The sequence below is a fragment of the Azohydromonas caseinilytica genome (genome assembly GCF_012927045.1).
Classification (GTDB): Bacteria; Pseudomonadota; Gammaproteobacteria; order Burkholderiales; family Burkholderiaceae_C; genus Azohydromonas; species Azohydromonas caseinilytica.
This window is the reverse complement of sequence record NZ_JABBFW010000006.1, coordinates 1-57,671: the sequence shown is the minus strand read 5'-3', so window position 1 is coordinate 57,671 and position 57,671 is coordinate 1. Positions and strand designations below refer to the sequence as shown.

Sequence of the window (57,671 nt, the reverse complement as noted above, 5' to 3'; positions counted from 1 at the left end):
GTGCTGACGCTGCTCATCGGCATCATCGTCTCGCTGCTCATCGGCGCCCGCCCGGCCATCGAGGCCTATGGACTGGGCTTCCTGTGGAACAGCGAGTGGGACCCGGTACAGGAGCGCTTCGGCGGCCTGGTGATGATCTGGGGGACGCTGGCGAGCTCGCTCATCGCGCTGCTCATCGCCGTGCCCGTGAGCTTCGGCATCGCGGTGTTCCTCACCGAGCTGGCGCCCGGCTGGCTCAAGCGCCCGCTGGGCATCGCCGTGGAACTGCTCGCCGCGGTGCCCTCCATCGTCTACGGCATGTGGGGCCTGCTGGTGTTCGGCCCGCTGCTGGCCACCTACGTGCAGCAGCCGCTGCAATCAGTCTTCGGCGAGGTGCCGGGGCTGGGGCAGCTCTTCGAGGGCCCGCCCGTGGGCCTGGGGCTGCTGTCGGCCGGGATCATCCTGGCCATCATGATCATTCCCTTCATCGCCTCGGTGATGCGGGACGTGTTCGAAGTGACGCCGCCGCTGCTCAAGGAGTCCGCCTACGGGCTGGGCGCCACGACCTGGGAGGTGGTGTCCAAGGTGGTGCTGCCCTACACCAAGACCGGCGTGGTGGGCGGGATCATGCTGGGGCTGGGCCGCGCCATCGGCGAGACCATGGCCGTGACCTTCGTGATCGGCAACATGAACCAGCTCGGCTCGCTGTCGCTGTTCGAGCCGGCCAACAGCATCACCAGCGCGCTGGCCAACGAGTTCGCCGAGGCCGGCGAGGGCCTGCACCAGGCCTCGCTGATCTACCTGGGGCTGGTGCTGTTCTTCATCACCTTCGTGGTGCTGGTGCTGTCGCGGCTGCTGTTGACGCGGCTGAAGAAGAGCGAAGGAGCGCGCGCATGAACACCCTGACGAGCCCTGCGGACAAGGCTCTGGACGACAGGCGCCTGGCGCGCCACCGCGCCCGCAAGCGCACCAATGCCATCGCGCTGGCGCTGGCGCTGGCCGCCATGGCCTTTGGCGTGTTCTGGCTGATCTGGATTCTCTGGGAGACGCTGCGCCTGGGGCTGCCGGCGCTGTCCCTGGACGTGTTCACGCGGATGACGCCCGCGCCGCAGTCCGAGGGCGGGGGCCTGGCCAATGCCATCTTCGGCTCCTTCTTGATGGTGGGCCTGGCCACGCTCATCGGCACGCCCATCGGCGTGATGGCCGGTGTCTACCTCGCCGAGTACGGCCGCAAGGGCTGGCTGGGCGCGTGCACGCGCTTCATCAACGACATCCTGCTGTCCGCCCCCTCCATCGTCATCGGCCTGTTCATCTACTCGGTGGTCGTGACGCAGATGCGGGGCTTCTCCGGCTGGGCCGGCGTGCTGGCGCTCACGCTCATCGTCATCCCCATCGTCGTGCGCACCACCGAGAACATGCTCTCGCTGGTGCCCAATGCGCTGCGCGAGGCGGCCTACGCGCTGGGCACGCCCAAGTGGAAGGTCATCGGCGCCGTCACGCTCAAGGCCGCGCGCTCGGGCGTGGCCACCGGCGTGCTGCTGGCGCTGGCGCGCGTCTCGGGCGAGACCGCGCCGCTGCTGTTCACGGCGCTGTCCAACCAGTTCTGGAACGCCGACCTCGGCCAGCCGCTGGCGAGCCTGCCGGTGACGATCTTCAAGTTCGCCATGAGCCCCTACGAGAACTGGCAGCAGCTGGCCTGGGCGGGCGTGTTCCTCATCACGCTGGGCGTGCTCGCGCTCAACATCGCCGCGCGCGTGCTGCTGCGGCAAAAGCATTGACAAAAGCCATCGACATGAACGCCGTCGCCGAGAAAACCGTGCTCGACTTCGAGCTCCCCGCCCACGAGAAGGCCAAGCTCTCCGTGCGCGACCTGCGCTTCTATTACGGCAAGTTCCTCGCGCTCAAGCACATCAACCTCGACATCCCGGAAAACAAGGTCACGGCCTTCATTGGCCCCTCGGGCTGCGGCAAGAGCACGCTGCTGCGCACCTTCAACCGCATGTTCGAGCTCTATCCCGAGCAGCGCGCCGAAGGGCAGATCCTGCTCGACGGCCAGGACATCCTCAAGTCCGGCCTGGACGTGAGCCTCATCCGCGCCAAGGTCGGCATGGTGTTCCAAAAGCCCACGCCGTTCCCGATGTCGATCTACGACAACATCGCCTTCGGCGTGCGCCTGTTTGAGACGCTGCCGCGCGTGGAGATGGACGAGCGCGTGGAGTGGGCGCTGCGCAAGGCCGCGCTGTGGAACGAGGTCAAGGACAAGCTGAGCCAGAGCGGCGCGGGCCTCTCCGGCGGCCAGCAGCAGCGCCTGTGCATCGCCCGCGGCATCGCCATCCGCCCCGAGGTGCTGCTGCTCGACGAGCCCTGCTCGGCGCTGGACCCGATCTCCACGGGCAAGATCGAGGAGCTCATCCACGAGCTCAAGAGCGACTACACGGTGGTCATCGTCACGCACAACATGCAGCAGGCCGCGCGCTGCTCGGACTACACCGCCTACATGTACCTGGGCGACCTGGTGGAGTTCGGCCCCACGGCGGAGCTGTTCATGAAGCCGCGCAAGAAGGACACCGAGGACTACATCACCGGACGCTTCGGCTGACGCGTTGCGCGCCAGCTCATACCGACCGACCTGCAAGGACACACTGCCATGGCCGACAAGCACCTCTCCACCCAGTTCGACGCCGAGCTCAGCGGCATTTCCAATCGCGTGCTGGAGATGGGCGGGCTGGTCGAATCGCAGCTCGCGCAGGCCATGGCGGCGCTGTCCAACTTCAGCTCCGAGACGGCGGCGCAAGTGATCGCCCGCGAGGAGCTGGTCAACCGCATGGAGCTGGAGATCGACCGCGACCTCTCCGGCGTCATCGCCCGGCGCCAGCCCACGGCGCGCGACCTGCGCCTGCTCATCGCCGTGAGCAAGACCATCGCCAACCTGGAGCGCGTGGGCGATGAAGCCGCGCGCATCGCCCGCACCGTGGACAAGCTGATCAACGCCGGCGTGTCCACGCGCCTGCGCCAGCCGGTGGCGGACCTGGCCTACGAGGCGGAGCTGGCCACGGCCAGCCTGCGCAAGTCGCTGGACGCCTTCGCGCGGCTGGACACGGCGCGCGCGCTGGAAGTGCTCAAGCAGGACGACCAGATCGACCAGGAGTTCGACGGCCTGCTGCGCAAGCTCATCACCTACATGATGGAAGACCCGCGCACCATCTCCGCCAGCATCGACCTGGTGTTCGTGGCCAAGGCCATCGAGCGCGTGGGCGACCATGCCAAGAACCTAGCCGAGGTCATCATCTACGTCGTCAAGGGCACCGACGTGCGTCATGCCTCGATGGAGGCGGTCGAGAATGCAGTGCGCTGAGCCCCAATCCAGGACCGCCGTGCGATTCAGGAGCCGGCCGTGAGTGAGGTGCTGGTGGTGGAGGACGAGCCGGCCATCGCCGAGCTCATCGCGATGAACCTGCGCCATGCCGGCCATGCCGTGACAGTGGTGGGCGACGCCGAAAGCGCCGTCGCGGCGGTGGACCGCGTGCTGCCGGACTTGGTGCTGCTGGACTGGATGCTGCCCGGGCGCTCCGGCGTGGCGCTGGCGCGCCAGTGGCGCAGCCAGCCACGCACGCGCGAGCTGCCCATCATCATGCTCACCGCCCGCTCCGAAGAGGCCGACCGTGTCGGCGGCCTGGACGCCGGGGCGGACGACTACCTGGTCAAGCCTTTCTCGATGCAGGAACTGCAGGCCCGCATGCGTGCCGTGCTGCGCCGCCGTGCGCCCGAGGCGCTGGAGGCGCCGCTGGAAGCAGCGGGGCTGCGCCTGGACCCGGCTTCACGCCGCGTCACGCGCGAGATCGACGGCACGGCGCGTGAAGTCAAGCTGGGCCCCACGGAGTTCAAGCTGTTGCACTTCCTGATGGCGCATCCCCAGCGCGTGCACTCGCGCGCGCAACTGCTCGACCGCGTCTGGGGCGACCATGTCTTCATCGAGGAACGCACGGTGGACGTGCACGTGAAGCGGCTGCGCGAGGCGCTGGGCACGGTGGACTGCGCGGCGCTGATCGAAACCGTGCGCGGCGCCGGCTACCGGCTGGCGCAATGGTCCGAGACCGGCAAGGCGAGCTGAGCCCGTGCGCTACCTGTTCGGGCGCCCGCTGGGCGCAGTGTCAGCCTGGGCGCTGGGCTCGGGCGCCGGTGCGCTGATCGGTGCAACCCTGGGTGAAACCCTGCCCGGGCTCGTCGCCGGCGGCGGTGCGGGTGTGCTGCTGCAGGCGTCGCTCGATGCGTTGCGCGGGCAGCGGCTGATGCGCTGGATACGAGGCGCTCAGGACAGCACCGCGCCCCGCGATACAGGTTTCTGGGGAGAACTGGCCTACCGCATCGAGCGGGCGCTGCGCCAGCGCGAGCGACAGCTGGCGCAGGAGCGGGCTCAGCATGCCCAGTTCCTCAATGCCATCGACGCCTCGCCCAACGGCGTGTTGCTGCTGGACGGGAACGACGCCATCGTCTGGTGCAATCCGGCAGCCGCCGACCATTTCAGCGTGGACCCTGAGCGGGACCACCTTCAGCGCATCACCAACCTCGTGCGCGCGCCGGGCTTCGTGGCGCTGCTGCAGGCTGAGGAGGCGTCGGCGCAGCCGCTGCTGCTGTCCGATCTGCGCCGGCCGGGGACGCTGGCGGTGCTGCTGCGTCGCTATGGCCCGGGGCTCAAGCTGGTGCTGTCGCAGGACGTCACCGAGCGTGAACGCCATGAAGCCATGCGCCGGGATTTCGTGGCCAACGTCTCCCACGAGATCCGCACGCCGCTGACGGCCTTGTCGGGCTTCGTGGAGACGATGCAGAGCCTGCCGCTTTCCGAGCCGGACCGGGCCCGGGTCCTGGCCATGATGGCGCAGCAGACTTCGCGCATGCGCACCCTGGTGGACGATCTGTTGACGCTGGCCCGCCTGGAGGGCAGCCCACGTCCTGCGCCCGATCACTGGTTTGCGCTCGACCCGCTGCTGGAGCAGGTGCAGGTGCGCACGCAGTCCTTGTCCGGCGCACGGCATGCGTTGCGCTTCCCCGAGGTGTCAGGCATCGAGCTCGCAGGCAGCGAGGGCGAGATCGACAGTGCCCTGACCAATTTGTTGAGCAACGCGGTGCGCTACACGCCCGAAGGCGGACAGATCAGCGTCACGCTGCGGCGGTTGGACGACGGCCGGCTGGAAGTGGCCGTGCGCGACAGCGGTATCGGCATCGCCCGCGAGCATCTGCCGCGGCTGGCCGAGCGCTTCTACCGCGTGGACGGCAGCCGCTCGCGCGACACCGGCGGCACCGGCCTTGGACTGTCCATCGTCAAGCACGTGGCGCAACGCCACGGTGGCGAGCTCGGCATCGACAGCGCGCCGGGAAAGGGCTCGACGTTCAGGCTGCTGCTGCCGCCGGCCCGGGTACGGCAGGCGCAGGGTGCGCTGGATCAGCGTGCAGAAGTGGCGCGGCGGTAGATCAGCACACTTTCGTCCCGGTCGGTGGGTCGGCGCTCGCGCGCCACGAAGCGCCAGCCGGGCAAGGTCGGCACTGCGCGCGTCGTACCGGGGTCGGGCTGCAGCAGCACCGGGCAGGTTGCCGGCCGCGGACGGGCATCGACGTGCCAGCCGCCGAAATATTCCAGGCCGGCCACCGCGGCGCGCGGCATCCCCGGCGCAGCGATGCAGGCTGGGTCGTGGCCCACGTGGCGCGCGATGCGCTGTACCCACGGCCGGTAGCTGCGCGCGTAGTCCAGTGCGGGCAACCACAGCGTCATCACCAGCAGCCAGGCCAGGGCCACGCCACCGGCCGGCAGCACCAGGCTCTTCCACAGTGCTTGCGGATGGCGCGCCGTGCGCCAGCGCACCAGGGCCAGCCAGGCCAGCGTGCCCGCGGCCGCCGCCAGCAGCCGTACCAAAGAGAATTCAGCGGTGAAGCCAGGTGCCAAGCGGGCGATGTTGGCGGCTGTGCGCTCCGGCACACCGGTCTGCATGGCGACGTACACCACCCAGATCACCAACGCACCGGCGGTGAAGAAAAACACCGAAAACCAGTCGATGGCCGCACTGGCGCTGCGCCGCAGTGTCGGTAGCGCAAAGGCGGCGAGCACTGCCAGGGCCGGCAAGGTCAGCAGCAGGGCGCGGTCCGAACCGCCCAGAGCAATGCTGGCGGCCAAGCCCACCAGCGCCAGCCCCAGAGGCAGCGCGATGTGTCGCTTGAGCAGATGACGGCGCCAGCGCCACAGGGTCAACGGCACGAGCAGCCACACCGGCCACAGGAACCACGACAGCAACCGTCCCAACTGCAGCAGTTGTGCCGCGTTCGGCGTGAAGTGCCAGCGCCAGCGGACGTGCTGCAGTGCCAGCGTCAGTGCCAGGGCGGCCAGCGTTCCGATACCGGTCCAGATCGCGAAACGCCGCATGGGTGCGTCGGCCGAGCGCAGGCATACCACCGTGCCGACGAGGCCAGCGGCCAGTGCCACGTTGGGGGCGTCGCAGGCCGCCAGCAACGGCAAAGCCGCCAGTACCGCGGCGCGTGCCATTACGCCCCGGTAGGTCGCGGCGGCCAGTCCCCACAGCAGCAAGGCCATGGCAAAGAGCTGCGCCAACTCGGGCGTGGTTTCGTGGCCCAGTTGCAGCAGGCCCAGCGTCGCCATCAGCGCCAGCAAGGCACCGTCGGCCACGGCACGCGCGTAGTCCACGGTGTCGGCTTCGCCGCCGAAGGCCAATGCCACGGGCTGCGCGGCCTCGGTGCGCGCCAAGTGAAAGGCGCTGTACCAGGTGAGTGCCAGCGTCAGTGCGAGCAGTAGCGCAAACGGCAGACGCGCTGCCAAGGCGGGCTCCAGCAAAGGGGACAGCAGCGCGATGAAAGCTGCGCCAAGCCAGTGGGGCAACAGAGGGCCTTCAGGCGGCAGCTGGCCCACCAGCGGCGCCAGCCAGGGGCTGCGGCCTTCTCCGATGGCGGCCATGTAACCGAAGGCGGTGATATCGGCACTTTTCCAGGGATCGCGTCCGAAAAGGCCGGGCAGCAGATAGGCAGCGCACAGCAGCAGCAGCGGCAGCCGCGGCAGCCGCTGCACCGCGCGCTGCGTCACCAGGGCAGGAGAGGGGATATTCACGCCGGAATCATGCCGTCAAAGCAATACAGGGCCGCCCGGCGCAAGCCGCGCTCCGTGCCGCGATGCGCGGCTTGCAGGCGGCGCAGGCAGAAAAAAAGGCAGCCGAGGCTGCCTTGGGTGTCGCCGTGGCGCGACCTCACTTCTTGAGGCCGACGCGCGCGAACTTGTTGCGGAACTTCTCGACCCGGCCGCCGAGGCTGTCCACGCTCTTTTGCGTGCCGGTGTAGAAGGGGTGCGTCTCGCTGGTGGTTTCCAGCTTCACCAGCGGCAGCTCGCGACCGTCGTCGAGCTTGATGGTTTCCTTGCTCTGCACGCAAGAGCGCGTGACGAACTTGAAACCGTTGGACAGGTCCACGAAGCAGACTTCGCGGTAGTTCGGGTGGATGCCTTCTTTCATCGGAAACCTCGCTGCGTTGCCGCCAGCCACGCCACCCCATGCGGCGCACTTGGCGAAAGCGGAAAACCCGCGATTGTAGCCCAAGCCAGGGGATTGACCCGGGATTTGGCGCCAGCGCAGTGGCGCCCATGATGCGTTGCTGCCCAGGGCAGCAGGCCGTGCGCGGACACGGCCACCGCGAGCAGCAAGACTCAGCCGCCGCGGCGCATCATGTCGAAGAAGTCCAGGTTGTTCTTGGTGGACTTCATCTTGTCGAGGATGAACTCCATCGCCTCGATTTCGTCCATCGGGTAGAGCAGCTTCCGCAGAATCCAGCTCTTTTGCAGGATCTCGGGCTTGAGCAGCAACTCTTCGCGCCGCGTGCCGCTCTTGTTGAGCAGGATCGAGGGGTAGACGCGCTTCTCGGCCATGCGGCGGTCCAGATGGATCTCGCAGTTGCCCGTGCCCTTGAACTCCTCGTAGATCACCTCGTCCATGCGGCTGCCGGTGTCGATGAGCGCGGTGCCGATGATGGTGAGCGAGCCGCCTTCCTCGACATTGCGTGCCGCGCCGAAGAAGCGCTTGGGCCGCTGCAGCGCGTTGGCGTCCACGCCGCCGGTGAGCACCTTGCCGGAAGAGGGCAGCACGTTGTTGTAGGCGCGGGCCAGACGGGTGATGGAATCCAGCAGGATCACCACGTCCTTCTTGAGCTCCACCAGACGCTTGGCGCGCTCGATCACCATTTCGGCCACCTGCACATGGCGCGCTGCAGGCTCATCGAAGGTGGAGCTGATGACCTCGCCGCGCACCGTGCGCTGCATTTCGGTCACTTCTTCAGGACGCTCGTCCACCAGCAGCACGATGAGGTGCACGTCGGGATGGTTCGCGACGATGGCGTGCGCCAAGTGCTGCATCATGACCGTCTTGCCGCTCTTGGGCGGCGCCACCAGCAGCGCCCGCTGGCCTTTGCCGATGGGAGCGATGAGGTCAATGATGCGGCTGGTGATGTTTTCTTCGTTGTTCTTGATATCGCGTTCGAGCCTGAACTGTTCCTTGGGGAACAGCGGCGTCAGGTTCTCAAACATGATCTTGTGCTTGTTCTCCTCCGGCGTCAGGCCGTTGACACGGTCTACCTTCACCAGCGCGAAGTAGCGCTCGCCATCCTTGGGCACGCGCACCTCGCCTTCGATCATGTCGCCGGTATGGAGATTGAAGCGGCGGATCTGGCTCGGGCTGAGGTAGATGTCGTCGGTCGACGCCATGTAGCTGGTGTCGATCGAGCGCAGAAAGCCGAAGCCATCAGGCAGCACCTCCAGCACACCGTCGCCGAAGACCTGCTCACCAGCCTTGGCGCGCTTTTTCATGATTGCGAACATCAGCTCCTGCTTGCGCATGCGAGCGACGTTGTCAATCTCCAGTGCCTCGCCCATCTTGATGAGCTCGGACACGTGCAGCGCTTTCAGTTCGGACAGATGCATGGAAGGCAAACCCTGGGAGGGGAGGGGCACGCTTCCTTGCCATGGGAGCATGCCGGGTCACTACGGCTCTAAAGGCCCTTGTCGGGCGGCACCAACCCGCGAGACGCGGCAAAGACAGGACATGCGCGGGGGGTTGGGAGCCGAATTCACGCGCCACAAGCCGCCGAAGCGGCTGAGGGCGTGATGGCAATTTGGGCGCTGCGGAGGCCGCCTGTGGCCAGTTTTAACAGTTGCTGTGCTGGCAGCTTCAGGCAAGCTTGGTTCGCAACAATTTTGAAATTATAGATTAGCGTCCAAGAACGCCGTCAACTGGGCTTTGGAAAGCGCGCCGACTTTGGTGGCCGCAACTTGACCATGCTTGAACAGCATCAACGTCGGAATGCCGCGGATGCCGTACTTGGCCGGCACATCGCGGTTTTCGTCCACGTTGAGCTTGGCGACCTGCAACTTTTCGCCGTAAGTCTGGGCCACCTCATCCAGGATAGGGGCAATCATCTTGCAGGGTCCGCACCACTCGGCCCAGTAATCGACGAGCACGGGCTTGTCGGCGTTCAGTACGTCACCTGCAAAGGAGGCGTCGGAAATGTGTTTGATCAGTTCGCTGCTCATGATGGGTTCGCATGCGCCCACCGGAACAGCCAGCGGCGCGGTGCGTGATAGCGGTGGGCTGTCGATTCTGACACAAAGCCCCAGGCAGGCCAGGCCATCGGCGTACTCCAGAACGCCTCATGTCCGCGGCCTGCAGTTGAAATCTGGCTTGAAATGCGGAGCAATCTGTAATCTGTCCGAGCCACAACACGAAAAACTGCAGCGCGAAGCTATAACAGTTTGATGCTTAGGAAGATCGAGGCAAAGTCGAAGGCGCGGTGAGCACTGCCCTCTGCAGTGGCAGGCATGCCCTACCGCTGACTGACTGCCGTTTACACCCGTTGTTGCCGAGACAATTGAATGCAAACGGCCAGAGGTTTGCAAACAAAGAGGGGGTTGACGAGCCTTACCCCCGGCACTGGTCACAACGGTTGGGGCTGCTTCGTTCCCGACCTGACCCGGTTCGCCGCGCTTCCATGCGAGGAGGCCCGTCAGCGTGCATTGTAGCCTACCCAGCCGCCCCGCCCTGACGCGGGGTACAGCAGTCGCGCCGCCGGCTGCGCGGCGCGTTGCTGGAGCAGTGCTCAGCGCAGCTGCAGATCGTCGTCACCAAAGCGAATGCCCAGCGGCTCGATCAGCAGCTGCTTGTCGCCTTCTTCGACACGGCCGGCCACCAGTGCCGGGATACCCTGGCTTTGGGCGATTTCCGCCGTGCGTTGCGCATCCTCGGCGCGCACGAACAGGGCAAAGCCGGCGCCCATGTTGAGCGTGCTGTAGGCCTCGCGATCGTCGTGACCCGCATGTTGCGCAATGAACTTGAGCACCTCCGGCACCTCGGGCACGGCATCGATGCGGTAGGTGAAGCGCGCGGGGTGGCGCAGCAGCTTGCGCCAGCCGTGGCCGGTGATGTTGGCGCAGTAGTGCGGCGTGATGCCGGCCTTGTAGAGCGCTTCGGTCACTGGCGAGTACAGCGTGGTGGGCGCCAGCAGCGCTTCGCCATAGGTCTGACCGCTGGTCAGCGGCGTGAGGTAACCCTGCGGCAGCCGTTCGGTGAGCTTGCGCGCCAGGCTCAGGCCATTGGCGTGGATGCCGCTGGAGGCGAGCAGCACGATGGCGTCACCGGCGGCGAGCTTGTCGCCCACCGACAGCCGCTCCTTGGGATTGATCAGGCCGGTGCAGGACGCGGCCAGGTCGATGCGGCCAGCCTCGACGATGCCCGCCAGCGCCGGCGTCTCGCCGCCGCCCCAGGCCACGCCGCAGGTGTCGCAGGCCGCCTTCCAGCCGGCCACGAGCGCCTGCGCGCGCTGCGCGTCGCCGAACCAGTCGCTGCCGCCGGCGGCCCAGTAGGCCTGCACCACCAGCGGCGTGGCGCCGACCGTGATGAGGTCGTTCACCGCCATGGCGATGGTGTCCTGGGCGATGCCCTCGTAGAAGCTGCGGCCGGTGAGCTGGGCCATCTCGTCGGCCACCAGCGCCTTGGAGCCCAGGCACTCGACGATGCTGGCGATGTAGAAGGGGCCGACATCGACCACGTAGGCCGATTCGCCGCGCGAGGCGGCCACTTCGGCGAAGCCATGCGCGGCCACATGCTGCGCCGTGGCGGCGGCGGCGCGCTGGGCGCTGACCTTGAGCGGGTCGATGAGGTCGTAGTTCACGCCCGCCTGTTCGTAGCTCAGGGGTGCGGCGGTGTTGTCGGAAGAAGAGGGCGTTTGGGCGTTCATGGGGGCGGATTATCGGCCAGCGTCCCGGGGCGCCCTTGCGGCGCGCGCTGCCGGCAGGGCCGCCGGGCGGGTGCGGCGCGCCCCGTAGAATCGCCGGATGTCCTACGTGGTCCTTGCCCGCAAATACCGCCCGCGCAGTTTCGACCAGATGGTCGGCCAGGCGCATGTGGTGCAGGCGTTGACCAACGCGCTGCAGCAGCAGCGCCTGCATCACGCCTATCTCTTCACCGGCACGCGCGGCGTGGGCAAGACCACCGTCTCGCGCATCCTCGCCAAGAGCCTCAACTGCACCGGCCCCGACGGCACGGGCGGCATCACCGCGCACCCGTGCGGCGTGTGCACCGCCTGCACCGAGATCGATGCCGACCGCTACATCGACTACGTCGAGCTCGACGCCGCCAGCAACCGCAGCATCGACGAGATCCGCGACCTCATCGAGCGCGCCGCCTACAAGCCCAGCGTCGGCCGCTTCAAGGTCTTCATGATCGACGAGGCGCACCAACTCACGCGCGATGCCTTCAACGCGCTGCTCAAGACGCTGGAGGAGCCGCCGGAGTACCTGAAATTCGTCCTGGCCACCACCGACCCGGACAAGATGCTGCCCACGGTGCTCAGCCGCTGCCTGCAGTTCAACCTGCGGCCCATGGCGCCCGAGACCGTGCACGAGCACCTGCTCAATGTGCTGCAGGCCGAGGGGGTGCCCTTCGACGCGCCCTCGCTGCGGCTGCTGTCGCGCGCGGCGCGCGGCTCCATGCGCGACGCGCTCTCGCTCACCGACCAGGCCATCGCCTATGGCGGCGGTGCGCTGGCCGACGACACCGTGCGCGCGATGCTGGGCAGCGTGGACCGCGGCGATGCGGCCTCGCTGGTGCGTGCGCTGGCGCAGCGTGACGGGACCTCGGTGCTGGCGGGCGTGCAGGCGCTGCGCGAGCGTGGGCTCTCCGCCGCTGCGACGCTGGAGGAGATGGCCACGCTGCTGCAGCAGGTCGCCGTCGCGCAGATGGTGCCCGGCGCGCTGGACGAGACCGATCCCGACACGGGCGGCGCCGTCGAGCTGGCCGCACTGATGCCGCCCGACGAGACGCAGCTGCTCTACAGCATCGCGCTGCATGGCCGTGCCGAGCTGAGCCTGGCGCCCGACGAGTACGCCGGGCTGACCATGGTGCTGCTGCGGCTGCTGGCTTTCCCGTCAGCCGGCGGCGCGCCGCAGGGTGTGGGCCGGCCGCAGCCGGTGCGCACCGCGGCCGCCGCTGTGCCGGTGGCGGCGCCGGCAGCGCAGCCGATGGCCCCTGCCGCCGCACTGCGGCCCTCGCCCTCCCAGTCGGTGGCGCCGTTGGCGGTTGCCGGCGCGGCCGCCACGATCCGGACTCCCGTGCCGCCGCCGGTGCGGCCGGAGCGCACAGCCGTCCCGCCCCCCACGCGTGCCGAAAGCGCTGCGGCACCCGCTGCGCCAGCGCGTCCCTTGTCTGCCCCGGCACGTCCGCCCGCATCGGCCGCGGCCGAGGTGGCGCCATCACGGCCCGCTCCGGCACCTGCGGCACGGCCACCGGCGCCGGCAGCTGCCCGCTCGCCCTCGGCTGCCCTGCAGGAGCCGCCGTCCTGGCATGACGAGGTACCGCCCTGGGATGACGAGCCCGGCGGCTGGCAGCCGGGCGCGGCGCCGGAGACGGAACCGGCCGATTTCCCGTTGGCCGACGAGCCCGCATTGGCTGTCCCGGCCGCATCGCCGGCTCGGCCGCAGGCTGCGGTCGAAGCGGCGCCCGAGTTGGCGCCCACCGTGCTGGGCGAGCGTTGGACGGGCGTCGTGCAGCAGTTGCGTTTGGTAGCGCTGGTGCGCGAGCTGGCGATGCAGGCCGAGTTGGTGGCGGTGGAAGAGGCCGACGCGCCGCTGTGGCGGCTGCGCGTGGAGCGCGAGTCGCTGCGCAACCCGGCGCTGTGCGAGAAGCTACAGACGGCGCTGCGCGAGGTGGTACACCCCGCGCTGCGCCTGGAGGTGGAGGCCGGCAAGGCGCAGGACTCTCCCGCGCTGCGCGAAGCTGCCGAGCGCGACCGCCGCCAGCGCCAGGCCGAGCGCATCATCCAGGACGACCCGCTGGTGCAGCAGATGCTCCAGCGTTATCCCACGGCACGCATCGTGCCGGGGTCAATCAAACCGAACTGAAACGAGGAATTCACGATGATGAAGGGACAACTGGCCGGCCTGATGAAGCAGGCGCAGGCAATGCAGGACAACCTCAAGCGCGCGCAGGACGAGCTGGGCAGCATCGAGGTGGAGGGGCAGTCCGGCGCCGGGCTGGTCAAGGTCACGATGACGTGCAAGCACGACGTCAAGCGCGTGACCATCGACCCCAGCCTGCTGGCCGACGACAAGGACATGCTCGAAGACCTGGTGGCCGCGGCCTTCAACGACGCCGTGCGCCGTGCCGAGACCGTGAGCCAGGAGAAGATGTCCAAGCTCACCGCCGGCATGCCGCTGCCGCCGGGCATGAAGTTCCCGTTCTGAACGGCTTTCCCGCTGCCTCGGCTTGAACGCTCCGGCCAGCCACCTCGATGCGCTGATCGACGCCCTGCGCCGCCTGCCCGGCGTGGGCGTGAAGTCGGCGCAGCGCATGGCCTACCACCTGCTGCAGCATGATCGCGCCAGCGCGCAACGCCTGGCCTCGGCGCTGCAGGCGGCCGCCGAGCATGTGCAGCACTGCCGGCGCTGCCATGGTCTGAGCGAAACGCCGCTGTGCGGCATCTGCGCCGACCCCGAGCGCGACGCGCGCCAGCTGTGCGTGGTGGAGGGGCCGGCCGACCTGGCCGCGCTGGAGCGCACCGGCAGCTACCGCGGCCTGTACTTCGTGCTTAAGGGCCGGCTGAGCCCGCTCGATGGCGTGGGCGCGCGCGACATCGGCGCGACCGAGCTGCTGGAGCGCGCCGCCGACGGGCAGGTGCAGGAGGTCATCCTCGCCACCAGCTTCACCGCCGAGGGTGAAGCCACGGCCCATGTGCTGGCGCAGGCGCTCAAGGCGCGCGGCCTGCAGGTCACGCGCCTGGCCCGCGGCGTGCCTGCGGGCAGCGAGCTCGAATACGTGGATCTCTCCACCATCGCGCACGCCCTGGTTGACCGGCGCTAAGCCGCCGGCTTCCTGCGGCCGGCTCCCCCACTGTCGGCTGCCCTGTTCACCCGTCGCGAGCCTGCGCGGGTCAACTCCATGCCTGGACTTCGTTGGCTGCCGTTGCCGGCATGCGCGTATGCGCTTGGTGTCGGGCCGGCGTGGAGCGACGGCCAAGGCCATGTCCGAAATCTTGCGGTCTCCTCGGCAAGTCCGTGATGGACTTCCTCAGCATTTGTCCGTATTGACTCGCAATTCGCGGAAAAAAATTGGTTAACCGTTAAGATTGTGTGGCTTTTGCAGCAATGAGTAAAAAAGCTTGACTTTGCTGAACAAGCTAAACCATTTCTTCTTAAAAAAATCCATGAGCAAAATCAAAAAACTTCTTTCCGTGGCCGGCATTGTTGGCGGTGCCCTGGCAACCCTTGACGCGGCCCAGGCCAATTTCTGCGGCATGCCCGGGCTGCCGGCCTGCGCGGTGCCCGAGCCCGGCTCGCTGCCGCTGGTGATCGTCGGCATCGCCGGCGCTGCCGTCGTGGCGCGCTTCTTCAAGAAGAAGTAAGCCTCGCCGGCCTCCCGCGCCCGCTGCTGAGGCAAGGCGCTCCCGGGCTTCGTGCCCGGCCCTCACTTCTTCCGTTCACATCCGGTCCTTCAGGGCCCATTGCCCGAGTGCCTGCGCTGGCTGGCGACTCGGGCCGCCGCATGGCCGGTCGGACTTCGCTCGCTAAAGGTTTTCCATGGCACTGGCACCCAACATCACCGTCTCCCTCAGCTATCCGGGCTCCCTGCTGGAGTCCAGCTTCGGCGATGCGCGGGTGACTTCGTCGAACGCAGTGCTGAACCCGGGTGCTCCGGCCGGCGGCACGGTCTACGACGTGTGGTGCATCAACATGAACGTGCAGATCCAGCTGCCGGGCACCTACAAGGCCTGGGTCTACTCGGCCTACGAGCTCACCACCCTCACCGCCAACGTGCCCACGCTGCGTACGGGCGTGAACCTGGCCAATCTCGACAACGTCAACTGGCTGCTGAACTACTACAACGGCGCCAACCCGGGCATTTCCTTCGGCGAGGTGCAGAGCGCGATCTGGCAGCTCCTGGGCTTCAAGTACACCATCGCCTCCTACCTGGGTGAGCAGAACGTGCCCGACATCGACGCACTGGTGGCCCTGGCATTGGCCAATGATGGCTACGTGCCCGACGCCGGCGAGGTCATCGGCATCGTGCTGGACCCTACCTCGTCGACCGGCCTCACGCACTACCAGCCGCTGATCATCGAGAGCCGGGCCGCCAAGATCGGCAACTTCGTCTGGGATGACCTCAACGTCGACGGCGTGCAGGACGCGGGCGAGCAGGGCATCGCCGGGGCCACGGTGGAGCTGGTGCGCGACATGAACGGTGACGGCCAGTTCTCCGGCAACGAGATCCTGGCCACCACCGTCACCGACCTCAGCGGCTATTACAGCTTCAAGGGCCTGACGCCGGCGCTGGAGTACCAGGTGCGTTTCACGCGTCCCGCCGGCTTCGACGGCAACAGCCCGCGCCAAGTCGACGGCAGCGCCAGCTCCGACAGCAACAGCGACGGCTTGTTGTCCAGCGTCATCGTGCTCAAGCCGGGCGAGTACAACGCCGGCATCGACGCCGGCTTCTTCCGCCATGCGTCGCTGGGCGACCGGGTCTGGCTCGATGCCAACGGCAACGGCCGGCAGGACGCCGGCGAGGCCGGCATCGCCGGCGTCACGGTCCACCTGCGCGACGCCGCCGGCACCGTGGTGGCGACCACCACCACCGATACCCTGGGCGCCTACAGCTTCTCGGGCCTGCGCCCAGGTACCTATGACGTGCAGGTCGTCACCCCGACGGGCTTCACCGTCACGCGCCAGGACGTGGGCGACGACGCCACCGACAGCGACCTCGGCACCACCGGCCTCACCGGCCGCTACACCCTGACCTCCGGCGCCACCGTCACGAGCGTGGACGCGGGCTTCTTCCGCACCGCCGGCCTGGGCAACCGGCTGTGGCTGGATGCCAACGGCAACGGTCTTCAGGACACGGGCGAGCAGGGCATTGCCGGCCAGACCATCACGCTCATCGGCGGTGGCATCGACCGTGTCGTGGGCACCGCCGACGACACCACGGCGGCGATGACCACCGACGCCAACGGCTACTACCATTTCACGGGCCTGGCGCCCGGCGTGCAGTACCAGGTGGTGTTCGGCCAACCTGCGGGCACGGTGTTCACCAGTCGCGACAGCGGCAGCGACGTGATCGACTCGGACGTGGGCAGCACCGGCCGCAGCCCCGTCGTCACGCTGACCTCGGGCCAGGACAACACCAGCATCGACGCGGGCGTCTACGTGCCGGTGTCCATCGGCAACCGCGTCTGGGAGGATGCCAACGGCAACGGCCGGCAGGATGCCGGCGAGGCCGGCATCGCCGGTGCCACGGTGCAGCTGCTCAACGCCAATGGCGTGGTCGTGGCGACGACCACGACCGATGCCGATGGCAACTACAACTTCGCCAACCTCAAGCCGGGCCTGTACGACGTGCGCTTCATCGCGCCGACGGGCTACATCGACACGCGCCAGGCCACGGACAGCGGAGGGCCGGTCGCCGGTGACGGCATGAGCAGCGGCTACCTGCTGGCCTCGGGTGAAAGGGTCACGGACGCGAATGCGGGCTTCTTCCGCAGCGCCAGCCTGGGTGACCGCGTGTGGCTCGATGCCGACGGCAGCGGCCGCCAGGACGCGGGCGAGCAGGGCCTCGCCGGCCAGACCGTCACGCTCATCGGCGGTGGCGCCGATGGCGTCATCGGTACCGGTAACGACGACACCACGACGACGGTGGTCACCGATGCCGATGGCCGCTACAGCTTCACGGGCCTGCGGCCCGGCACGCAGGTCCAGGTGGTGTTCGGCAAGCCCGAGGGTGCCGTGTTCACCGGCCGCGACAGCGGCGACGACCTGGGCGACTCGGATGCCGACGCCGCCGGCCGCAGCGCCGTCATCACGCTCACTTCGGGCGAGAACAACACCAGCGTCGATGCCGGGGTGTACCTGCCCGCGTCCATCGGCGACCGGGTGTGGGAAGACGTCAACGGCAACGGCCGCCAGGACGCCGGCGAGGCCGGCATCGCCGGCGTGACGGTGCAGCTGCGCGATGCCATGGGCGCCGTGGTGGCCAGCACCACGACCGACGCCGAGGGCCGCTATGCCTTCACGGGGCTGCGCCCGAGCAGTTACGACCTGCAGTTCACCACGCCCACGGGCTTTGTGGTCACGCGCCGGCACGTGGGCGAGGGCGCCGGCGACAGCGACGCCGACGCAACTGGCCTCACCGGCCGCTACACCCTGTCCTCCGGCGCCGTGGTCACGACCGTGGACGCGGGCTTCTTCCGCAGCGCCAGCCTGGGTGACCGCGTGTGGCTCGATGCCGACGGCAGCGGCCGCCAGGACGCGGGCGAGCAAGGCCTCGCCGGGCAGACGGTGACGCTCATCGGCGGCGGCACCGATGGCGTGATTGGCACCGCCGACGACACCACCGCCAGCGTGACCACGGATGCCGACGGCAACTACCGCTTCAGCGGCCTGACGCCCGGCGTGCAGTACCAGGTCGTTTTCGGCAAGCCCGAGGGCAGCGTGTTCACCGGCCGCGACAGCGGCGACGACCTGAGCGACTCGGACGCCGACGCCGCCGGCCGCAGCGCCGTCATCACGCTCACTTCGGGCGAGAACAACAGCAGCGTCGATGCCGGGGTGTACCTGCCCGCGTCCATTGGCGACCGGGTGTGGGAGGACGCCAACGGCAATGGCCGCCAGGACGCCGGCGAGGCCGGCATCGGCGGCGTCACGGTGCAATTGCGTGACACCGATGGCGCCGTGGTGGCCAGCACCACGACCGACGCCGAGGGCCGCTATGCCTTCACGGGCCTGCAGCCCGGGCAGTACGACCTGCAGTTCGCCACGCCCACGGGCTTCGTGGTCACGCGCCGGCACGTGGGCGAGGGCGCCGGCGACAGCGACGCCGACGCATCCGGCCTCACCGGCCGCTACACCCTGGCCTCGGGCGATGCCGCCACGACGGTGGACGCCGGCTTCTACCGCACGGCCAGCCTGGGTGACCGCCTCTGGATCGATGCCAACGCCAACGGCCAGCAGGACGCGGGCGAGCAGGGTCTCGCCGGCCAGACCGTCACGCTCATCGGCGGTGGCGCCGATGGCGTCCTCGGCACCGCCGACGACACCACCGCCAGCGTCACCACCGATGCCGACGGCAACTACCGCTTCACCGGCCTGACGCCCGGCGTGCAGTACCAGGTGGTGTTCGGCAAGCCCGCGGGCTACGTCTTCACCGCCCAGGATCGCGGCGGCGATGCCACCGACTCGGACGCCGCCATGGCCACCGGCCGCACGCAGATCGTGACCCTGGCCTCGGGCCAGGCCGACCTGTCGCTGGATGCCGGCGTCTACCAGAGCGCCAGCCTGGGCCAGCGCGTCTGGCTCGACCTCGACGGTGACGGCGTGCAGGACACGGGCGAAGCCGGCCTGGCCGGCGTGCGCGTGACGCTGGTGAGCGGCACGGGTGCGGTGCTGGGCAGCCAGCTCACCGATGCCAACGGCAACTACCTGTTCTCCAGCCTCACCCCGGGCAGCTACGGCGTGCGCTTCGACCCCGCCACGCTGCCCCTGGGCTACACCAGCACCACGCTGCCCCTCAACGCGGGCAACGGCAGTGCCGGTGCGCCGACCGTGCTGGAGTCTGGCGAGGCTGACCGCAGCTTCAACCTGGGCCTCAATGCCCGGGTCGGGATCGACGTCGAGAAGGTCGTGCATGGCGAGTACGTGCTGCGCACGCCCGGCGCCGGCGACGAGGGCCTTACGCCCGGCTTCTGGAAGAACCACACCGGCGCCGGCGGCGCGCCGCTGGCCGGCTGGCCCGATACCGGGCTCTCGCCCCAGGCCAGCTACGAGGCGCTGTTCGGCGTGGACGTGCGCGGCAGCGCGCCCACGCTGCTGCAGGCGCTCGGCGCCAACGGTGGCGGCGTCAACGCGCTGCTGCGCCACTCGGCCGCGGCGCTGCTCAACGCCGCCGATCCGTACGTGGACTACTACTACAGCCGCGAGCAGATCATCTCCATGGTGCGGCAGGCCTTCGCCACGGGCGACTACGAGACGGTGAAAGACCTGTTCGCCGCCCGCAACGAACTGGGTGCGGACCGCGGCACGCTGGAGGGCGGCAGCACCGTCAAGGTGGTCACGCTCGACATGGACGCCGACACCGCCGCCAGCGGCCCGACCATTCCCATGGGCGGCGAGGCGGTCTTCACCTACGTGGTGCGCAACACCGGCACGGTGGCGCTCAGCGGCGTCAGCGTCACGGACAGCCACACCTCGGGCCTGCAGTTCGTCGGCGGCGACACCGACCGTGACGGCTGGCTCGATGTGGGCGAGACCTGGACCTACACCGCCCGCGAGGCGGTGCAGACCGGCGGCACCACCGTCGGTGCCGGCACCGCCACGGGCCGCGACGCCGTCTCCGGCCGCACCGCCAGCGACACGGACCTGACCCACTACACCGCCGGCGTGAGCGGCGGCGTGGAGAAGAGCAGTGGCAGTGCCAGCCTCGACCTGGAAAAGCTGGTGCATGCCGAGTACCGCATCGCCACCGACGACCGGGGCACCGAGGGCCTGGCATCGGGCTTCTGGGTGGACCACAGCGGCAGCGGCGTGGGCTGGTCCGAAACCGGGCTATCACCCGACGCGAGCTTCGAACAGCTCTTCGGCGTGGACGTGCCCGACGCCGCCCCGACGCTGCTGCAGGCGCTCTCCGGCGAGGGTGGCGAGGTCCAGGCGCTGCTGCGCCAGGCGGCCGCGGCGCTGCTCAATGCCTCCGATCCCTACATCAGCTACCTCTACACCCGCGAGCAGGTCGTGAGCATGGTGCAGGAGGCCTTCGCCGGCGGCGACTACGAGTCCGCCAGGAACCTGTTCACGGCGCAGAACGAGCTCGGCGCCGACCTGGACACGCTGGCCGGCTCGACGCTGGTGGTGAGCGCCGATGTCGATGCCGACACCGCCGACGCCGCCCTGGCCGTTCCGGCCGGCGGCCAGGCGGTCTACACGTACCTGCTGCGCAACACCGGCAGCGTGGCGCTGGACCGCGTCGTCGTGAGCGACGACCGCCTGGCGGCTCCCACGCTCATCGGCGGCGACGCCGACGGCGACGGCCGCCTCGACGTGGGCGAAACCTGGGTCTACACCGCCCGCGAGACGGTGCAGGCCGGTATCGAGCTCGTCAGCACCGGCAGCGCCTCGGCCCGCAATCCGGCCTCGGGCGCGGTGCTGCGCGACGACGACGCGGCCCATGTCCATGGCACGGCGCCGGTCGAGACGTCGCTCGCCCTGCTCGGCACGCTGTCGAGCGACGCGACCACGCACACGCTGGCCTGGTAATGAAGGGGCTCGGGCATGGGCCGCACCGGCCCATGCCCGGGACGGGCGCCATGAAAAAGCCGCCACAGGAAGCTTCCTGTGGCGGCTTTGTGCTGTCCGGCCCGGGCCGGCGGAAGAGGCGGCGCCTGCGGCGCCCGCCGCTCAGCGGCGGATGCTGTCGCGGGCCTCGGCCACCCTCATGCTGCCGTTGCGGCTGGCCACGGCACGCGTTGCGGCCGGACGGGCCGCGGCGGTGCGCTGGGTGGCGGCCGGCCGTGCGGCAGCCACGGCGCGGCGCTGCTGGGTGGCCGGGCGGGCGACGCTGCGGCTGGCCTTGCCGCGCGCGCTGGCGCTGGCCTTGGCGGCCTGGGCCTGTGCCGGCTCGGGCGCGGCCGAGGCCATCGCCACCTGTGCGGCCTTGGCCGGCAGGTACAGCACCACGCTGGCGCCCGGGGCGAAGCGGCCGCGGGCCGCCACCTTGTTCCAGGCCGCGAGCTGGGCGGTGGTGGTGCGGGTGCGGCGCGCCACGGAGGCGACCGTTTCGCCCTTGCGCCCGGCCTTGAGCACCACGCGCTGCAGCGGCGGCACGTCCGGCGCCAGCGCGATGGAGGCGTTGTCGGCGATGTGCCCGGCCACGTTGCTGGCGGCATCCGCGGCGCGCGGCACGATCAGCGTGGAGCCGGCCTTGACCAGCATGCGCATCGGGATGCGGTTGGCCTCGCGCAGCGTGTCCTCGTCGACGTCGAGCTCCCGGGCCACGTCGGCCGGGCGCATGGTGCGCGGCACCACCCAGGCGGTCCAGCTCGCGAGCTGCCCGCGGTAGCGCGTCAGGTTGTTCACGAAGATGCTGGCGTTGTCGTAGGGCAGCAGCACCTGCGGCGTGCCCGCGGCCAGGATCACGGGCTGGTTCATCTGCGGGTTGAGCGCCTTGAACTCCTCCAGCGACAGCCCCGCCAGCCGTGCCGCGACCGCCACGTCGATGTCGCGCTCGATGGGCACGCCCAGGAAGTAGGGGTGGTTCTCCAGCGCCGGCAGCGTCAGCGCGAAGGCGTCCGGGCGCAGCACGATGTTCTTGACCGCCTGCAGCTTGGGCACGTAGTAGCGCGTCTCCTCGGGCATGCGCAGGCTCTCGTAGTCCGTGGGCTGCCCGGCGCGCTCGTTGCGCGCGATGGCGCGCTGCACGTTGCCCTCGCCCCAGTTGTAGGCCGCCAGCGCCAGGTGCCAGTCGCCGAACATGCCGTACAGCCGCGTCAGGTAGTCCAGCGCGGCGCGGGTCGAGGCCAGCACGTCGCGGCGGTCGTCGCGGAACATGTTCTGGCGCAGCTCGAAGTCGCGGCCGGTGGCGGGCATGAACTGCCACATGCCCGAGGCCTTGGCCGAGGACAGCGCCTGCGGATTGAAGGCGCTCTCGATGAAGGGCAGCAGCGCCAGCTCGGTGGGCAGGCCGCGGCGCTGCACCTCCTCGACGATGTGGTAGAGGTAGCGCCCGCCGCGCTCGGTCATGCGCTGCACGTAGTCGGGCCGCTGCGAGTACCACTGCTCGGCGCGGCGCACGTAGTCGTTGTCCAGGTCCGGCACGCTGAAGCCGGTGCGCACGCGCGCCCACAGGTCCACGCGGGCGCTGCTGGCGTCCAGGTTCACCGCCTCCTCGGGGCGCAGCGGGTCCACCGGCGCAGCCACCGACGTCGGCGCCACGGGCTTGGCCGGCGTGACGACGATGTCGGAGGCCGCTTTGGGCTGGAGCGGCGGCGCGGCGGCGACGTCCTCCGGCGTCACCGGGCCGCCGGGCATGGGCGCCGTGGCGCAGGCGCTCAACGCCGCCGCGGCGGCCAGGGACAGCAGGGTGCGCCAGAAAGGCGGCAGCAGAGGCGGGATGTTCTTCATTGGAATCCGTTCTTCCATTCACGCAGCGTCGCCAGCACCTCGACGTCGCCATGCGTTCCCGGCCGGCGCTGCTGCGCGGCGCGGACGACGTCCGGCTGCGACAGGCGCAGGAAGGGATTGATCTGTCGCTCCAGCGCGAGGCTGGAGGGCAGGGTGGTGCCTCCATGTGCCCGTTGGTTTTCGCACCAGGCGCGGTGCTGCGCAATGGTGGAATTGTCGGGCTCCACGGCGGCGGCGAAGCGCAGGTTGGACAGCGTGTACTCGTGCGCGCAGCACACGCGGGTGTCGTCGGGCAGCGCGCTCAGCGCCGCCAGCGAGGCCTGCATCTGCGCCGGCGTGCCCTCGAACAGCCGGCCGCAGCCTGCGGAGAACAGCGTGTCTCCGCAGAAAAGGATGGGGGCGCCGTGCGCGCCCCCAGGGAGGTAGTAGGCGATGTGGCCGGCGGTGTGGCCGGGCACGTCGATGACCTGGAAGTCCAGGCTCAGGAGGGAGGCGGTGTCGCCACCGCGCAGCGGCGTGAAGGGCTGCGGGATGCGCTCGCGCGCCGGGCCGAACACGGGGCCTTCCAGCAGCGGGCGCAAGGCGTCGACGCCCCCGGTGTGATCGCCGTGATGGTGGGTCACTAGAATGCCCGCCAGCCGCAGCCCCTGGGACTGCAGCGCCGCTTGCACCGGCTCAGCCTCGCCCGGATCGACCACCAGCGCCTGTCTGCCGTCGTGCAGCATCCAGATGTAGTTGTCGGTGAAGGCGGGCAGGGCGAGCAACAGCATGGCGGGCGATTATAGGAAGGCTCTCCACGTGAAAACCCTGTGCGGGAACCGGCGTCCGTGATGGAAGCCGAGCCGCTGAATCCCTTGGCGTCCCGCGCGCAGTCGCAGCACGAAGCCTTGCGGCGCTGGCTGAACACGGCGCCGGGACGCTATCTGCTGGCCTGGGAGCAGCAATGCATGGACCTGGCGGTGCCGGATCTGTTCGGTTTCCATGCCCTGCAATTGGGGTTGCCGGAGCTCGACGCGCTGCGCATGAACCGCATGCCGCACCGCTGGTGCGCCAGCGACGAGCCGCTGGACCTGCATAGCGCCGGCCGCCGCGCCGCGGTGGTGACGCTGCATTGCGAGTCCGACGCGCTGCCCTTCGCCAACGCGAGCCTGGACCTGGTGGTGCTGCCGCACGCGCTGGAGCTGGCCAGCGACCCGCACCGCACGCTGCGCGAGGTCGAGCGCGTGCTGGTGCCGGAGGGGCGGGTGGTGATCCTGGGCTTCAACCCGTGGAGCCTGTGGGCGCTGCGGCAGCGGCTGGGGCGCTGGCGCCGGCGGCTGGGCTCGCGCGCGCCGCTGTTCCTGCCGCCCTCGGGCGAGCCCATCGGCTACTGGCGGCTGCGCGACTGGCTGCGGCTGCTGAGCTTCGAGGTGGAGGCCGGGCGCTTCGGCTGCTTCGCGCCGCCGCTGTGGCGCCGGCGCTGGCTGCAGCGCTTCGCCTGGATGGAGGACCGCGGCGACCGCTGGTGGCCAGTGTTCGGCGCGGTGTACCTGGTGGTGGCGGTGAAGCGCGTGCGCGGCATGCGCCTGGTGGGGCTGGCGCGCAGAGAAAGAGTCAAGGCCAGCACGGCACCCGCCGTGGTGGCAAACAAGGAAGGACTGGAAGTTGAGTGATGTGAGTACGGCGGCCCCGGGTCGCGAGCAGGCCGCCGCGGCGGCACCGGCCGGCGTGGTCGTCTACACCGACGGCGCCTGCAAGGGCAACCCGGGCCCCGGCGGCTGGGGCGCATGGCTGCGCAGCGGCGCGCACGAGAAGGAGCTGTGGGGCGGAGAGCGGCTGACCACCAACAACCGCATGGAGCTCACCGCCGTGATCGAGGCGCTGTCGGTGCTGAAGAAGCGCTGCCGCGTGGACATCCACACCGACAGCGAGTACGTGCGCAACGGCATCACCACCTGGATTCACAACTGGAAGAAGCGCGGCTGGACCACGGCCGACAAGAAGCCGGTGAAGAACGTGGAGCTGTGGCAGCGCCTGGACGAGCTGGCGCAGCGCCACGACGTGCGCTGGCACTGGGTGAAAGGCCACTCAGGCGACCCGGGCAACGAGCGCGCGGACCAGCTCGCCAACCGCGGCACGGCGGAAGTGATGCGCTGAGGTTGGACGCGGCGCCCACCACCGAGGCGACGCACCTCCCACTTCCTCATTCCCGCGCAGGTGGGAATCCAGGCAGTTCCCAAGCTGTCCGGGAGCTGGATGGCAGGCGAACTGCGCAGCAGCCCGTAGAAGAAATGTCGTCATGCCCGCGCAGGCGGGCATCCACGCTGGCCGGGATGCAGCCCGGGGCTCGTGGACATCCGCCTTCGAGGGTGTGGCGAGGTTTTTTCCAGCACTCAGCAGCGATCAGGACGAGCCAGCTGTAGCCGCGTCAGCCCAGGGCAGGACTCATTCCACTTCTGGCTTCTAAGTGAAGTAATCCCGTTCGTCCTGAGGTATCGAAGGATGAACGGCCCCTGCCGTGGTGCCGCCATCGCAGCCTTTCGGATTCGTACTTCGATACCTCAGTACGAACGGGTCATTTCACGACCAAAGTGGAATCGGTATCAAATCAATCCTTCAAACGGCAGCACGTCCACCAGCTCCCCGGCAGCCACATTCCCCTGCTCGTGCCCCAGCACGATCAACCCGTTGGCCTCGCTCATGCTGCGCAGCACGCCGGAACCCTGGCTGCCGGTGATGCGCACCGTCCAGGCGCCGTCGGCGCCGCGCTCGACGATGCCGCGCTGGTACTCGGTGCGGCCGGCCTTCTTGCGGATTGGGCCGGCGCTGGCGGCGCGGAGCATCGGCAGCGGCGCGCCTTCCGCGCCCGCCATGCGCAGCAGCGCGTCGCGCACGAAGGCGTAGAAGGTCACCATCACCGCCACCGGGTTGCCCGGCAGCCCGAACAGCACCGCCTGGTGCCCCGGCTCGCCGATGCGGCCGATGGCCATGGGCCGGCCCGGGCGCATCGCGATCTTCCAGAACAGCACCTCGCCCAGCCCGGCCATCACCTGCTTGGTGTGGTCGGCCTCGCCCACGCTCACGCCGCCCGAGGTGATCACGGCATCGGCGCAGGCCGCGGCCTCGCGGAAGGCAGCTTCCAGGGCGGCACGGTCGTCGCGCACCACGCCCATGTCGATCGCCTCCACGCCCAGGCGCTGCAACATGCCCCAGATCGTGTAGCGGTTGCTGTCGTACACGCAGCCGGCGTCCAGCGGCTCGCCGATGGAGCGCAGCTCGTCGCCGGTGGAGAAGAAGGCCACGCGCAGGCGCCGCCGCACCGGCACCTCGGCCTGGCCCAGCGAGGCCAGCAGGCCCAGGTCGGCCGGGTGCAGCACGCGGCCGGCGCGCAGCGCCGGGGCGCCGCGCTTGAGGTCTTCGCCCGCCAGGCGGCGGTTGTCGCCGGCACGCACCACGCCGGCGGGCAGCAGCACCTTGCCATCGACGAGCTTGGTGAATTCCTGCGGCACCACGGTGTCCAGCCCGGCCGGCATGACAGCGCCGGTCATGATCCGCACGCAGTGCCCGGCCGGCACCTCGCCCTCGAACTGCGCCCCGGCCAGGCCGGTGCCGGCGATGGCGAGCAAGGTGTCACCCTCGGCCGCCATGTCGGCGCTGCGCAGGGCAAAGCCGTCCATGGCCGAGTTGTCGTGCGCCGGCACGTCGATGGGAGAGATGACGTCACGCGCCAGCACCCGGCCCAGCGCGCTGCGGATCGCCAGGCTTTCCACCACCTGCACGCGCGGCACCATCTGGCTGATGAAGGCCTGGGCCTGCGCCACGGGCAGGGCGTTGGGGTCGTAGCCGCTGAGGCAGGAGGCGATGTCGGCGAGGGAGTTGTTGTTCATGGGCTCTGGGGCTTGGTCCGTTCGCCCTGAGGTATCGAAGGGCGAATCCGTCAGGCTGTGATGGCTACACCCCGGCGGGGGCCGTTCATCCTTCGATACCTCAGGACGAACGGAAATGCGCAGCCAGATCGGTCAGATCAAACGTCGAGCTGGCGCAGATCGGCCAGCGTGTTGGCGTTGAAGAAGGCCGCGGCGTCGTCGAAGGGCACTTCCACGCGGCGGTGCTGGCCGGTCCAGCGGTCGATCTTGCGGCCGCCCTCGCCGGTGAAGCGCACCAGGCTCTCCAGCAGCGACGCCTTCATCAGGCAGAACACGGGCTGCACCTGCGGGCGGCCGTCCTCCTCGGTGATGGGCATGGCGATGTCCGCGCCCTCGGCCTCGGCGGCGTCGGCCAGGCGGCGCACCAGGTCCTCGGGGAAGCGGGGCGTGTCGCAGGGCACGGTCACGAGCCAGGGCGTCTCGCAGTGCTCCAGCCCGGCCAGGAAGCCGGCCAGCGGCCCGGGGAAGTCGGGCAGGGCGTCCGGCCACACCGGCACGCCGAAGGATTCATAGGCGGCGAGGTTGCGGTTGGCGTTGACCAGCAGCGCGCCCACCTGCGGCTGCAGCCGCAGCAGCGCGTGCAGCGCCATCGGCATGCCGTGCAGGTTCTGCAGGCCCTTGTCCACGCCGCCCATGCGGCTGCCGCGTCCGCCGGCCAGGATCAGGCCGGTGATGTCTTGGGTGTCGATCATTGGGAGCGGGCGCGCGGGTCTTCGTGGGGTAGCGGATAAGGGTCGGCGCTGCGCGCCGGCCCCTGCATGACGCGGCGCACCCAGCAGCCGATGGCCACGGTCAAGATCATGGTCAGCCCGAACACCAGCGCGCCGATGACGATGTAGTCCACCAGCAGCTGCTGGCGCACCGGGTCGTCCGACAGGCCCGGCTGCATGAAGTGCTTGGCGAACTCGCCCAGCAGCAGCGGCAGCCCCAGCGTGGCCGCGGCCGTGCCGAGCAGCAGGCGCTTGCAGGAGCCCGTCATGGGCAGGAAAGCCATGGCCTCAACCTCCGATGTAGTGCATCTCGACGCGGCGCTGGCCCGTCCCGGTGTCGGCCTGCATCGCGCCGCGCAGCTCGGAGTAGCGGTCCCCGCGCTCCTGCCAGATCAGGCCGATGGCGGCGGCGATCTGCTCATCGCTGGCGCCGCCGCGCAGCAGCGCGCGCAGGTCCTGCCCCTGCGAGGCGAACAGGCACAGGTACAGCCGCCCCTCGGTGGACAGCCGCGCGCGGTTGCAGTCGCCGCAGAAGGCCTGCGTCACGCTGGAGATCAGCCCGACCTCGCCGGCACCGTCGCGGTAGCGCCAGCGCTCGGCGGTCTCGCCGGTGGCGTTCGGTTCCAGCGGCTCCAGCGGGAACACCTCATGGATGCGCTCGCGCACCTGCGCCGAGGGCAGCACGTCGTCCATGCGCCAGCCGTTGGAGGCGCCCACGTCCATGAACTCGATGAAGCGCAGGATCACCTGGCCGTCGTAGTGCTCCCGGAACCAGCGCGCCATGGGCACGATCTCGTGGTCGTTGGTGCCGCGCTTGACCACCATGTTGACCTTGATGGGGCCCAGGCCGACGCGGCGCGCCTCCTCGATGCCGGCCAGCACCTCGGCCACCGGGAAGTCCACGTCGTTCATGCGCCGGAACACGGCGTCGTCCAGCGCGTCCAGGCTCACCGTCACGCGCTTGAGACCCGCATCCTTCAGCGCCTGGGCCTTGCGCGCCAGCAGCGTGGCGTTGGTCGTGAGGGTCAGGTCCAGCGGCTGGCCGTCCGGGGTGCGCAGCTCGGACAGCATGGCGATCAGCGTCTCGACGTTCTTGCGCAGCAGCGGCTCGCCGCCGGTGAGCCGGAGCTTGTGCACGCCGTGGGCGACGAACAGGCGCGCCAGCCGCGTGATCTCCTCGAAGCTCAACAGCGACGACTGCGGCAGGAAGCCGTAGTCGTTGGTGAAGATCTCCTTGGGCATGCAGTAGCTGCAGCGGAAGTTGCAGCGGTCGGTGACCGAGATGCGCAGGTCGTGCAGCGGGCGGCCGAGGCGGTCGGAGAGCAGGCCGCTGGGCGGCGTGAGCTGCTCGGGAATGCGCGGCGTCGCCGCGGCGTAGCGCAGGTCGGCTATGGGAATCGCTCGTTCGGCCATCCCGCGATTGTGCCCCTCACCCAAAGGCTGGCCTTGAATCAGGTTGGCTTTCAGGCCTCGGGCGCCGGGGCGGCACCCGGGATGTGTCTCAGGGGCTGGGCTGCTGGACGCTCACGCCGCGCAGCATCTGCGCGCCGTCGGCGCCGGGCACGCGGCGCGCGCCGGTGAAGCGGCGCGCCCAGTAGGCCTCGCGCATGTCCTCCATGCGCACCACCTGGCCGGTGCGCGGGGCGTGGATGAACTTGCCGTCGCCCACGTAGATGCCCACGTGCGAGAAGGTGCGGCGCAGCGTGTTGAAGAACACCAGGTCGCCGGGCTTGAGCTCGTCGCGGGCGACGTTCTCCAGGCCGTCGGCCTTGGCCTGCTCGTCGGCACGGCGCGGCAGCACCAGGCCCAGCGTGCGCTCGAACACGTGGCGCGTGAAGCCGCTGCAGTCGAAGCCGGTCTCGGCCGAGTTGCCGCCGCGCCGGTAGGGCACGCCCAGGAAGTCCATGGCCGACAGCACCAGGTCCGAGGCGCGGTCCCGCATGTTCTGCACCAGCGGCATCGCGCTCGACGGCAGCAGCCCGCGCTCGAACAGCAGCTGCGTCACGCCGTCGGACGCGGGCGCCTCCGGGTTGTGGGCCGGGGGCGCAGCCCGCACTCCGCCGGCGGCGAGCAGGGCACACGAGAGCAGGAGGGAGGGCAGGGGCAGCTTCACGGGCGCGGAGAATACCACGGTCAGGGGGATGGACTTTTCGGTAAAACTTGGCGTGTTCCACCACGTGGTAGGGCGTCAGCATGCCGTCAGGGCATCGGCATGCAATTCACCCCTCAAAAAGCAGGCGCCGCCCCGCCGGCCGCTCGCGCAGCAAGGAGACAAGCCCGATGTTCCAAGCCCTGTACCTGCACAAAGACGCTGGCGGTTTCAGCGCGGCACTGCGCGAGTTGCCGCCGCTGGAGCCGGGCGAGGGCGAGGTGCTGGTGCGCATCGAGTACTCGACGCTGAACTTCAAGGACGGCTTGGCCATCACCGACCGCGCGCCCGTGGTGCGCAGCTTCCCGATGGTCCCGGGCATCGACGGCGCCGGCACGGTGCTGATCAGCCGCCATCCGGACTGGAAACCCGGCGACCGCGTGGTCAGCACCGGCGCCGATGTGGGCGAGCTGCGCTGGGGCTGCCTGGCGCAGCAGGCGGTGCTGCCGCCGGACGGTATGGTCAAGCTGCCCGATGGCTTCAGCGCCCGCCATGCCATGGCCGTGGGCACGGCCGGCTTCACCGCCGCGCTGGCGGTGCTGGCGCTGGAGCGGTACGGCCTGCCGCCGGGCGGCGAGGTGCTGGTGACCGGCGCCACCGGCGGCGTGGGCAGCATCGCCGTGGCGCTGCTGGCGCGCGCCGGGCACCGCGTGACGGCGCTCACCGGCAAGCCGGCCGAAGCCGACTACCTGCGCGAGCTGGGGGCCGCTGACATCCTGGACCGCGCCACGCTGGCCGCGCCGGGCCGGCCGCTGCAGAAGGAGCGCTGGGACGGCGTGGTGGACGCGCTGGGCAGCCACACGCTGGTCAATGCGCTGGCGCAGACGAAGCGCGACGGCGTCGTGGCAGCCTGTGGCCTGGCCCAGGGCGGCGACCTGCCCGGCACCGTGATGCCCTTCATCCTGCGCAACGTGACGCTGGCCGGCATCAACAGCGTCTGGCCGGCGCGCCCGCTGCGCGAGGCGGCCTGGCAGCGCATCTTCGAGGCCCTGGACACCACGCTGCTGGACCGGCTCACGCAGGAAATTTCCCTGGCTCAGGCGCAGGAGGGCGCCCGGGCCCTGATGGAGGGCAGGGTGCGCGGCCGCATCGTGGTGCGCATCGACGCCTGACCCCCTAAGCAGGACGCGGTGCCCGGACACTGTCGTCATACCAAATTTTGAATTCATTATTTCGCATCCAAGCAGGAGCCCCACTATGAGCTACGCGGACTTTCACAAGCGCTCGGTCGAGCAGCGCGAGGACTTCTGGGCCGAGCAGGCGCAGTTGATCGAATGGCACAAGCCCTTCGAGCAGGTTTGCGACTACAGCCGCGCGCCCTTCGTGCGCTGGTTCCCGGGCGGCGAGACGAACCTGTGCCACAACGCGGTGGACCGCCACCTCAAGGACCGCGCCGACCAGAACGCGCTGATCTGGGTCTCCACCGAGGTGGACCAGGAGCGTGCCTACAGCTTCCGCGAGCTGCATGCCGAGGTGCAGCGCATGGCGGCGGTGCTGCAGGCGCAGGGCGTCAAGAAGGGCGACCGCGTGCTGCTGTACATGCCGATGATCCCGGAGGCGGTGTTCGCGATGCTGGCCTGCGTGCGGCTGGGCGCGATCCACTCGGTGGTGTTCGGCGGCTTCGCCAGCCACAGCCTGGCCAGCCGCATCGACGATGCCGCGCCGGTGGTGGTGGTCAGCGCCGACGCCGGCTCGCGCGGCGGCAAGGTCATCCCGTACAAGCCGCTGCTGGACGAGGCGCTGCGCCTGGCCAGCCACAAGCCGGCCAAGGTGCTGCTGGTGGACCGTGGCCTGGCGCCGATGGAGCGCACCGAGGGCCGTGACGTGGACTACGCGTCGCTGCGCGAGCAGTTCATCGACGCCGAGGTGCCCGTCACCTGGGTCGATGCCACGCACCCGAGCTACACGCTCTACACCAGCGGCACCACCGGCAAGCCCAAGGGCGTGCAGCGCGACACCGGCGGCTACACCGTGGCGCTGGCCGCGAGCCTGAAGCACATCTTCCAGGGCGACCCGGGCGAGACCTTCCTGTGCACCAGCGACATCGGCTGGGTGGTGGGCCACAGCTACATCGTGTACGGCCCGCTGATCGGCGGCATGGCCACCGTGCTGTACGAGGGCCTGCCCACGGTGCCCGACGCCGGCATCTGGTGGAGCCTGGTCGAGAAGTACAAGGCCACGGTGATGTTCAGCGCCCCCACGGCCATCCGCGTGCTCAAGAAGCACGACCCGGCGCTGCTCAAGAAGTACGACCTGTCCTCGCTGAAGGCGCTGTTCCTGGCCGGCGAGCCGCTGGACGAGCCCACCGCGCGCTGGATCAGCGACGGCCTGGGCTGCCCGATCATCGACAACTACTGGCAGACCGAGACCGGCTGGCCGATCCTGTCGATCGCCAACGGCGTGGAGAAGCAGCCCAGCAAGTTCGGCAGCCCCGGCGTGCCGACCTACGGCTACGACGTCAAGCTCATCGACCAGCAGACCGGCGAGGAGCTCGATGGGCCCGACCAGAAGGGCGTGGTGGTGGTGCAGGGCCCGCTGCCCCCGGGCTGCCTGCAGACGGTGTGGGGCGACGACGACCGCTTCGTCAAGACTTACTGGCAGAAGGTGCCGGCGCTGGACGGCCAACCCGAGCGCTGGCTGTACAGCACCTTCGACTGGGGCATCCGCGACAAGGACGGCTACTACTTCATCCTGGGCCGCACCGATGACGTGATCAACGTCGCCGGCCACCGCCTGGGCACGCGCGAGATCGAGGAGAGCATCTGCAGCCACGCGGCCGTGGCCGAGGTGGCGGTGGTGGGCGTGGCTGACCAGCTCAAGGGCCAGGTCGCCATGGCCTTCGCGGTGCTGCGCGACGCCTCGGCGCTGGGCGACGAGGCGCGCCTGGCGCAGATCGAGGGCGAGATCATGAAGACGGTGGACGCCCAGCTCGGCGCCGTGGCCCGTCCGGCGCGCGTGCGCTTCGTCTCGGTGCTGCCCAAGACGCGCTCGGGCAAGCTGCTGCGCCGCGCCATCCAGGCCGTGTGCGAGCAGCGCGACCCGGGCGACCTGACCACCATGGAAGACCCGGCCGCGCTCAAGCAGATCAGCGACCTGGTGACGGTGAAGTAATCAAGGACGTTGCGAGGAGGGGAAAGGGCCGCGAAAGCGGCCCTTTTTTCGTCAGTGGTTGCAGGGGCAACGCGCGTGCTCAGCAGCACTTCCCCGCCCGCCCCCCATACCGCGCCTGCTGCCGCTCCCTGAAGAAGGCCTCGTAGCTCATCGGCTCCTGGTCGGGGTGGGTGCGCTGCATGTGCTCTAGGTAGCCGCCGTAGTCGGGCAGGCCCACCATCAGGCGCAGGCCCTGCGCGAAGTAGCGGCCGGCCTGGCCCAGCCGGGCCAGGCCTTGCGAGGCCTTGGCCTCAGGCATGGGCCGCCGCCTTGGCGTCGGCGCTCAGGCGCTCGTAGGGCATCTCGCGCGCCGTGGGCTGGCGGCTGGCGCGGGCGGCCAGCACCGAGCGCACCGCGTACACGAGGATGCTCACCACCACGAACATGAACAGCGCGCACAGCGCGGCATCGAGCCGGTCGTTGAAGATCACGCGCTCCATCGCCTCCGGGGTCTTGGCCGGGGCCAGCACCTGGCCCTGGGCCAGCGCGTCGGCGTACTTGCGGGCATGCGACAGGAAGCCCACGCGCACGTCCTCCGAGAAGATCTTCTGCCAGCCCGCCGTGAGCGTGCACAGCAGCAGCCAGATCGTCGGCAGGATCGTCACCCAGGCATAGCGGTCCTTCTTCATCCTGAACAGCACCACCGTGCCCAGCAGCAGCGCCACCGCGGCCAGCATCTGGTTGGCGATGCCGAACAGCGGCCACAGCGTGTTGATGCCGCCCAGCGGATCGACCACGCCCTGGTACAGGAAGTAGCCCCAGGTCGCCACGCACAGGCCCGTGGCCAGCAGGTTGGCCGGCAGCGACTCGGTGCGCTTGAGCGCGGGCACGAAGCTGCCCAGCAGGTCCTGCAGCATGAAGCGGCCGGCGCGCGTGCCGGCGTCCACCGCGGTGAGGATGAACAGCGCCTCGAACAGGATGGCGAAGTGGTACCAGAAGGCCATCATGGCCTTGCCGCCGATGACCTGGTGCAGGATGTGCGCCATGCCCACGGCCAGCGTGGGCGCGCCGCCGGCGCGCGCCAGGATGGTGTTCTCGCCCACGTCCTTGGCGGTCTGCACCAGCATCTCCGGCGTGATCACGAAGCCCCAGGTGGACAGCGTGGCTGCCACCGCCTCGGGCGTCTTGCCCACCAGCGCGGCCGGGCTGTTCATCGCGAAGTACACGCCCGGCTCGATGCACGAGGCCGCCACCAGCGCCATCACCGCCACGAAGCTCTCGGCCAGCATGCCGCCGTAGCCGATGTAGCGCGCGTGCGTCTCGTTCTCCAGCATCTTGGGCGTGGTGCCCGAGGAGATCAGCGAGTGGAAGCCGGAGACGGCGCCGCAGGCAATGGTGATGAACAGGAAGGGGAACAGGTTGCCCGCCCACACCGGGCCGTTGCCGGCGGCGAACTGCGTGAACTTGGGCATCTGCAGCGTGGGCGCCACGATCAGGATGCCCACGGCCAGCGCCACGATGGTGCCGATCTTGAGGAACGTGGAGAGGTAGTCGCGCGGCGCCAGCAGCAGCCACACCGGGATGGACGCGGCCACGAAGCCGTAGCCGATGAGCATCCAGGTCAGCGCCTTGCCGTCGAAGGTGAACAGCGGCGCCAGGGTGGGGCTCTCGTGCACCCACTGGCCGCCCAGGATGGCGCCCATCAGCAGCACGAAGCCGATGACGGAGACCTCGCCGATGCGCCCGGGTCGGATGAAGCGCAGGTACACGCCCATGAACAGCGCCACCGGGATCGTCGCCGCCACCGTGAAGGTGCCCCAGGGCGACTCGGCCAGCGCCTTCACCACGATCAGCGCCAGCACCGCCAGGATGATGATCATGATCATGAAGGCGCCGAACAGGGCGATCAGCCCCGGCACCGTGCCCATCTCCTGCTTGACCAGGTCGCCCAGCGAGCGGCCGTCGCGGCGCGTGGAGATGAACAGCACGATGAAGTCCTGCACCGCGCCGGCGAAGACCACGCCGGCCAGTATCCACAGCAGCCCGGGCAGGTAGCCCATCTGTGCCGCCAGCACCGGCCCCACCAGCGGGCCCGCGCCCGCGATGGCGGCGAAGTGGTGGCCGTAGAGCACGTGCTTGTTGGTGGGCACGAAATCCAGGCCGTCGTTGTACTTCCAGGCCGGGGTCTGGCGTGTGGCGTCCAGCCCCAGCACCCGTTGCGCGAGGAACAGGCTGTAGTAGCGGTAGCCGATCAGGTACACGCACACGGCCGCGACGACGACCCACAGCGCGCTGACGGCCTCGCCGCGCGACAGGGCCACGGTGGCCAGCGCAAACGCGCCTAGCAAAGCCACGCCCGCCCAGGCGAGGTGGCGACGGATGAGGGACATGAGGGGGCTCCTCCGGAGCGCGCCGGGCAGGGCTCAGGCGCCCAGCGCGGGTGGTGATGGACAGGGGCGTCATGGTCCGCATCGGCGCCCCCCGTCGCATCCGTCCCGTCCCCGGTGCCGCCTGCGTGGCGCCACCTAAGGGTCAACCCCTAGATTTCAGGGATTGCGGGCGTGCTCCAGCGCGTAGCGCATGAGATCGGCGGGGGTGTCCAGCGCCAGCTTGCGCTTGATGTTCTGGCGGTGGCTCTCGACCGTGCGCACCGACAGGTCCAGCGCGCGCGCGATCTGCTTGCTGCTTTCGCCGCGGGCCAGCGCGCTGAGGATTTCGCTCTCGCGCGGCGTGAGGATGGGCTTTGGTGCCTGGGCCCGGAACAGGCGCTGCGTCACGCCAGGGCTCAGGAAGGTGCCGCCGGCGCGCACCGCCTCGATGGCGGCCAGCAGCTCGTCGGCCGAGGCGTCCTTGAGCACGTAGCCGCGCGCGCCGGCCTGGAGTGCACGCTGCACGTACTCGGGGTTGTCGTACATGCTGAACATCAGCACGTGCAGTCCGGGGCAGCGCTCGATCATCCGGGCCGCCAGCTCGATGCCGTTGCTGTCGCTGCCCTTGAGGCCCACGTCCATCAGCACCAGGTCGGGCCGCTCGCGCAGCAGCGCCTGCAGCGCCGACCCGGCCGCGCCGGCCTCGGCCGTGACCGCGTAGCCGCCCTCGGCCTGCAGCCGCGCGCGCAGGCCTTCGCGCACCAGCGGGTGGTCATCGACGAGCAGGATGCGCAGCGGCTTCGCGGGAGGCAGGCTCATGGCGCGGGATTGTCGCGTGCGAGCTGCGCCAGCCGCGCCGCGTCGATCACGGCCTCGACCTGCGTGCCATGGCCCGGGCGGCTCTGCAACTCCAGCCGGCCGCCGATGGAGGTCAGCCGTTCGCGCATGTTGCGCAGGCCGATGCCCGGGCCCGGCTGCTCCTGCGCCGCCTCGGCGTCGAAGCCGCGGCCGTCATCGAGCACGCGCATGGCCACGCCGCCCTCGGGCGCGAACTCCAGCGTCAGCGCCACATGGGCCGCGCCGGCGTGCTTGGCGACGTTGGTCAGCGCCTCCTGCGCCACGCGGAACAGCACGGTGTTGACGACCTCGGGCAGCGCGCGCGGCGTGCCCTCGACCGAGGCGCCGGCCTGCACCGCGCCGCTCTCGGAAAACTCCTGCGCCAGGTGCGCCAGCGCCGCCGGCAGGCCCAGCGTGTCCAGCAGGGCCGGGCGCAGGCTGTGCGAGATGCGCCGCACCTCGTTGAGGCTGTCGCCCAGGCGCTGCGCGGCCTGCTGCAGCAGCTCGGGCCGGGCGTCGCGCTGGGCGGACTCCACCAGCAGCTTGATCGACACCAGGTGCTGGCTCAGGCCGTCGTGCAGCTCGCGCGCCAGGTGCGCGCGCTCCTGCTCCTGCAGCCGCACCACCTGGTGCGCCAGCGCGCGCAGCTTGTGCTCGGCCGCGCGCTGCTCGCTGAGGTTGAGGGCCAGGCCGCTGGCGCTGATGAGCAGCAGCGCCGTCAGCGCGATGCCGCCGATGAGCCACAGCGTGCGCGCGACGTTGGCGCGCGCCTCGCCTTCGAGCTGGGTAAGTGCCGCCTGGATGTCGTCCAGGTAGAGCCCGGTGCCGAGCATCCAGTCCCATTGCGGCAGCGCCACGACGTAGCCCAGCTTGGGCGCCATGCGCGCGCTGGAGGGCTGGCGCCACAGGTACTCGACATAGCCGCCGCCGGCCTTGGCCTGCGCGATGAGGCGCTGGATGGTGGGCTCGCCCTTGGGGTCGCGCAGCGCCCACAGGTTCTGCCCGACCAGTTCGGGCTGGCGCGAGTGCATCAGCACGCGACCCTGCAGGTCGTAGACGAAGAAGTAGCCGTCGGTGCCGTAGTCGAGTTGAGCGATCAACTGCAGCGCCTGCTCGGCGGCGGCCCGGCGCCCGGCCTCGTCCAGCTTGGCGGAGCGTTCGTACAGCGGGCGCACGTTGCTCACTGCCAGCTCCACGTAGTGCTGCAGCTCGCCGCGGCGCGCCTCCATGTACGCGCGCTGCACCGCGGTGCGCTCGCGCTCCAGCAGCTCGTGCTCCTGGTGCACCACGGCCCAGGCCACCAGGCACAGCGCCGCCACCAGCGGCAGGATCGCCAGCAGCAGGATCTTCAGACGCAATTTCATCGGGGGCGGACTGTAGCGCCGGCGCCCGGGCGGGCCGGAAAAGAGAAAGGGCTGCCTGCGCAGCCCTTGTTGCCTTGGCGCCGAGCGCCGTCGGCGCTTACAGCACTTCCGAGGCGAAGTCCGCCAGCCTGGAGCGCTCGCCGCGCGCCAGCATGACGTGGCCCGAGTGCGGCCAGCCCTTGAAGCGGTCCACGGCGTAGGTCAGGCCCGAGCTGCCCTCGGTGAGGTAGGGCGTGTCGATCTGGGCCAGGTTGCCCAGGCAGACGATCTTGGTGCCCGGGCCCGCGCGCGTGATGAGCGTCTTCATCTGCTTGGGCGTGAGGTTCTGCGCCTCGTCGATGATCACGTACTTGTTGAGGAAGGTGCGCCCGCGCATGAAGTTCAGGCTCTTGATGCGGATCTTGCTGCGCACCAGCTCGTTGGTGGCGGCGCGGCCCCACTCGCCGGCACTGGAGTCGCTGCGCGCCAGCACCTCCAGGTTGTCGTCGAGCGCGCCCATCCACGGGCCCATCTTTTCCTCCTCGGTGCCGGGCAGGAAGCCGATGTCCTCGCCCACGGGCACCGTCACGCGCGTGACGATGATCTCGCTGTAGCGGCGGTCATCGAGCACCTGCGACAGCCCCGCGGCCAGCGTCATCAGCGTCTTGCCGGTGCCCGCCGTGCCGGTGAGGGTGAGGAAGTCGCACTCCGGGTCCATCAGCAGGTTCAGCGCGAAGTTCTGCTCGCGGTTGCGCGCCGTCACGCCCCACACGGCGTTCTTCTGGTGCGTGTACTCCTTGAGCGTCTTGAGCACGGCGCTCTTGCCGGTGATCTCGGTGACGCGCGCGTACAGCGGCGCGGCGCCGGGCGTCTCCAGGTAGACGAACTGGTTCACCAGCAGGGCAGGGACCAGCGGGCCGCTGATGCGGTAGAAGGTGTGCCCGCCCTGCTGCCAGCTCTCCATCGTCTTGCCGTGGCGCTCCCAGAAGTCCGGCGGCAGCTGCAGCACGCCGGTGTAGAGCAGATCGACGTCGTCGAGCGTCTTGTCGTTGAAGTAGTCCTCGGCGGCCAGGCCCAGCGCGCGGGCCTTGATGCGCATGTTGATGTCCTTGGACACCAGCACGACCTCGCGCTGTGGCTGTTGTTCGCGCAACGACTGCACCACGCCCAGGATCTGGTTGTCGGCCTTGCCCTGGGGCAGGCCCTGGGGCAGCCGGGTTTCCAGCAGCTGGGTCTGGAAGAAGAGCTTGCCCAAGGCCTCCTTGTGGCCGGTCTTGGCCAGCGCGATGCCTTCGGCCGGGTCGAGCTTGGCGGCGTCGGGGCCGCCGGCCAGGGCGTCGAGGTCGCGGCTGACCTGGCGCACGTTGCGCGAGACCTCGCTCATGCCTTTCTTGTGGCCGTCGAGCTCCTCGAGCGTGATCATCGGCAGGTAGATGTCGTGCTCGTCGAAGCGGAACAGGCTCATCGGGTCGTGCATGAGCACGTTGGTGTCGAGCACGAAGAGCTTGGCCGGACCGGTGCTGCGCGGCTTGCGCGGGCGCGGTGCCGCCTTGGTGTTGGGCGACTCGGGCTGCGCGCTGGGCGCGGCCGCCACGGGAGGGGTGACTTCAAGGGGCGGAGCCGCGGCCTCGGCGGCGTCGTTGCGCAGATCCAGCAGTGCCGGCTCGGCTTCCGCGGCAGCGGCCCGTTTCAAGCCGCGTTTGCCGCCTTTGGGAGCGGCTTGCGACTCGAAGTCGGCAGGCGTGAGCTGAGCGGCTTTGCGGGCAGGCGGCTTGGGAAGGGGCATGAAGGTCCTCTGGAAGATCCAATTGCGGAGGCCAAAAACGCCGAAGCCGCACGGTCGGCAACGACGGTGCGGCTTCGGCTCGATGCGCGCTGAGAGCTCAGGGGCATGCAGCCATCATAACCCGCTCGAACGAGGGGATAACTGCTGCAACAAGGCCTCGGCGCCATGGCGCGTTTCTAGCAGCTTGCATGCCTGTGGCAGCGCGGGGCGGTGCCTGGTGGGGTTGTCATGCGGGCGTAAAAAAGCCGGCGCAGGGGGCCGGCTGAGTGCGTCGGCGCACGGAACTGGTGCGCCGCGTCGGAATTCGCGCCTGGATCAGGCCGTGGTCTTGAGTGCCTTGACGGCCTTGAGGACCTCGTCCACATGGCCGGCAACCTTGATGCCGCGCCATTCGGCGCGCAGCACGCCGCTCTGGTCGATGAGGAAGGTGCTGCGCTCGATGCCCTTGACCTTCTTACCGTACATGATCTTGTTCTTGACCACGCCGAACATGTGGCAGAGCTTTTCCTCGGTGTCGGCGATGAGGTCAAAAGGCAGTTCCAGCGTCTGGCGGAACTTGTCATGCGAGGCCATGTTGTCGCGCGACACGCCGAACACGACTGCGCCGGACTTCACGAATTCCTTGTGTTGATCGCGGAATTGCAACGCCTCGGTGGTACAACCGGGGGTATTGTCTTTGGGGTAGAAATAGAGCACCACGATCTGCCCCGCATAGGCGGCGGGCGTGAATTTGATGCCGCTTGTGGCGAGCGCTTCGAATTCCGGAAGGGGCTTGTTCAGGGCAGGCGTCATGGAGGAGTGTTTCTCTTCTCGCTATGGGGCCGGGCAGCGCCGGAGCAACTGTTTATTATAGACCGGCGCCGGTTACGGCTGCTTGCGCCAGGAAATAGCCCTGGGCGAATTCCACCGAATGCGCGGCAGCCGCCGTGACGCGGCGCAAAAAGCGCCGGCCCACGACAGCAGAGATGGGCGTCCGCGAGCGGATTTCAAGCTTCGGCTCAGCCGCGCTCCAGCAGCAGCGCCGCGGCCACGATGCGGCCTTCGCTGGCCAGCACGTTGTAGGTACGGCAGGCCGCGGCGGTGTCCATGGTCTCCACGCCGATGCCGGCCTGGATCAGCGGGCGCAGCAGCGCGGGCCTGACGAAGCGCAAGCGCGGGCCCGAGCCGAAGATCACCAGCTCCGGCCGCAGCTGCAGCAGCTGCGCGAAGTGCTCCTCGGCAAGCTCCTCGAAGCGCTGCACCGCCCAGGGCAACGGGTCGCCGCGCACGGGCACGAGCACGCTCTCCACCCATTCGGTGGTGTTGACCCACAAGCGCTGGGGCTCATGGCGCGAAATGGCATTGACGCCTTCGAGTCGATCGGGCTGGAACTTCACGTGGATAATTCTAGTTTTCGCGCGCCGCGGTGGGCAGCGCGTTTCGCCGGAGACCCTTCTTGAAGCCGATTTCCAAGTCCAGCAAGCTTGCCGACGTCTGTTACGACATCCGTGGCCCCGTGCTGGAAAAGGCCCGTCAGATGGAGGAAGAGGGCCAGAAGATCATCAAGCTCAACATCGGCAACCTGGCCGTGTTCGGGTTTGATCCTCCTGACGAGATCGTGCAGGACATGATCCGCAACCTGCCCGCTGCGGCCGGCTACACCGACAGCAAGGGCCTGTTCGCGCCGCGCAAGGCGGTCGTGCACTACACGCAAGAGAAGAACATCAACGGCGTCACGGTGGACGACGTCTACCTGGGCAACGGCGCCTCGGAGCTGATCGTGATGGCGCTCAACGCGCTGCTCGACACCGGCGACGAGATCCTGGTGCCCGCGCCCGACTACCCGCTGTGGACCGCGGCCGTGTCGCTCTCGGGCGGGCGCCCCGTGCACTACGTCTGCGACGAGCAGGCCGACTGGACGCCCGACCTCGACGACATCCGCAGGAAGATCACGCCCAACACCAAGGGCATCGTCGTCATCAACCCCAACAACCCCACCGGCGCGCTGTACCCGCCGGAGGTGCTGCGCGAGATCGTGGAGATCGCCCGCCAGCACCAGTTGATCCTCTTTGCCGACGAGATCTACGACAAGACGCTCTACGACGGCGCCACGCACACCTCCATCGCCTCGCTGGCCGACGATGTTCTCTGTGTGACCTTCAACGGCCTCTCGAAGAACTACCGCTCCTGCGGCTACCGTGCCGGCTGGATGGTGGTGTCGGGCCCCAAGAAGCACGCCCGGGACTACATCGAGGGCCTGAACATGCTGGCCTCGATGCGGCTGTGCGCCAACACGCCGGGGCAGCTCGCCATCCAGACCGCGCTGGGCGGTTACCAGAGCATCAAGGACCTGGTCTGCCCCGGCGGGCGCCTGGCGCGCCAGCGCGACCTTGCCACCGATCTGCTGAACCAGATTCCGGGCGTGAGCGTGGTCAAGCCCAAGGCGGCGCTCTACATGTTCCCGCGCCTCGATCCCAAGCTGTACCCCATCGCCGACGACCAGCAGTTCGCCTACGAGCTGCTGGCCGAGGAGAAGGTGCTCATCGTGCAGGGCACCGGCTTCAACTGGCCGCAGCCGGACCATTTCCGGCTGGTGTTCCTGCCCAACTCGGACGACCTCGCCGACGCCATCGGGCGCATCGCGCGCTTCCTCGACCACTACCGCAAACGTCACTCGTTCTGACTGAAACCGCTATGAAACCCATCCAGGTCGGCCTGCTCGGCATCGGCACCGTCGGCGGCGGCACGTTCAACGTGCTCACGCGCAACCAGGAAGAGATCCGCCGCCGCGCGGGTCGCGGCATCGAGGTCACCATGGTGGCCGACCTCGACGTCGAGCGCGCCCGCAGCCTCGTGGGCGAGCGCGCCCGCGTCGTGGCCGACGCCCGCGAAGTCATCGCCAACCCGGAGATTGACATCGTGGTCGAGCTCATCGGCGGCTACGGCGTGGCCAAGACGCTGGTGATGGAAGCCATCGCCGCCGGCAAGCATGTGGTCACGGCCAACAAGGCGCTGCTGGCGGTGCACGGCACCGAGATCTTCGAGGCCGCCCGCGCCCGCGGCGTGATGGTCGCCTTCGAGGCGGCGGTGGCCGGCGGCATCCCGATCATCAAGGCGCTGCGCGAGGGCCTGAGCGCCAACCGCATCGAGTGGATCGCCGGGATCATCAACGGCACCACCAACTTCATCCTGTCGGAGATGCGCTCCAAGGGCCTGGACTTCGACGTGGTGCTCAAGGAGGCGCAGCGCCTGGGCTACGCCGAGGCCGACCCGACCTTCGACATCGAGGGCGTGGACGCCGCCCACAAGGCCACGATCATGGCCGCCATCGCCTTCGGCATTCCGGTGCAGTTCGACAAGGCGCACGTCGAGGGCATCACCAAGCTGCAGGCGGCCGACATCCGCTACGCCGAGCAGCTGGGCTACCGCATCAAGCTGCTGGGCATCGCGCGGCGCCGCGACAGCGGCATCGAGTTGCGCGTGCACCCGACGCTGATCCCGGCCAAGCGCCTGATCGCCAACGTCGAGGGCGCCATGAATGCCGTGGTGGTGCAGGGCGATGCCGTGGGCACCACGCTCTACTACGGCAAGGGCGCGGGCGCCGAGCCCACCGCCAGCGCCGTGATCGCGGACCTGGTGGACGTGACGCGGCTGCACACCGCCGACCCGGGCAACCGCGTGCCGCACCTGGCCTTCCAGCCCGATGCGCTGGCCAACACGCCGATCCTGGACATCGACCAGGTGCGCACCGCCTTCTACCTGCGGCTGCAGGTGGCCGACGAGGCCGGCGTGCTCTCGCGCGTCACCGGCATCCTGGCCGAGCACGGCATCTCCATCGACGCGCTGCTGCAGCGCGAGTCGGCCGAGGGCGAGCAGAACACCGACGTGATCATCCTCACCCACGACACCATCGAGGGCCCGATGCGCAAGGCCATCGCGCAGATGCAGGCGCTGCCCACCGTGCTGGCGCCCATCGTCAGCCTGCGCAAGGAAGAGCTGGCCTGACCGCAGCAAGGAGATCCGTTCGGGCTGAGCCCGTCGAAGCCCCGCCGCACAGCTTGGCTGCAGGCCCTTCGACAAGCTCAGGGCGAACGGGGAGTTGATTCCTGAACCTTAGCCGGCAGTGCCTGCGCGCACTGCCGGCCACGAGACGCCCCGCATGAAGTACCTCAGCACCCGCGGCGACGCCACGCCGCGCGGCTTCTCCGAGATCCTGCTCGAAGGCCTGGCGCCGGACGGCGGGCTGTACCTGCCCACCCACTACCCCAAGATCGACGAGGCCACGCTCGCGCGCTGGCGCGGCTTGGCCTACGCCGACCTCGCCTTCGAGATCCTGTCGCTCTACATCGACGACATCGCCGCGGAAGACCTGCGCACCCTGGTGCGCAAGACCTACACCGCCGAGGTGTTCGGCACGAATGAGATCGTGCCCCTGAAGCCGCTGGAGCCGGGGCTGGTGCTGGAGGCGCTGTCCAACGGGCCGACGCTGGCCTTCAAGGACATGGCCATGCAGCTGCTGGGCCACCTGTTCGAGTACGAGCTGGGCCGCCGCGGCCAGACGCTCAACATCCTGGGTGCCACCTCCGGCGACACCGGCAGCGCCGCCGAGCACGCCATGCGCGGCAAGAAGGGCGTGCGCGTGTTCATGCTCAGCCCGCACGGCCGCATGAGCCCGTTCCAGCAGGCGCAGATGTTCAGCCTGCAGGACGAGAACATCCACAACATCGCCGTCGAGGGCGTATTCGACGACTGCCAGGACATCGTCAAGGCCGTCAGCAACGACCTGGAGTTCAAGCGCAAGTACCGCATCGGCACCGTCAACTCCATCAACTGGGCGCGGCTGCTGGCGCAGGTGGTGTACTACTTCGCCGGCTACTTCCAGGCCACCAAGAGCAACGCCGAGCGCGTGAGCTTCACCGTGCCCTCGGGCAACTTCGGCAACATCTGCGCCGGCCACGTCGCGCGCATGATGGGCCTGCCCATCGAGCAGCTCGTGTGCGCCACCAACGAGAACGACGTGCTCGACGAGTTCTTCCGCACCGGCACCTACCGCGTGCGCGCCGGCGCCGAGACCCACGAGACCTCCAGCCCCTCGATGGACATCTCCAAGGCCAGCAACTTCGAGCGTTTCATCTTCGACCTGCTGGGCCGCGACGCGCAGCGCACGCGCCAGCTGTTCAAGGACGAGATCGACGCCAAGGGCGCCTTCACGCTGTCGGCCGACGAGTTCCGCCGCATCGGCGAATTCGGCTTCGTCTCGGGCCGCAGCACGCATGCCGACCGCCTGGCCACCATCCGTGATTGCTACGAGCGCTGCGGCGTGATGATCGACACCCACACCGCCGACGGCGTGAAGGTGGCGCGCGAGCGGCTGCAGCCGGGCACGGCCATGATCGTGCTGGAGACGGCGCTGCCGGTGAAGTTCGCCGCCACCATCGTCGAGGCCCTGGGCCGCGAGCCGGAACGGCCCGCCGCGCATGTGGGCATCGAGGCGCTGCCCAAGCGCTTCACGGTGCTGCCGGCCGACGCCGCGAAGGTCAAGGCGCTGATCGAGGCCCAGTGCCCCGAGCGCGCCACCGCCTGACGCCGCGTTCTTGTCGATGAAGGTCGTGGGCTTTTGCGGCCCTTCCGGCGTGGGCAAGACCACGCTGCTGGAGGGCGTCATCGCCGCGCTGCGCGCCGCGGGGCAAGGTGTGTCGGTGATCAAGCACACCCACAAGCGCTTCGACATCGACCAGCCCGGCAAGGACAGCTGGCGCCATCGCCAGGCCGGCGCCGGCGAGGTGCTGCTGGCCAACGACCGCCGCCTGGTGCTGCTGCGCGAGCGGGCCGAGCCGCGCGAGCCCGACGTGCACGCGCTCATTGCCGAACTCTCGCCGGTGGACTGGGTGCTGGTCGAGGGGTTCAAGCATGCGGCGCTGCCCAAGGTCGAGGTCTGGCGCGCGGCGCTGGGCCAGCCGCTGCTGCACCCGGGCGATGCGCACTTCATCGCGGTGGCCGCCGACGACCCGGCCGCGCTGCCGCAGCCCGTTCCCGGGCTGCCGGTGCTGCCGCTGAACGATTCCCAAGCCGTGACCGCTCAATTGCTCGCCTGGAGCGAGCGGCTGGCGTACGCAGGAGAACAGATTCATGGCTGACAGGCCCCCGATGCTGAGCCTGGACGAGGCGCAGGCGCGCCTGGTGCAGGGCGCGCTGGCACAGGTGATCCGCGACACCGAAGAGCTCTCCACCTTCGACGCGCTGGGCCGCGTGCTGGCGCGGGACCTCATTTCGCCGCTGGACGTGCCCCCGGCCGACAACAGCTCCATGGACGGCTACGCTGTGCGCGCCGCCGACGTGAAGCCGGGCCAGGCCATGCCCGTGTCGCAGCGCATCCCGGCCGGCCATGTCGGCCAGCCGCTGCAACCCGGCACGGCGGCGCGCATCTTCACCGGCGCGCAACTGCCCGCCGGCGCCGATGCGGTGGTGATGCAGGAGGAGGCCACGGCCGGCGAGGGCACCGTCACGTTCAACGCTGCGCCCGCTGCCGGCCAGTGGGTGCGCCCGCGCGGCGAGGACGTGCGCACCGGCGCCGTGGTGCTGCCGCGCGGCAGCCGCCTCACGCCGCAGGCGCTGGGCCTGGCCGCCACGGTGGGCGCGGCGCGCCTGACCGTGCTGCGCCGCCCGCGCGTGGCGCTGCTGTCCACGGGCGATGAGCTGGTCATGCCCGGCGAGGTCGCGCCGCAGGACCTGCCGCCCGGCGCCATCTACAACTCCAACCGTTTCACGCTGCGCGGCCTGCTGCAGGCCGTGGGTTGCGAGGTGACGGACCTGGGCATCGTCCCGGACAAGCTGGAAGCCACGCGCGAGGCCATCCGCCAGGCTGCCAACGGCCACGACCTGATCATCAGCACCGGCGGCGTCTCCGTCGGCGAGGAAGACCACATCAAGCCGGCCGTCCAGGCGCTGGGCCGGCTGGACATGTGGTCGATCAGCACCAAGCCGGGCAAGCCGCTGGCCTTCGGCGCGGTGCGGCGCGAGGGCGACGGCGAAGCGCTGTTCCTGGGCCTGCCGGGCAACCCGGTGTCCACCTACATCACCTTCTTCCTGGCGGTGCGCTCGGTGCTGTGCGCGCTGCAGGGCCTGCCCACGGCCCTCCCGCGCGGCCTGGAGCTCAAGGCGGACTTCGACCTGCCCAAGCCGGACAGGAACCGCCGCGAGTTCCTGCGCGTGCGCCTGGGCGCCGACGGGATGCTGGAGCTGTTCCCCAACCAGAGCTCGGGCGTGCTCACCTCCGCGGTCTGGGCCGACGGGCTGGTGGACAACCCGCCCGGCACCGTCATCCGGCGCGGTGATTCAGTGCGCTACCTGCCGCTGTCCCAACTGCTGTCTGCCTGCTGATGAACGTCCAGATCCGCTACTTCGCCTCGCTGCGCGAGGCCCTGGGCCCCGGCGAGACCGTGGCCGACCTGCCCGAGGGCAGCACGCTGGGCACGCTGCGCGACGCGCTCATCGCCCGCGGCGGCGCGCATGCGCAGGCCCTGGCGCGCCAACGCAACGTGCGCTGCGCGCTTGACCAGAAGATGAGCGACGAGAGCGCCGTGCTGCAGGAAGGCGCCGAAGTCGCGTTCTTCCCGCCCGTCACCGGCGGCTGAGCGCGGCGGAGGGCGCGCGCAGGGCAAGCGCCGTCCCTCCCCAGGGCACGATGCCCCTCCAAAAGGGGCATGAAACCGCCGCGCGGGGCCCTGAGGACGGGCGCCGCATCCGAAACGACTTGCAACCCGGCGCCGCATACAGGGCGCCCATAGTCAGGCCATGACACCGCCTGACGCTCCCACATCGCCCGCCGCCCGCGCGGTGGGTTCCTCACTGGCCGGTTGCACCATCGAGGCCGTGCTGCATGCCGGCCCGGTCTGCACCGTGTACCGCGTGCGCGACGGCGCCGGCCCGCCCGGCGCCGGGCGCTTCGCCCTCAAGGAATACGCCCCCCAGGCGCTGTGCGAGCGCGACCAGGCCGGCCTGCCGCGGCTGCGCCAGCCGGACGACCCTGCGGCGCAGGCCGCCTTCGACGCCGGCCGCACGGCCTTCGTGGAGGAGCTGCGCATGCTGTCGCGGCTGCACCTGCCGGGCCTGGTGCCGGTGCTGCAGATCCGCGAGGACCACGACGGCCCCTGCGGGCTGATGCCGCTGCTGCCCGGCGGGCCGCTGCAGCGGCTGCCCATCCCGCAGAGCGACGACGCGCTGCACGCGCAGCTGCTGGCGCTGCTGGAGCCGCTGGCGCAGCTGCACGCCGTCGGCGTGGTGCACGGCGCGCTGCATGGGCGGCAGCTGCTGTGGGCGCCGCGGCAGGCGCCGGTGCTGCTGGGCTTCAGCCTGGCGGCGCGCGCCCTGGGCCGGCCGCGCGAAGGCGCCAGCCCGCCTGAAGCTGGGGCCCAGAGCGCCCACCTGCCGCAGGGTCCCTGGAGCGACCTGTACGCGCTGGCCGCCATGGTGCTGGGCCAGCTCTCGGGCCAGGCCTGGAGCGGAGCGCCCACCGCGGCCGGCGTGGGTGCCGTGCTGGAGCAGGCGCTGGGGCCCACGCCCGAAACCGCCAAGCGGCATGTGCTGGTGAAGGCGCTGCAGTCCTGCCTGCTGCCCTCGCCCAGCGAGCGCCCGCCCCACGCCGGCGCGCTGCGCGAGCTGCTGGGCGGTGGACCGGCGCGCGCGTCGCACGCCGCACCGTCACAGCCGCATCCGCATTCACACCCGCATCCCGACCCGCAGTCGCATCCGCAGCAGCCCGGGGCCGGTGCGCCGGAGCATGCCGCGGCCGCGGCCCGGACAGCGCCCGGTGCGGCGCCGGGCGGCGTGCCGGTCCGGACGCCCGGGGCCGGGCACGGCGTGCCGGCCGCGGTGCGCAGCGCCGGCTTCGTGATGCCGGCGCTGCCGCCGCGGCGCTCGGACAACCGGCGCATGGTGATGGTGTCGCTGCTGCTGGCCGTGGGCTGCGGCGTGACGGGCTGGTGGGCGCGCGACCTGTGGCAGCAGGAGCGGGAACGGCATCGCGTGGACCACCTGCTGGTCACGGCCGCGGCCCAGGCGCCGGCGCAGCCGGGCTGGACCTCGGCCGCCGCCGCGCTGCCGGCCCTGGATGACGCCGTGGCCGCCCGGGTCGCCGCCGCCGAAGCCGCCGCCACGGCGGCGCTGCAGGCCACCGCGGCCCGGACGCAAGCCGTGGCGGCCGAGCTGCCGGCCCAGGCCGACGCGCCCGAGCCCCAGGCCGCGCAGACGCTGGCCGAGGCGCCGTCGCAGCCACAGTCTTCAGGCCCGGCCACGCCGCCCGCGACGCAGCCCGCCATCGCGGGCGTGGTGGCCCCCGCCGTCGGGCCGGCCACGGCGCCGGTACAGACGGTCGCCGCGCCCCAGGCCACGGAGCAGCCCCCATTGAAGGTGGCCGCCGCCAGGCAGAAGGCTGCCACGCCGTCCGACATCCCGGCGCAGTCCGGCGCCGCTCCCCAGGCGGCCCAGGAGCCGGCGGTCCAGGTGGCCGCTGCGCCCAACCCGCCGGCCCCGGTGGCCGCGCCGCTCCAGGCTGCGGTGGAGCAGGGCGCCGTGCACGAAGCCCGGGACAAGCCGGCGCCGGACGTTGCGGTTGCACCGGCCCGGCCCGCGCCGGAACGGGCTGTGGCGGGCGAGGGCGCCGCGCGTCAGGCCCCGGACAAGGCCGCGGTGAAGGGTGCTGCCGCGCCGGCCGCGGCCGAACGCCCGGCGGCCAAGGCGCCGCCGCGCCCGTCTGCCAAGCCGGCCCCGGCGCCGGTGCGCACGGCCAAGGCGCCCGGCCCGGCGCCAGCCCGCAGCGGCCCGCCGCGCAACGCCTGCGCCAGCCTGACCAAGTACGCGCTGCTGCAGTGCATGCAGCGCCAGTGCAGCCAGGCCGCCGCGCGCCGCCATCCGCAGTGCCAGCGGCTGCTCAATGACAACGTGTTGAGTTCTTGAGGGGGAGGGGCGCTTCTCCAGGCTGGAGCGTTGGGCGCGGTGATGCAATCCGCTGCAGGCCAGCCGCTCAGCTCCCGCTCACCACGGTGTCAGCTTCCCCTCTCCCGCTGTCGCGGGCGAGGGGAGCGCTGTTCCTCGGCTTCGGCCTGCAATCCAGGCTTTTCAGGCTTTTTTGTCCACCATTAGGCAACAGTAGCCTCAACGAGTGACATATGCAGGCTGAAATGTGAGCCCCTATTAAACAATCCGGCGCTGATGCCAAAGCGCCGCTTGGACTCACCACGGCAACGTCCAGCGCCGTGCCTTCCCCCCAGACACCACTTGCAACCCCCCGCCCACGGAGGGACGCCATAGTCACGCGATGGTGGTTTCCCCGAACGACTCGGTCCCGGCCGCGGCGCGCGCGGTCGGCACGGTGCTGGCGGGCTGCCGCATCGAGGCGGTGCTGCATGTGGGCCTGGTGTGCACCGTCTACCGCGCCGGCGACGCCCTGGGCGCCGGGCGCTTCGCCCTCAAGGAGTACTGCCCGCAGGCGCTGTGCGTGCGGGCCGGGGACGGCGCGCCGCAGTTGCGCGATCCGGCCGATGCCGCCGCACGCGCCGCCTTCGAGGCCGGCCGCGTCGCCTGCCTGGAGGAGCTGCGGCTGCTGGCGCGGCTGCGCCTGCCGGGCCTGGTACAGGTGCTGCAGGCCAGCGAGGTGCAAGGCTCCCTGTGCGGGCTGATGCCGCTGCTGCCCGGCGTGCCGCTGGACCAGCTGCCCGCGCCGCGCAGCGACGAGGCGCTGCGCGAGCTGATGCTGGCGCTGCTGGAGCCGCTGGCGCAGCTGCATGCCATGGGGCTGGTGCATGGCGGCCTGCAGGCGCGGCAGCTGCTGTGGGCGCCGGGGCAGCGCCCGGTGCTGCTGGGCTTTGGTTTTGCCGCCCGCGCGCTGCGCCTGCCGCAGGCCTTCGAGGGCGTGGCGCCGGAGCTGCGGCCCGACGGTGCGCACCTGCCGCGCGGGCCCTGGACCGACCTGTACGCGCTGGCCGCCACCGTGCTGCGGCAGCTCACCGGCCAGCCCTGGGATGCGGCCCAGCCGCCCGAGGCCGTGGCCGCGGCGGTGGCGCGCGCCCTGCCGGCCCCGGGCAGCGCCGCGCGGCTGGCGCTGGTGCAGGCGCTGCAGGCCTGCCTGCGGCCGTCGCCCACCGAGCGGCTCGCCAGCGCGGTGGCGCTGCGGGCGCTGCTGACGGGGGGGCCGCCGCCGGGCACGCAGCCCTTGCCGCCGAGGATGGCCGTGCCGCCTGGCGCCGCGGCATCGCCGCCCGCAACGCTGCGGCCCGGGGTGTCGCCGGCAGGGGCTGGCACCGGCATGCCGCCCGGCACGGCCGCGCCGCCATCCGGCGCAAGCGCAGCCCCCACGGCATCCGGCGCACCGCCCGCGCCGCCATCCGCCGCGGCCAGCGCGCCGGCCAGCGCCAGGGCAGGGCCGACGGTTCCCGGCACCAAGCCGCCGGAGCCTTCGCCCGCGGCCCGGCCGTCCGCGCGCGTCGAGCCGGTCGAGCGCTCCGGCGCCACCTTCGTCCGGCCGGGCCCGCAGCCCGGCGAGGCGCCGCCGCGGCATCGGGCCTGGCGCATGGCCGCGCTGGCCGCGCTGCTGGCCGTGGGCGGCGTGGCGGCCTGGTCGGTGCACGGGCTGTGGCAGGCCGAGCGCGAGCGGGATCGCATCAGCCGCATGCTGGCCGACGCGGCCTCCCAGGTGCCGGCGGCCTCGGCGCCGGCCACACCGGGCGGTCCCGTGGACGCGCCCCTCCCGCCGCTCGCGCCCGGCGTGGAGCGCCCGGCGGTCAGCGGGCCAGGCACCGCGCCGCCCCCGATGGACCCGGGCTTGGCGACGCCGCCGTCACCACGGCCGGACCAGCCCGGGGCCCTCGCCGTACCGCCGTCCCAGACCGCGCAGGACGCGGCCCGTCCCGCCGCGCCTTCCGCACCTGCGGCACCGGCTCGGGCCCGCGCCGTCGAAACGCCGCGTGCGGAGGCGCGTCCGCCGGCCGACCTGCCGCTGTCGCCGCTGGCGGCCTGCGTCTCGCAGGCCAAGTCGGCGCTGGAGCGCTGCATGCGCCAGCAATGCAGCCAGCCGGCCTGGCGCGGCCATGTGCAGTGCCAGCGCCTGCGCGAAGAGGGCTGGAACCCCTGAGCGCCGCCGCGCCGGACCCCCGCGAACGCGGTGCGACAATTCCCGCATGACTGCCACCACCCTCCCGCGCGTCCTGATCCAGACCGACGACTTCGACCTCGGCGCCGAGGTCGAGAAGCTGCGGGCCGGGGACCCGGGCGTGGGCGCGGTGGTCAGCTTCGTGGGCACCGTGCGCGAGCACAGCGAGGGCGCGGGCGTGAGCCTGATGGAGCTGGAGCACTACCCGGGCATGACCGAAAGCGCCATCGAGGCCATGGTCGATGAGGCTTTCAATCGCTTCGACATCCGCGCCGCGCGCGTCATCCACCGCGTCGGGCCGCTGCAGCCGCTGGACCAGATCGTGTTCGTGGCCGTCACTTCCGCGCACCGCGGCCAGGCCTTCCAGGCCTGCGAGTTCCTGATGGACTACCTCAAGACCCAGGCCCCGTTCTGGAAGAAGGAGCACACGCCGCAGGGCGCGCGCTGGGTCGATGCCCGTGTCGCGGACGACCAGGCGCTGGCGCGCTGGGGCATCCAGGCCGGCAACGCCGCCTCGGCCTGAGGCGGCCCGCGCGCGATGCAGCCCCCCGTCATTGCCCCGCCGCAGGTGCTGGCCGTGGCGCTGGGCGCCGGCGCCGGCGCCGTGCTGCGCTGGCTCGCGGCGCTGTGGCTCAACGGCGCCTGGGCCGGCTTCGCACTGGGCACGCTGCTCGTCAACTGCCTGGGCGGGCTGCTGATCGGCGTCTCGCTGGAAGTGTTCGCGCGCGCGCCCAACGAGCTGCTGCGGCTGCTGCTGGTCACCGGCTTTCTGGGCGGCTTCACCACCTTCTCGGCCTTCTCGGCGGAGTCGCTGTCGCTGCTGCAGGCCGGGCGCTGGCCCATGGCGCTGGCGCATTCCTTCGCCCATGTCGCCGGCGCGCTGGCCTGCTGCGCGCTGGGCCATGGCCTGGCGCGGCTGCTGTGGGTGCGGGGCTGATCAGCGATCACGACACCAAGGAGGGACTCCATGACTGACGCTCATTGCACCTTTGGCGAATTCGAACGCGCGGGCTGGGACGACGAAGCCACGGTCAGCGGCTACGAACGGCACGTGGCCACCGTGACCCGCCAGTCCATGGAGGCACTGCTGGACGATGCCGGCGTGGCCGCCGGCCAGCGCGTGCTCGACATCGCCACCGGCCCCGGCCATGTCGCCGCCGCGGCGGCGCGGCGCGGCGCCGAGGTGCTGGGCATCGACTTCGCGGCGGCGCAGGTCCGCCTGGCGCGCCGGCGCCATCCCGAGCTGCGCTTCGAGCAGGCCGACGCGCAGGAGTTGCCGTTGCCGGCCGGGAGCTTCGACGCCGTCGTCAACGCCTTCGGCATGTGCCACCTGCCCGAGCCCGAGCGGGCGCTGCGCGAGGCGCTGCGGGTGCTCAAGCCCGGCGGGCGGCTGGCCTTCGCGGTGTGGGACGTGGCCGAGCGCGCAGTGGTGTTCGGGGCCTTCTACGCGGCGCTGCGCAGCCATGGCGAGGCCGACGTGGGCCTGCCGCCGGGCCCCAACTTCTTCCTGTTCAGCGATCCCGAAAACAGCCTGCGCGCGCTGCGCGAGGCCGGTTTCAGCCACCCGAGCGTGCGCACGGTGCCGCAGGTGTGGCGCCTGGCCGGGGTCGATGAGCTGATCTCCATCGTGGAAGGCAGCACCGTGCGCGCCGCGGCCACCTGGGGCGCGCAGACGCCGCCAGCCAAGCAGCGCATCCGCGCCGCGCTGGCCGAGGCCCTGGCGCCGTACCGGCAGGGCGAGGTCTTCGATGTGCCCGTGCCGGCGCTGCTGGCCTCGGCCGTGAAGCCATGAGCCGGCTTTCCCACTCTTTCATCCGGCGGACGCGCCGCCGCGGGCCCGGCCCGTGGCGGCCAGCCGCCCGCATCCCGCGATGAGCGCTTCTCCCACCGCTTCCCCCGTGGCCGTGCCGGCCGATGCCGCGCCTGTGTCCACGCCCGCCGTCGCGCCGGCGCCGCCCGTCGAGGCGCCCGCGGACATCACGCCGCAGGCCCTGCGCGGCGCGCTGGGGCGCTTCGCCACGGGCGTGACCCTCATCACCTGCGTCGATGCGTCGGGCGCGCGCGTCGGGCTCACGGCCAACTCCTTCAGCGCGCTGTCGCTGGAGCCGCCGCTGGTGCTGTGGTCGCTGCGCAGCGCCAGCGCGAGTCTTGCGGCCTTCGAGCAGGCCTCGCACTTCGCCATCAACGTGCTGGCGGAGGGGCAGCTCGGGCTGTCGCGGCGCTTCGCCAGCGGCAAGGAGCCGGACAAGTTCGGCGAGGGCCTGTGGAGCGAAGGGCTGGGCGGCGCCCCGGTGCTGGCGGGCTGCACGGCGGTGTTCGAATGCGAGTGCGTGGCGCGGCAGGTGGCGGGCGACCATGTGCTCTTCATCGGCCGCGTGCAGCGGCTGGCCGAGGCGGTGCTGCCGCCGCTGCTGTTCCACGGCGGGCGCTACCACCTGCTGGGCGAAATTCTTTGAGGCCGCGTGCCGCTCGACCCGGGCGCGGCGGGGAGGACGGTGAATGGACGACGCTTCTTGCATTCAGGCCCACATCGCGGGCGATGCCTCGCGCCTGAGCGCCGCGCAGCGCGCCTGGGTGGCGCACGCCGCGGAGCTGGGCCCGCGCTTCGCGGCGCGCGCGCCGGAACATGACGCGGGGGCTTCCTTCCCGCGGCGCAACTTCGAGGAACTGCACCAGGCCGGGCTGCTGGCGCTGGCCGCGGCGCCTGAGCGAGGCGGGCAGGGCGCCGACCTGCTGGGCTGCGCCCTGGTGGCGGCCGAGCTGGGCCGCTGGTGCGGCGCCACGGCGCTGTGCTTCAGCCTGCACGTCAGCACCACGCTGTGGAGCGGCCTGGTGGCGGCGTCGCTGGAGATGACGCCGCAACAGCGCGCGGCGCACGAGGCGGCACGGGCGCGGCATGAGGCCGGCATCGTGCGCGACGGGCAGGTGTGGGCCCAGACCTTCTCCGAAGGCAGCGCCGCCGACGCCGGCAAGGCGCCCTGGGCCACGGTGGCGCGGCGCGTGGACGGGGGCTACCTGGTCAACGGCCGCAAGGTGTTTGCCTCCATGGCGGGCGAGGCCGACTTCCATGGCCTGCTGTGCACGCTGCAGCGCCCGGCGGCGACGCAGGCCGACACGCTGTTCCTGGCCGTGCCGCGCGACGCCGAAGGGCTGCGCGTGAGCGGCGAGTGGAACCCGCTGGGCATGCGCGGCACGGTCAGCCGCACCCTGGAGTTCCATGACGTGTTTGTGCCCGAGGGCGACCGGCTGCTGCCGGAAGGGATGTATGCCCAAGCGGCGGCGCGCTGGCCGGCGATGTTCCTGATGACCAGCCCGGCCTACCTGGGCATCGCGCAGGCGGCGCACGACTTCACGGTGTGCTTCCTGCGCGGCGAGGTGGCGGGGCTGCCGCCGGTGCAGCGGCGCATGTACCCCACCAAGCAGTTCGCGGTGGCGCAGATGCGGCTGAAGCTGGAGCAGATGCGCGCGCTGCTGTTCGATGCGCTGGCCGGCGCGGGGCCGGACCCGGACCGGCATGCGCGGCTGCGGCTGCTGGCGGCGCAGCATACGGTGGTGGAGCAGGCGGCGGAGATCTGCCAGCTGGCGCTGCGCACCTGCGGCGGCCAGGCGCTCACCAAGAACCTGCCGCTGGAGCGGCTGCTGCGCGACGCCCGCTGCGGCGCGGTGATGCTGCCGTGGACGGCCGAGCTGTGCCTCGATCAGCTGGGGCGCGACAGCCTGTACTGGGCGGGCGAGGACGAGGAGCGGATCGAGGCGTGAGGGGGCGGCGGCACGCCCCCTGCCGCGCTTGCGTCAGCGCAAAACCCGTGCCAAAAGCGCCGCGCGCCGGCCTTGAAATCGGTGCGTGTCGCCCAAACTCGTTGCGCAACGGAGGATTCATCCATGCGAATCGACAAGCTCACCACCGCGTTCCAGCAAGCCCTGGCCGAGGCCCAGAGCCTCGCCGTCACCCAGGACAACCCGTACATCGAGCCTGCCCACCTGCTGGCTGCGATGCTGGCGCAGCCGGATGGGCCCAAGGCGCTGCTGGACCGCGCGGGCGCCAACACCGCCGGGCTCAAGACCGCCATGGAAACGGCCGTGCGCAACCTGCCGCAGGTGCAGGGCGGCGGCGGCCAGGTGCAGCCCGGGCGCGACCTGGTGTCGCTGCTGCAGGCGGCCGAGAAAGAGGCCAGCAAGCGCGGCGACCAGTTCATCGCCAGCGAGATGTTCCTGCTGGCGCTGTCCGACTCCAAGACCGACATCGGCGCCACCGTGCGCGGCCATGGCCTGACGCGCAAGGCGCTGGAGGCCGCCATCGAGGCCGTGCGCGGCGGCGCCAAGGTGGACTCGGCCGAGGCCGAAGGCCAGCGCGAGGCGCTCAAGAAGTACACGCTCGACCTCACCGACCGCGCCCGCCAGGGCAAGCTCGACCCGGTGATCGGCCGCGACGACGAGATCCGCCGCGCCATCCAGGTGCTGCAGCGCCGCACCAAGAACAACCCGGTGCTGATCGGCGAGCCCGGCGTGGGCAAGACCGCCATCGTCGAAGGCCTGGCGCAGCGCATCGTCAACGGCGAGGTGCCCGACACCCTCAAGGACAAGCGCGTGCTGGTGCTGGACATGGCCGGGCTGCTGGCCGGCGCCAAGTACCGCGGCGAATTCGAGGAGCGGCTGAAGGCCGTGCTCAAGGAAGTGGCCCATGACGAGGGCCGCATCATCCTGTTCATCGACGAGCTGCACACCATGGTCGGCGCCGGCAAGGCCGAGGGCGCCATCGACGCCGGCAACATGCTCAAGCCGGCCCTGGCCCGCGGCGAGCTGCACTGCATCGGCGCCACCACGCTCGACGAGTACCGCAAGTACATCGAGAAGGACGCCGCGCTGGAGCGCCGCTTCCAGAAGGTGCTGGTCGATGAGCCGTCGGTGGAGGCGACCATCGCCATCCTGCGCGGCCTGCAGGAGAAGTACGAGGTGCACCACGGCGTGGAGATCACCGACCCGGCCATCGTGGCCGCGGCCGAGCTCTCGCACCGCTACATCACCGACCGCTTCCTGCCCGACAAGGCCATCGACCTGATCGACGAGGCCGCGGCCAAGATCAAGATCGAGATCGACTCCAAGCCCGAGGCCATGGACCGGCTCGACCGCCGCCTCATCCAGCTCAAGATCGAGCGCGAGGCGGTCAAGAAGGAGCAGGACGAGGCCTCGCAGCGCCGGCTGGGCCTGATCGAGGAGGAAATCTCGCGCCTGGAGCGCGAGTACGCCGACCTCGACGAGCTGTGGAAGTCCGAGAAGGCCACCGCGCAGGGCTCGGCCCAGGTCAAGGAGGAGATCGACAAGATCCGCTTCCAGATCGAGGAGCTCAAGCGCAAGGGCGACTTCAACAAGGTCGCGGAGCTGCAGTACGGCAAGCTGCCCGAGCTGGAGAAGCGCCTGAAGGAAGCGCAGGACAAGGAAGCGGGCAAGGCCGCGGGCGCGGGCCCGAAGCTGCTGCGCACCATGGTCGGCGCCGAGGAGATCGCGGAAGTGGTGTCGCGCGCCACGGGCATCCCGGTGTCCAAGCTGATGCAGGGCGAGCGCGACAAGCTGCTGCAGATGGAGGCCCGGCTGCACGAGCGCGTGGTGGGCCAGGACGAGGCCATCCGTGCCGTGGCGGACGCGATCCGGCGCTCGCGCGCGGGCCTGTCCGACCCGAACCGGCCGCTGGGCAGCTTCCTGTTCCTGGGCCCGACCGGCGTGGGCAAGACCGAGCTGTGCAAGGCGCTGGCCACGTTCCTGTTCGACAGCGCGGACCACATGATCCGCATCGACATGAGCGAGTTCATGGAGAAGCACTCGGTGAGCCGGCTCATCGGCGCGCCCCCGGGCTATGTCGGCTACGACGAGGGCGGCTACCTGACCGAGGCCGTGCGCCGCAAGCCGTACTCCGTGATCCTGCTCGACGAGGTGGAGAAGGCGCACCCGGACGTGTTCAACGTGCTGCTGCAGGTGCTCGACGACGGCCGGCTGACCGACGGCCAGGGCCGCACGGTGGACTTCAAGAACGCCGTGATCGTGATGACCAGCAACCTGGGCTCGCACCTGATCATGCAGATGGCGGGACAGGACCCGGCGCTGATCCGCGACGCGGTGTGGGCGGAGGTCAAGACGCACTTCCGGCCGGAGTTCCTGAACCGCATCGACGAGACGGTGGTGTTCCACGCGCTGGACCAGAAGCACATCGAGTCCATCGCCAAGATCCAGCTGCGCGCGCTGGAGCAGCGGCTGGAGAAGATGGACATGAAGCTCGACGTCTCGCCCGCGGCGCTGGCCGAAATTGCCAAGGTGGGCTTCGACCCGGTGTTCGGCGCGCGTCCGCTCAAGCGCGCGATCCAGCACCGCATCGAGAACCCGGTGGCCAAGCTGATCCTGGAAGGCCGCTTCGGCCCGAAGGACGTGATCCCGGTGGACGTGGGCGACAGCGGCGACTTCAGCTTCGGGCGCACGGTGCATTGAGCACCCGCTGAGTCACCGAGACTGACGGAGGGGCCGGGCAACCGGCCCTTTTTGTTTGCCGTGAGCTGGCCGGTTCCACTCACTAACCCGTCATCCTAAATCCGGCAGTTACCCCGTTGCCGGAAGGCCGGGAGGTACAGGAGAAGCGCGCAAGGACGGCGCGATGCGATCGCTGATGTAGTGCAGCATCGCGCCCCAGGGGTCGAGGTTGCTGAACT

48 protein-coding genes and 1 other RNA gene (1 of these 49 running past the window's edge) are annotated in these 57,671 nt (G+C 70.4%); 29 read left to right on the top strand and 20 right to left on the bottom strand.

Going from position 1 to position 57,671, the window contains the following annotated elements:
* The 6 genes in view from pstC to phoR are tightly spaced (at most 48 nt apart) and all read left to right on the top strand, a layout consistent with a single transcriptional unit that may run on beyond the window.
* Positions 1-876 carry the 3' portion of a phosphate ABC transporter permease subunit PstC gene (gene pstC / locus HHL10_RS10450; RefSeq protein ID WP_169160311.1) on the top strand. Its footprint begins 150 nt before the window's first position, so the window shows 876 of its 1,026 coding nt (coding positions 151-1,026); its start codon lies off the left edge, out of view; it ends in the stop codon at positions 874-876.
* Positions 873-1,757 carry a phosphate ABC transporter permease PstA gene (pstA, locus tag HHL10_RS10445; protein WP_169160310.1) on the top strand — a complete coding sequence of 295 codons (885 nt, stop codon included), beginning with the start codon at positions 873-875 and terminating at the stop codon, positions 1,755-1,757. The genes pstC and pstA overlap by 4 nt, the downstream gene beginning before the upstream one ends.
* Before the next feature lie 14 nt (positions 1,758-1,771).
* The gene (pstB, locus tag HHL10_RS10440) at positions 1,772-2,578 is read left to right on the top strand and encodes a phosphate ABC transporter ATP-binding protein PstB (RefSeq protein ID WP_169160309.1); all 807 of its coding nucleotides are present in this window, start codon (positions 1,772-1,774) and stop codon (positions 2,576-2,578) included.
* Positions 2,579-2,626: 48 nt separating this feature from the next.
* On the top strand, positions 2,627-3,334 hold the full coding sequence (phoU, locus tag HHL10_RS10435; RefSeq protein ID WP_169160308.1) for a phosphate signaling complex protein PhoU: 708 nt from the start codon (positions 2,627-2,629) through the stop codon (positions 3,332-3,334).
* Positions 3,335-3,373: 39 nt separating this feature from the next.
* Positions 3,374-4,090 carry a phosphate regulon transcriptional regulator PhoB gene (gene phoB, locus HHL10_RS10430; protein ID WP_169160307.1) on the top strand — a complete coding sequence of 239 codons (717 nt, stop codon included), beginning with the start codon at positions 3,374-3,376 and terminating at the stop codon, positions 4,088-4,090.
* 4 nt (positions 4,091-4,094) lie between these two features.
* Positions 4,095-5,447: a phosphate regulon sensor histidine kinase PhoR gene (phoR, locus tag HHL10_RS10425; RefSeq protein ID WP_169160306.1), complete on the top strand. Its 1,353-nt coding sequence runs from the start codon at positions 4,095-4,097 to the stop codon at positions 5,445-5,447.
* Here the strand turns inward: phoR and HHL10_RS10420 are convergent.
* The 6 genes from HHL10_RS10420 to HHL10_RS10395 form a co-directional block, all read right to left on the bottom strand.
* Positions 5,420-7,087: a hypothetical protein gene (locus HHL10_RS10420; RefSeq protein WP_169160305.1), complete on the bottom strand. Its 1,668-nt coding sequence runs from the start codon at positions 7,085-7,087 to the stop codon at positions 5,420-5,422. The two genes, phoR and HHL10_RS10420, sit on opposite strands and share 28 nt — an antisense overlap.
* Before the next feature lie 136 nt (positions 7,088-7,223).
* Positions 7,224-7,484, bottom strand: a complete 261-nt coding sequence (locus tag HHL10_RS10415; protein ID WP_157272205.1) for a type B 50S ribosomal protein L31 — start codon at positions 7,482-7,484, stop codon at positions 7,224-7,226.
* 191 nt (positions 7,485-7,675) lie between these two features.
* Entirely contained in the window at positions 7,676-8,941 is a 1,266-nt protein-coding gene (gene rho / locus HHL10_RS10410) for a transcription termination factor Rho (RefSeq protein WP_169160304.1), read from the bottom strand.
* A gap of 279 nt (positions 8,942-9,220) precedes the next feature.
* A complete protein-coding gene (gene trxA, locus HHL10_RS10405; RefSeq protein ID WP_169160303.1) occupies positions 9,221-9,550 on the bottom strand; it encodes a thioredoxin TrxA in 330 nt (109 codons plus the stop codon).
* Positions 9,551-9,924: 374 nt separating this feature from the next.
* An RNA gene (gene ffs / locus HHL10_RS10400) (signal recognition particle sRNA small type) lies at positions 9,925-10,022 on the bottom strand.
* A 91-nt stretch (positions 10,023-10,113) separates the two neighbouring features.
* Complete coding sequence (locus HHL10_RS10395; protein WP_169160302.1) at positions 10,114-11,250, bottom strand: AIR synthase-related protein; 1,137 nt, start codon at positions 11,248-11,250, stop codon at positions 10,114-10,116.
* 97 nt (positions 11,251-11,347) lie between these two features.
* On the opposite strand from HHL10_RS10395, the gene dnaX reads away from it, so the two are divergent.
* The 5 genes from dnaX to HHL10_RS10370 all read left to right on the top strand — a co-directional run bounded on the left by dnaX (position 11,348) and on the right by HHL10_RS10370 (position 20,800).
* Positions 11,348-13,411, top strand: coding sequence for a DNA polymerase III subunit gamma/tau (dnaX, locus tag HHL10_RS10390; RefSeq protein ID WP_169160301.1), 2,064 nt, complete (start codon positions 11,348-11,350; stop codon positions 13,409-13,411).
* Between the two features lie 15 nt (positions 13,412-13,426).
* Positions 13,427-13,753, top strand: a complete 327-nt coding sequence (locus tag HHL10_RS10385) for a YbaB/EbfC family nucleoid-associated protein (RefSeq protein WP_169160300.1) — start codon at positions 13,427-13,429, stop codon at positions 13,751-13,753.
* A gap of 22 nt (positions 13,754-13,775) precedes the next feature.
* Positions 13,776-14,369 (top strand): recombination mediator RecR, encoded by a 594-nt coding sequence (gene recR, locus HHL10_RS10380; RefSeq protein WP_169160299.1) that lies wholly within the window; start codon positions 13,776-13,778, stop codon positions 14,367-14,369.
* A gap of 298 nt (positions 14,370-14,667) precedes the next feature.
* Positions 14,668-14,910: a PEP-CTERM sorting domain-containing protein gene (locus HHL10_RS10375; protein ID WP_169160298.1), complete on the top strand. Its 243-nt coding sequence runs from the start codon at positions 14,668-14,670 to the stop codon at positions 14,908-14,910.
* Between the two features lie 175 nt (positions 14,911-15,085).
* Positions 15,086-20,800 carry an SdrD B-like domain-containing protein gene (locus HHL10_RS10370; RefSeq protein ID WP_169160297.1) on the top strand — a complete coding sequence of 1,905 codons (5,715 nt, stop codon included), beginning with the start codon at positions 15,086-15,088 and terminating at the stop codon, positions 20,798-20,800.
* A 141-nt stretch (positions 20,801-20,941) separates the two neighbouring features.
* Here HHL10_RS10370 and HHL10_RS10365 read toward each other — a convergent pair whose 3' ends face one another.
* Positions 20,942-22,663: a transglycosylase SLT domain-containing protein gene (locus HHL10_RS10365; protein WP_235971290.1), complete on the bottom strand. Its 1,722-nt coding sequence runs from the start codon at positions 22,661-22,663 to the stop codon at positions 20,942-20,944.
* Positions 22,660-23,433 (bottom strand): hydroxyacylglutathione hydrolase, encoded by a 774-nt coding sequence (gene gloB / locus HHL10_RS10360; protein ID WP_169160296.1) that lies wholly within the window; start codon positions 23,431-23,433, stop codon positions 22,660-22,662. Before gloB ends, HHL10_RS10365 begins: the two co-directional genes overlap by 4 nt.
* Positions 23,434-23,493: 60 nt before the next feature.
* Here gloB and HHL10_RS10355 point away from each other — a divergent pair, with 60 nt between their 5' ends.
* Positions 23,494-24,315, top strand: a complete 822-nt coding sequence (locus HHL10_RS10355; RefSeq protein ID WP_169160295.1) for a class I SAM-dependent methyltransferase — start codon at positions 23,494-23,496, stop codon at positions 24,313-24,315.
* Between the two features lies 1 nt (position 24,316).
* Positions 24,317-24,799, top strand: coding sequence for a ribonuclease HI (gene rnhA / locus HHL10_RS10350; protein ID WP_310734577.1), 483 nt, complete (start codon positions 24,317-24,319; stop codon positions 24,797-24,799).
* 446 nt (positions 24,800-25,245) lie between these two features.
* Here rnhA and moeA read toward each other — a convergent pair whose 3' ends face one another.
* The 5 genes from moeA to HHL10_RS10325 form a co-directional block, all read right to left on the bottom strand.
* Positions 25,246-26,529, bottom strand: a complete 1,284-nt coding sequence (gene moeA / locus HHL10_RS10345) for a molybdopterin molybdotransferase MoeA (protein WP_169160294.1) — start codon at positions 26,527-26,529, stop codon at positions 25,246-25,248.
* 137 nt (positions 26,530-26,666) lie between these two features.
* Positions 26,667-27,260: a molybdenum cofactor guanylyltransferase MobA gene (gene mobA / locus HHL10_RS10340; protein ID WP_169160293.1), complete on the bottom strand. Its 594-nt coding sequence runs from the start codon at positions 27,258-27,260 to the stop codon at positions 26,667-26,669.
* Positions 27,257-27,562 (bottom strand): hypothetical protein, encoded by a 306-nt coding sequence (locus HHL10_RS10335; RefSeq protein WP_169160292.1) that lies wholly within the window; start codon positions 27,560-27,562, stop codon positions 27,257-27,259. Before HHL10_RS10335 ends, mobA begins: the two co-directional genes overlap by 4 nt.
* A gap of 4 nt (positions 27,563-27,566) precedes the next feature.
* Complete coding sequence (gene moaA, locus HHL10_RS10330; protein WP_169160291.1) at positions 27,567-28,691, bottom strand: GTP 3',8-cyclase MoaA; 1,125 nt, start codon at positions 28,689-28,691, stop codon at positions 27,567-27,569.
* Between the two features lie 88 nt (positions 28,692-28,779).
* Positions 28,780-29,385 (bottom strand): C40 family peptidase, encoded by a 606-nt coding sequence (locus HHL10_RS10325; RefSeq protein ID WP_235971342.1) that lies wholly within the window; start codon positions 29,383-29,385, stop codon positions 28,780-28,782.
* Between the two features lie 173 nt (positions 29,386-29,558).
* Here HHL10_RS10325 and HHL10_RS10320 point away from each other — a divergent pair, with 173 nt between their 5' ends.
* Positions 29,559-30,539 carry an MDR family oxidoreductase gene (locus HHL10_RS10320; protein ID WP_169160290.1) on the top strand — a complete coding sequence of 327 codons (981 nt, stop codon included), beginning with the start codon at positions 29,559-29,561 and terminating at the stop codon, positions 30,537-30,539.
* A gap of 85 nt (positions 30,540-30,624) precedes the next feature.
* Positions 30,625-32,538, top strand: coding sequence for a propionate--CoA ligase (locus HHL10_RS10315; RefSeq protein WP_169160289.1), 1,914 nt, complete (start codon positions 30,625-30,627; stop codon positions 32,536-32,538).
* 79 nt (positions 32,539-32,617) lie between these two features.
* Here the strand turns inward: HHL10_RS10315 and HHL10_RS10310 are convergent, their stop codons facing one another.
* From HHL10_RS10310 to HHL10_RS10280, 7 genes are all read right to left on the bottom strand, one after another.
* Entirely contained in the window at positions 32,618-32,836 is a 219-nt protein-coding gene (locus tag HHL10_RS10310; RefSeq protein ID WP_169160288.1) for a YbdD/YjiX family protein, read from the bottom strand.
* On the bottom strand, positions 32,829-34,907 hold the full coding sequence (locus HHL10_RS10305) for a carbon starvation CstA family protein (RefSeq protein ID WP_169160287.1): 2,079 nt from the start codon (positions 34,905-34,907) through the stop codon (positions 32,829-32,831). The genes HHL10_RS10310 and HHL10_RS10305 overlap by 8 nt, the downstream gene beginning before the upstream one ends.
* Positions 34,908-35,063: 156 nt before the next feature.
* Positions 35,064-35,705, bottom strand: coding sequence for a response regulator transcription factor (locus HHL10_RS10300; RefSeq protein ID WP_169160286.1), 642 nt, complete (start codon positions 35,703-35,705; stop codon positions 35,064-35,066).
* On the bottom strand, positions 35,702-37,087 hold the full coding sequence (locus HHL10_RS10295; RefSeq protein ID WP_169160285.1) for a cache domain-containing protein: 1,386 nt from the start codon (positions 37,085-37,087) through the stop codon (positions 35,702-35,704). The genes HHL10_RS10300 and HHL10_RS10295 overlap by 4 nt, the downstream gene beginning before the upstream one ends.
* A gap of 97 nt (positions 37,088-37,184) precedes the next feature.
* A complete protein-coding gene (locus HHL10_RS10290; protein WP_169160284.1) occupies positions 37,185-38,852 on the bottom strand; it encodes a PhoH family protein in 1,668 nt (555 codons plus the stop codon).
* A 315-nt stretch (positions 38,853-39,167) separates the two neighbouring features.
* Positions 39,168-39,644 (bottom strand): peroxiredoxin, encoded by a 477-nt coding sequence (locus HHL10_RS10285; protein WP_169160283.1) that lies wholly within the window; start codon positions 39,642-39,644, stop codon positions 39,168-39,170.
* A gap of 206 nt (positions 39,645-39,850) precedes the next feature.
* Positions 39,851-40,228 (bottom strand): Mth938-like domain-containing protein, encoded by a 378-nt coding sequence (locus HHL10_RS10280; RefSeq protein WP_169160282.1) that lies wholly within the window; start codon positions 40,226-40,228, stop codon positions 39,851-39,853.
* 59 nt (positions 40,229-40,287) lie between these two features.
* Between HHL10_RS10280 and HHL10_RS10275 the strand changes: the two genes are divergently transcribed.
* From HHL10_RS10275 to clpB, 14 genes are all read left to right on the top strand, one after another.
* Entirely contained in the window at positions 40,288-41,514 is a 1,227-nt protein-coding gene (locus tag HHL10_RS10275; RefSeq protein WP_169160281.1) for a pyridoxal phosphate-dependent aminotransferase, read from the top strand.
* A gap of 11 nt (positions 41,515-41,525) precedes the next feature.
* Positions 41,526-42,836, top strand: a complete 1,311-nt coding sequence (locus HHL10_RS10270) for a homoserine dehydrogenase (RefSeq protein ID WP_169160280.1) — start codon at positions 41,526-41,528, stop codon at positions 42,834-42,836.
* A 154-nt stretch (positions 42,837-42,990) separates the two neighbouring features.
* A complete protein-coding gene (gene thrC / locus HHL10_RS10265) occupies positions 42,991-44,415 on the top strand; it encodes a threonine synthase (protein WP_169160279.1) in 1,425 nt (474 codons plus the stop codon).
* A 16-nt stretch (positions 44,416-44,431) separates the two neighbouring features.
* Positions 44,432-44,968: a molybdopterin-guanine dinucleotide biosynthesis protein B gene (mobB, locus tag HHL10_RS10260; RefSeq protein WP_169160525.1), complete on the top strand. Its 537-nt coding sequence runs from the start codon at positions 44,432-44,434 to the stop codon at positions 44,966-44,968.
* Entirely contained in the window at positions 44,961-46,211 is a 1,251-nt protein-coding gene (locus HHL10_RS10255) for a molybdopterin molybdotransferase MoeA (protein WP_235971287.1), read from the top strand. Before mobB ends, HHL10_RS10255 begins: the two co-directional genes overlap by 8 nt.
* Positions 46,211-46,465, top strand: coding sequence for a molybdopterin converting factor subunit 1 (gene moaD, locus HHL10_RS10250; protein ID WP_169160278.1), 255 nt, complete (start codon positions 46,211-46,213; stop codon positions 46,463-46,465). Before HHL10_RS10255 ends, moaD begins: the two co-directional genes overlap by 1 nt.
* 160 nt (positions 46,466-46,625) lie before the next feature.
* Positions 46,626-48,785, top strand: coding sequence for a protein kinase family protein (locus HHL10_RS10245; protein ID WP_169160277.1), 2,160 nt, complete (start codon positions 46,626-46,628; stop codon positions 48,783-48,785).
* Between the two features lie 361 nt (positions 48,786-49,146).
* Entirely contained in the window at positions 49,147-50,958 is a 1,812-nt protein-coding gene (locus HHL10_RS10240) for a protein kinase family protein (RefSeq protein WP_169160276.1), read from the top strand.
* 46 nt (positions 50,959-51,004) lie between these two features.
* Positions 51,005-51,499, top strand: coding sequence for a molybdopterin synthase catalytic subunit MoaE (gene moaE / locus HHL10_RS10235; protein ID WP_169160275.1), 495 nt, complete (start codon positions 51,005-51,007; stop codon positions 51,497-51,499).
* 15 nt (positions 51,500-51,514) lie between these two features.
* Positions 51,515-51,913 carry a fluoride efflux transporter CrcB gene (gene crcB / locus HHL10_RS10230; RefSeq protein ID WP_169160274.1) on the top strand — a complete coding sequence of 133 codons (399 nt, stop codon included), beginning with the start codon at positions 51,515-51,517 and terminating at the stop codon, positions 51,911-51,913.
* Positions 51,914-51,943: 30 nt separating this feature from the next.
* Positions 51,944-52,768 (top strand): class I SAM-dependent methyltransferase, encoded by an 825-nt coding sequence (locus HHL10_RS10225; RefSeq protein WP_169160273.1) that lies wholly within the window; start codon positions 51,944-51,946, stop codon positions 52,766-52,768.
* 79 nt (positions 52,769-52,847) lie between these two features.
* Positions 52,848-53,432: a flavin reductase family protein gene (locus HHL10_RS10220; RefSeq protein WP_169160272.1), complete on the top strand. Its 585-nt coding sequence runs from the start codon at positions 52,848-52,850 to the stop codon at positions 53,430-53,432.
* Between the two features lie 43 nt (positions 53,433-53,475).
* The gene (locus tag HHL10_RS10215; protein WP_169160271.1) at positions 53,476-54,735 is read left to right on the top strand and encodes an acyl-CoA dehydrogenase family protein; all 1,260 of its coding nucleotides are present in this window, start codon (positions 53,476-53,478) and stop codon (positions 54,733-54,735) included.
* Positions 54,736-54,858: 123 nt separating this feature from the next.
* A complete protein-coding gene (gene clpB, locus HHL10_RS10210) occupies positions 54,859-57,453 on the top strand; it encodes an ATP-dependent chaperone ClpB (RefSeq protein WP_169160270.1) in 2,595 nt (864 codons plus the stop codon).
* Positions 57,454-57,671: the final 218 nt, after the last annotated feature.

Bases quoted from the DNA above. Each gene is read 5' to 3' on its own strand.
- pstA (WP_169160310.1), top strand. From the start codon at position 873: ATGAACACCCTGACGAGCCCTGCGGACAAGGCTCTGGACGACAGGCGC.
- pstB (WP_169160309.1), top strand. From the start codon at position 1,772: ATGAACGCCGTCGCCGAGAAAACCGTGCTCGACTTCGAGCTCCCCGCC.
- phoU (WP_169160308.1), top strand. From the start codon at position 2,627: ATGGCCGACAAGCACCTCTCCACCCAGTTCGACGCCGAGCTCAGCGGC.
- HHL10_RS10415 (WP_157272205.1), bottom strand. From the start codon at position 7,484: ATGAAAGAAGGCATCCACCCGAACTACCGCGAAGTCTGCTTCGTGGAC.
- rho (WP_169160304.1), bottom strand. From the start codon at position 8,941: ATGCATCTGTCCGAACTGAAAGCGCTGCACGTGTCCGAGCTCATCAAG.
- trxA (WP_169160303.1), bottom strand. From the start codon at position 9,550: ATGAGCAGCGAACTGATCAAACACATTTCCGACGCCTCCTTTGCAGGT.
- HHL10_RS10395 (WP_169160302.1), bottom strand. From the start codon at position 11,250: ATGAACGCCCAAACGCCCTCTTCTTCCGACAACACCGCCGCACCCCTG.
- dnaX (WP_169160301.1), top strand. From the start codon at position 11,348: ATGTCCTACGTGGTCCTTGCCCGCAAATACCGCCCGCGCAGTTTCGAC.
- HHL10_RS10385 (WP_169160300.1), top strand. From the start codon at position 13,427: ATGATGAAGGGACAACTGGCCGGCCTGATGAAGCAGGCGCAGGCAATG.
- HHL10_RS10370 (WP_169160297.1), top strand. From the start codon at position 15,086: ATGGCACTGGCACCCAACATCACCGTCTCCCTCAGCTATCCGGGCTCC.
- HHL10_RS10365 (WP_235971290.1), bottom strand. From the start codon at position 22,663: ATGAAGAACATCCCGCCTCTGCTGCCGCCTTTCTGGCGCACCCTGCTG.
- gloB (WP_169160296.1), bottom strand. From the start codon at position 23,433: ATGCTGTTGCTCGCCCTGCCCGCCTTCACCGACAACTACATCTGGATG.
- HHL10_RS10355 (WP_169160295.1), top strand. From the start codon at position 23,494: ATGGAAGCCGAGCCGCTGAATCCCTTGGCGTCCCGCGCGCAGTCGCAG.
- moeA (WP_169160294.1), bottom strand. From the start codon at position 26,529: ATGAACAACAACTCCCTCGCCGACATCGCCTCCTGCCTCAGCGGCTAC.
- mobA (WP_169160293.1), bottom strand. From the start codon at position 27,260: ATGATCGACACCCAAGACATCACCGGCCTGATCCTGGCCGGCGGACGC.
- HHL10_RS10335 (WP_169160292.1), bottom strand. From the start codon at position 27,562: ATGGCTTTCCTGCCCATGACGGGCTCCTGCAAGCGCCTGCTGCTCGGC.
- moaA (WP_169160291.1), bottom strand. From the start codon at position 28,691: ATGGCCGAACGAGCGATTCCCATAGCCGACCTGCGCTACGCCGCGGCG.
- HHL10_RS10320 (WP_169160290.1), top strand. From the start codon at position 29,559: ATGTTCCAAGCCCTGTACCTGCACAAAGACGCTGGCGGTTTCAGCGCG.
- HHL10_RS10315 (WP_169160289.1), top strand. From the start codon at position 30,625: ATGAGCTACGCGGACTTTCACAAGCGCTCGGTCGAGCAGCGCGAGGAC.
- HHL10_RS10310 (WP_169160288.1), bottom strand. From the start codon at position 32,836: ATGCCTGAGGCCAAGGCCTCGCAAGGCCTGGCCCGGCTGGGCCAGGCC.
- HHL10_RS10305 (WP_169160287.1), bottom strand. From the start codon at position 34,907: ATGTCCCTCATCCGTCGCCACCTCGCCTGGGCGGGCGTGGCTTTGCTA.
- HHL10_RS10300 (WP_169160286.1), bottom strand. From the start codon at position 35,705: ATGAGCCTGCCTCCCGCGAAGCCGCTGCGCATCCTGCTCGTCGATGAC.
- HHL10_RS10295 (WP_169160285.1), bottom strand. From the start codon at position 37,087: ATGAAATTGCGTCTGAAGATCCTGCTGCTGGCGATCCTGCCGCTGGTG.
- HHL10_RS10290 (WP_169160284.1), bottom strand. From the start codon at position 38,852: ATGCCCCTTCCCAAGCCGCCTGCCCGCAAAGCCGCTCAGCTCACGCCT.
- HHL10_RS10285 (WP_169160283.1), bottom strand. From the start codon at position 39,644: ATGACGCCTGCCCTGAACAAGCCCCTTCCGGAATTCGAAGCGCTCGCC.
- HHL10_RS10270 (WP_169160280.1), top strand. From the start codon at position 41,526: ATGAAACCCATCCAGGTCGGCCTGCTCGGCATCGGCACCGTCGGCGGC.
- thrC (WP_169160279.1), top strand. From the start codon at position 42,991: ATGAAGTACCTCAGCACCCGCGGCGACGCCACGCCGCGCGGCTTCTCC.
- mobB (WP_169160525.1), top strand. From the start codon at position 44,432: ATGAAGGTCGTGGGCTTTTGCGGCCCTTCCGGCGTGGGCAAGACCACG.
- HHL10_RS10255 (WP_235971287.1), top strand. From the start codon at position 44,961: ATGGCTGACAGGCCCCCGATGCTGAGCCTGGACGAGGCGCAGGCGCGC.
- moaD (WP_169160278.1), top strand. From the start codon at position 46,211: ATGAACGTCCAGATCCGCTACTTCGCCTCGCTGCGCGAGGCCCTGGGC.
- HHL10_RS10245 (WP_169160277.1), top strand. From the start codon at position 46,626: ATGACACCGCCTGACGCTCCCACATCGCCCGCCGCCCGCGCGGTGGGT.
- HHL10_RS10240 (WP_169160276.1), top strand. From the start codon at position 49,147: ATGGTGGTTTCCCCGAACGACTCGGTCCCGGCCGCGGCGCGCGCGGTC.
- moaE (WP_169160275.1), top strand. From the start codon at position 51,005: ATGACTGCCACCACCCTCCCGCGCGTCCTGATCCAGACCGACGACTTC.
- crcB (WP_169160274.1), top strand. From the start codon at position 51,515: ATGCAGCCCCCCGTCATTGCCCCGCCGCAGGTGCTGGCCGTGGCGCTG.
- HHL10_RS10225 (WP_169160273.1), top strand. From the start codon at position 51,944: ATGACTGACGCTCATTGCACCTTTGGCGAATTCGAACGCGCGGGCTGG.
- HHL10_RS10220 (WP_169160272.1), top strand. From the start codon at position 52,848: ATGAGCGCTTCTCCCACCGCTTCCCCCGTGGCCGTGCCGGCCGATGCC.
- HHL10_RS10215 (WP_169160271.1), top strand. From the start codon at position 53,476: ATGGACGACGCTTCTTGCATTCAGGCCCACATCGCGGGCGATGCCTCG.
- clpB (WP_169160270.1), top strand. From the start codon at position 54,859: ATGCGAATCGACAAGCTCACCACCGCGTTCCAGCAAGCCCTGGCCGAG.